A 53132-nucleotide genomic window follows, 5' to 3' on the forward strand; every position below is an offset into this window, starting at 1 on the left:
CCACTGGCTGCACTGGTACAACTACCACCGACCCCACACCGGCATCGCAGGCCAAACCCCCGCCAGCCGCGTCACCAACCTCCCCGAACAACACAGGCGGTGTGTCTCAGGTCCGCGGATGGCGCAGGCGTACGGAGACCCAGCGGGCCCGGCGGCGCAGAATGCGCGGAATGCCCACTCGAAGGTCCGCACCCGCGAGTTGCGGGGTGCCGCCGCGTCGGTGGGTGCTGCTCACGCCGCTCGTGGAGCGGCCGTCGCGTGCTACGTCACTGTAGTCGTGCGTCCAGCCCATAACCGGACGTGTGCCCCCGCCTCATGGTCGATAACCGTGCCCGGAGCCCTCAATTGGCCTATGCGCCGGGCAAGTGGCCGTTCATAGGACAAGCGTTCCGGTTCGGATACCGGGCGCGTCCGTTCGGTCACCGATCGCTCACCGATCGCTCACCGAACGGTCACCGATCGGGTTCCGGGTCCTTGAGCCAGTTGATCAGTTCGGTCGAGAACGCGACCGGGTCCTCTTCGTGCGGGAAGTGCCCGAGCCCGTCGAACAGCCGCCAGCGGTACGGCGCTTCGACGTACTCCCCCGACCCTGCGGCGCTCCGCGTCCGCATCACGGGGTCGAGGGAACCGTGCAGGTGCAGGGTCGGCACGCGCACCGGCCGCTTCATCCGGCGGTAGAACTGGACGCCGTCCGGACGGGCCAGGGACCGCACCAGCCAGCGGTACGGCTCGACCGAGCAGTGCGCCGTGGAGGGGATGCACATGGCGCGGCGGTACGCCGTCACCGCCTCGTCCTCCAGCAGTCGCGGTCCGGACCAGTCGTGGAGCAGCCGGCCTACCAGCGCGCCGTCGTCCGCGGTCAGTTGACGCTCCGGCACCCAGGGGCGCTGGAAGCCCCAGATGTACGAACCCGCCCGGCTCTGGCGGACGTCCCCGAGCATGGCCGAGCGCCAGCGCCGGGGGTGCGGCATCGAGGACACCGCGAGCCGCCGGACGAGCTTGGGCCGCATCGCGGCGGCCGTCCAGGCCAGGTAGCCGCCGAGGTCGTGACCGACCAGCGCGGCGTCCGGCTCGCCGAGGGAGCGGATCACGCCGGTGATGTCGAGGGCGAGGCCCGCGGGATCGTAGCCGCGCGGGGTGCGGTCGCTGCCGCCGACACCGCGCAGGTCCATGGCGACCGCGCGGAAACCGGCGTCGGCGAGCGCCACCAGCTGGTGCCGCCAGGTCCACCAGAACTGCGGGAAGCCGTGCAGCAGCAGCACCAGCGGCCCGTCACCCAGCTCGGCGATGTGGAAGCGGGCGCCGTTGGCCGCGACGTCCCGGTGGGTCACCTCGGGCCCGCCGGGGATGCCGAGGCGTACGACCGACGTGGGGTGCTGCGCCGAGGAGAAGTGCCCCGAAGGGGTGGTGGAGCCCGTCATGAGGACGAGCGTGCCACAGCCTCGATCGCTTCGGGGGACCGGTCCGCGGGCAGTTCCGGGCGCGGGTGCGGCTTGGCGTTCTGGAGCACGCCCGCGGACTGCTTCACCGAGGCGGCGACCTTCTGCGGGCCGCGGCCCTTCTTGGCCTTCTTCGCGAAGACGATGCCGATCAGCGCGAGGAGACCCGCGACCAGCACGTTCGCGGCGAAGGACAGCAGGAAGCAGACGGCCATGTTCCAGCCGCTCCAGGTCCGGATCCCGTAGGCCAGCGCGAAGCTCAGCATCGGCAGCGAGAAGAGCAGGAGCAGGCCCGCGGCGGAGAACGCGCCACCGCTCGTCGCCCCACGCTTGACGTCCTGCTTCAGCTGCGCCTTCGCCAGCGCGATTTCGTCGTGCACGAGCGCCGACATTTCGGTGGTCGCCGAGGCGAACAGCTGGCCGATGCTGCGTTCGGTGCCGACCGGGCTGCCGTCGGGTGCGCTCATCGCGGTCTCCCTCTCCTGCTGGCTCATCTGAGTACGGTTCCGTCTTTTGTACCGTCTCGTCAGATCATGCCGGACGGTCGTCCTCATCGCCTGCCCCGCCCGCCACTTCGGCAAGCCGCGCCGACTCCATCTCCTCGGCGATCCGGCGGTGCTCGGCGGCCTTCCTCTCGTAGACGGCGGCCACCCGCAGGTGGTATGCGGGGTCGTCCTCCTCGTAGACGTCCGGTACACCACTGAGGTCGTCGTCGCGCTCCTCCTCCGCGACCATCCCCCGGTACTTCGCGTTCCGTACCTTCAGCAGTACCGTCGCCAATGCCGCCGCGACGAGCGAACCGGTCAGTACGGCGGCCTTGACCTCGTCGGTCATCGCCTGGTCGCCCTCGAAGGCCAGCTCGCCGATGAGCAGCGAGACGGTGAACCCGATGCCGGCCAGGGTCGCCACCGCGAACACGTCCGCCCACTGGAGGTCGTCGCTGAGCGAGGCCCTGGTGAAGCGCGAGGTCAGCCAGGTGCCGAAGAAGATGCCCAGCGTCTTGCCGACGACGAGGCCGAGCACGACGCCGAGGGTCTCGGGCTTGGTGAACACGTCCGCCAGTGCCCCGCCGGAGATGGCCACCCCCGCGCTGAACAGCGCGAACAGCGGAACGGCCAGACCCGCCGACAGCGGGCGCACCAGGTGCTCGATGCGCTCGCCGGGTGAGTGGTCCTCGCCCTCGCGCCGGTGGCAGCGCAGCATCAGGCCCATCGCGACGCCGGCGATGGTGGCGTGGACGCCGCTGTTGTACATCAGGGCCCAGATCACCAGGCCGAGCGGGACGTACACGTACCAGCCGCGTACGCCCTTGCGCAGCAGCAGCCAGAAGACGACGAGGCCGACGACCGCGCCGCCGAGCGCGGCGAAGTTCAGGGAGTCGGTGAAGAAGACCGCGATGATCAGGATGGCGAACAGGTCGTCGACGACGGCGAGCGTCAGCAGGAAGGCGCGCAGGGCGCTCGGCAGCGAGGTGCCGATGACGGCGAGCACGGCGAGCGCGAAGGCGATGTCGGTGGCCGTCGGCACGGCCCAGCCGGCCAGGGAGCCGCCGCCCGCGGTGTTGGTGACGGTGTAGACGACGGCCGGTACGACCATGCCGCACAGCGCCGCCACCACCGGGAGGGCGGCGGCCTTGGGGTCCTTCAGGTCACCGGCGACGAGTTCGCGTTTGAGTTCGATGCCGGCGACGAAGAAGAAGATCGCCAGGAGTCCGTCGGCGGCCCAGTGCGCGACCGACAGGTTCAGACCGAGCGCCGCGGGACCGAAGTGGAAGTGGCCGACGCTCTCGTAGCTGTCGTGCAGCGCCGGTATGTTCGCCCACACCAGGGCGGCGATCGCGGCCACGAGCAGCAGGACGCCGCCGACGGTCTCGGTGCGCAGCGCGTCCGCGAGGTAGGTGCGCTCCGGGAGGGACAGCCTTCCGAAGGCCTTGCGGGGGGTGCGGGGCGCGGTCACGGGGAGAACCTCCGGTGGGTGGGCAGCACGGAACACATGCCGACCAGACTTCCCGGCGCACCATGAGGATCTTGATGATTCTCTTACGTCCCGTCCAGCTTACCCGTGCCCCGGGCGCCGCACAGGGCGAGGGCACCCGGCGCGCGTACGGCGCCGGGTGCCCTCGGTGTCCGTGGCTCAGTCCTCGCTGGGCGCCGCCGGGAGTTTGGTCTGGATGAGGTCCATGACCGTGGAGTCCGTCAGGGTGGTGACGTCTCCGAGCTGGCGGTTCTCGGCTACGTCGCGCAGGAGGCGGCGCATGATCTTGCCGGAGCGGGTCTTGGGGAGTTCGGCGACGGGGAGGATGCGCTTGGGTTTGGCGATGGGGCCGAGGGTGGCGCCGACGTGGTTGCGCAGCTCGGTGACCAGGTCGTCGGTCTCGGAGGCGGTGCCGCGCAGGATGACGAAGGCGACGATGGCCTGGCCGGTGGTCTCGTCGGCCGCGCCGACGACGGCCGCTTCGGCGACCGAGGAGTGGGAGACGAGGGCGGATTCGACTTCGGTGGTGGAGATGTTGTGGCCGGAGACGAGCATGACGTCGTCGACGCGGCCGAGCAGCCAGATGTCGCCGTCGTCGTCCTTCTTGGCGCCGTCGCCCGCGAAGTACTTGCCCTCGAAGCGCGACCAGTACGTGTCGATGAAGCGCTGGTCGTCGCCCCAGATGGTGCGGAGCATGGAGGGCCACGGCTCGGTGAGGACGAGGTAGCCGCCCCCGCCGTTGGGTACCTCGTTGGCTTCGTCGTCGACGACGGTGGCGGAGATGCCGGGCAGCGGGCGCTGGGCGGAGCCGGGCTTGGCGTGGGTGACGCCGGGCAGCGGGCTGATCATCATCGAGCCGGTCTCGGTCTGCCACCAGGTGTCGACGACGGGGGTGGTGTCGGCGCCGATGTTCTTGCGGTACCAGATCCACGCCTCGGGGTTGATCGGCTCGCCCACCGAGCCGAGGACGCGCAGGGAGGACAGGTCGAACTTCGCGGGGATGTCGTCGCCCCACTTCATGAACGTCCGGATCGCGGTCGGCGCCGTGTACAGGATCGTCACGCCGTATTTCTGCACGATCTCCCAGAACCGGCCCTGGTGCGGGGTGTCCGGGGTGCCCTCGTACATGACCTGCGTCGCGCCGTTGGCGAGCGGGCCGTAGACGATGTACGAGTGTCCGGTGACCCAGCCGACGTCGGCGGTGCACCAGAAGACGTCGGTCTCCGGCTTGAGGTCGAAGACGGCCCAGTGGGTGTACGCCGTCTGCGTGAGGTAGCCGCCGGAGGTGTGCAGGATGCCCTTGGGCTTGCCCGTCGTGCCGGACGTGTACAGGATGAACAGCGGGTGCTCGGCGTCGAACGCCTCCGGCGTGTGCTCCGGGGACTGCCGGTCTACGGTCTCGTGCCACCACTTGTCGCGGGTGTCGTCCCAGGCGACGTCCTGGCCGGTGCGGCGGACGACGAGGACGTGCTCGACCGTCCCGGCCCGCTCGGCGGCCTCGTCGACGGCGGGTTTGAGTGCGGACGGCTTGCCGCGCCGGTAGCCGCCGTCGGCGGTGATGACGACGCGGGCGTCGGCGTCCTGGATGCGGGTGGCCAGCGCGTCTGAGGAGAAGCCGCCGAAGACCACCGAGTGGGCGGCGCCGATGCGGGCGCAGGCCAGCATCGCGATCGCGGTCTCGGGGATCATCGGCATGTAGACCGCGACCCGGTCACCCTTGCGCACGCCCAGTTCCAGCAGGGCGTTGGCGGCTTTGGAGACCTCGTCCTTGAGCTGGGCGTAGGTCAGGGCACGGCTGTCGCCGGGCTCGCCCTCGAAGTGGATGGCGACCCGGTCGCCGTGGCCGGCCTCCACGTGCCGGTCGACACAGTTGTAGGCGACGTTCAGCGTGCCGTCCTTGAACCACTTGGCGAACGGCGGGTTCGACCAGTCCAGGGTCTCGGTCGGCTCCTGCGCCCAGGTCAGCCGGCGGGCCTGCTCGGCCCAGAAGCCGAGCCTGTCAGCCTTGGCCCGTTCGTACGCCTCCGCCGTGACGTTGGCGTTCGCGGCCAGGTCGGCGGGGGGTGCGAACCTGCGTTCTTCCTTGAGCAAGTTGGAGAGGGAAGGACTTTCGTTCGTTGTCATCTGTGCACCGTCCCGCGTGGTTTAGACCATTTCACTACTCGGCCGATTCTCTGGCGCTCACCAGGGTCGGTCAACCCCTTCCCTGATCCTGGCACCCGCTCACATACAGGTCACGCACGACGACCCCCAGGGGTTCACACCCCCAGGGGTCGCGCTACCCGGCGTAATCGACTCGCAACCGACCGCCGGGCAGTTCAGTGGAGCATGCACGCAGTTCCGTGCTCAAGGATACTGAAGTGTCGAACGTGTGTACGAAAAATGAGGGAGCGGCCCGCCCTCGACGGGGGCGCGAGGACGGGCCGCGGAGAAGCTACCGGCACGGCCGGCGTAGAGCGCGCCGGTAGCAGGTCACACGTGATAGGTCGTGCCCCAGTGCATCGCGCGGCGCTTGAAGGCGTCGCGTACGAACTCGCTCAACTCGGGCTGGCGGAGGCCGGCGGGGCGTGGGTCGAGCATCAGCAGGATGCGCACGGGGCCGCCATCCTGGACCAGCTTCCGCCACTCCTCGCCGACGGGGAGCGCCATCCGGTAGTCGTCGCGGCCGTAGTCGAGGAACGGCGTACCGCGCCGCATCTTCACCCGGTGTCCGATGTACGGCGGCTGAGCTTCACACGGTCCGAGGCGCATTGCCGTGGCGATGGCGTGCATGCCGTTGCTGATGCTCTCGTAGCTCTCCGTCGCGAACATGGGCGGGACGTGGTAGGCGAGCACCTGAGCCACGGCGAAGCCGTCCCCCCGGTGTACGCCTGTCGCGAGCTGGATGCCTGCCGCGAACGTCGGCCCCGGTACCGTCTTCAGCGAGCTGCTCACCGCGCCACCTCTGCCCATACAGCCTTGCCGAACGGTCGCTCTGTGACGTCCCAGCGCTCGGCGAGCAGGTCGACGATGTGCAGGCCCCGGCCGCGGGCGCGTTCGTCGGACTCGGTCCTCACGAGGGGCCGCTTGCGGCGCGTGTCGTGGACCTCGACGCGGATGCAGTCGACTGCGGGCGCCACGACGACCAGCACGGAGTCGCCCGGCTCGCCCCCGTATCTGTACGCGTTCGTGACCAGCTCGGACGCGATGAGGCAGACGTCATCGACCTGATCCCCGCTCAGAGGCGGGTCGACCGTTCGCAGTACGGCCCGCACATATCCGCGAGCCTTCCGCGGAGTCTCGGGGTCGGACGGGAACACGGCCTGCGACGGGGGGCCCGTCGGCGGCTGGCAGCAGTTCGGTAACACGCCCGCTCGCATGTGAACCATGCAAACTCCCTCGCCATGGGTGCCAGTCAACGCGGGATTTCGTAACGCGCTACGTCGGCACGGCAACGTTTCGTTACGACAGGGTGCTCTCTCTCACCTCCTATGTGCAACCCTCGCAGAGATGAAATGAGAATTTGCATATGCCGCTGAGAGTGGCTGGATGGAAGGGGGGCGGCAGGTGACATCACCCGCGGGCAAGCGGCAGACTGTCAGCGACAGGTCAGACCCGGGAGGGGGGTTCGTGAGCACACCGACGGTGCGCCGGCGCAGGCTCGGCGTGAAACTCCGCGCGCTCCGCGACTCACTCGGCCTGACTCTCGAAGAGGTCGCCGAGAAGTCAAACGGCGCCATCACGGTTGCCAAGTTGTCGCGACTGGAGACGGCGCGAACTGCGGCGAAGGCACCGGACGTTGAGCTACTGCTCGACCTGTACGGCGAAGATGATGCCGAGCTGCGTACGGCCCTGCTGGCACTCACCCGCGAGGGCGCGCGGCGCGGCTGGTGGCAGTCCTACCGGGGCGTCCTGTCGCCTGCCTATGAGGACCTGATCAGCCTGGAAGCCGAAGCGACGTCGGTGCGCACGTGGCAGATAGGCGTAATCCCGGGCCTGCTTCAGACAGGCGAGTACGCGCGTGAGCTGATGACCTCAATCGGCATGTCAGACGCGGTAGAAGAGAAGGTAGACGCGCTGGTCGAGGTCCGCCTTGCACGGCAGTCCGTACTCACCCGCGAGGCTCCGCTGAACCTGTGGGCGATCATCGCCGAGGGGGCGTTGCGCACACGGTGTGCCGGCACGGGCGTCATGCGCGACCAGCTCGGGCGCCTGCTCGACCGCGGCCGGCGGCCGAACGTGACGATCCAGGTGTTGCCGTCCGACTCCCCGCCCCACGTCGGGCAGATGGGTTCATACTCGGTCCTCGGCTTCGAGGACTTCGCGGGCCTCGACGTCGTACACGTCGAGAGCCTGACCGCTGCTCTGTACGTCGAGGATGGCGAGCAGGTCGGCGTGTACCGGGACGCATTCGAGCGACTCCGCGCGGCGGCGCTGTCCGTCGAGCAGTCCGCAGAACGCATCGAACAGATAAGGGATGAACATGGCCCACGTTGAAGACTCGTCGACTCTCCCCGTGACCTGGTGGAAGTCGTCGGCGAGCGGCACGCAGTCTGACTGCGTTGAGTGCGGCGTCGTCGACGGGCAGACGATCGCGGTGCGGGACAGTAAGGCGCCGACGGGTCCGGCCGTGCTGCTTTCGCGGGCGAGCCTGGCCGGTCTGGTGGCTGGTATCAAGGGCGGCGCTCTGTAGCCCTTGGGAACGCAAGAACGCCCCCCGCGCGGCCGTTGTGGCCGTACGGGGGGCGTTGTGGTCAGTGCGAGGCTTGCCAGAGGGACACGGCGAGGCCGATCACGGCAACCAGGGCAGTGACGGACGGAAGCGGCCACCGGGCCCGTTCGAGGGCGGCGAGTCGTTCCGTGTCGCGCTTCTGCCGCTCGGTGTCTCCGCGTTCGAGGACGTCGAGTCGGGTGTCATGGGCGTCGAGGCGTGCCGCGTGGTCCTTGATCTGGGCATCGGTCTGGTCGTGCCTCTGCACGAGTAGGGCGAGGGCGCCATCGGTGCGGGTGAACCCCACCTCGATCGTGCGGCGTATGCGCTCCAGTTCGAGGGCGACCGCGGCCGGGTCCGACGGCGGCGGGTTGGTGGTCACTGGTCGGCGCCTCCGGGGCCGTCGTCGACCAGGCCGAGGCCGAACCGGTCGAGCAGCCGCTCGACGGACGGCAGGGCCATGATGCGGGCGAAGCCACCCGCGGCGGCGAGACCGGCCGCGATCCACGGAGTGGACTCGGGAATGCCGGACGCGTCGACGATGCCGGGCAGGGCGACGGCACCGCCGACGGCGGTCTGAAGCACCGTGCGGATGGTGCGCTTGTTCTCGGGGGACATGAGGGGCTCCGATCTCGGGGGAGGGTGCCCGGCGCGGTGCGAAACCTCGAGTTTTGTCGTCACTGTGACGCGAATGCTCGAGTGTCGACCGCGGCCGGGCAAGGGGTGGGGTGGATCAGGCGAACAGGCGGCGCCACGTCTCCGGGCCCGGGTAGCCATCCGCATCGGCGCCGGTCCAGCCCTGCGCGCGCTGGAACGCCTCGACGTTCTGGCGGTCGGCCTCGCTCCAGCTCGGGCCGGGACCGCTGCGGTAGTGGTCGCCGTAGCCCTTGGCGACCAGGGCGCGGCCGAGTCGGGTCACGCAGACGTTGCTCGCCCCGGGCCCGAACTTGTCGCGGCCGGGGAACGGCGGCGGCGTCTTCGTAGGCGTCTTGCTGGGCAGGGTGCCGAGCAGCTTCCGGAGCGACGACTCGCCGGGGATGCCGTCGGCGTCCTGGTGCGGCGCGGTGCCCTCGAACCCCATGCTTCGCTGGTAGTCCGAGTAGTTCTTGGTGTCGGCGTCGGTCCACCGGGGCCCGGGGCCGGACGTGTAGTGCTTGCCGAACCCCTTCTTCACCAGGGCGCGGCCGACGGCGGTCACGTGGTCGCCGTACGCTCCGTACCCGTACGCCAGGCCGCCGATGGTGACCTGGTAGCGGGCGACGCTCCCGCCCGGGATGGTGCTCCCGCCGGGGTTCGGCGCGGCCTCGTAGCCCTTGGCGGGCATGCCGGCCTTGACCCACGCGTACAGCGCGGTCCCGGGGCACTGGGTGGCGATGCCGTCCTTGTGGCCCTTCTTCGCGAGGGTCCGGCCGGTCTTCCGGCATGCCTCGTCGTACAGGGCGCGGCAGGCGGCGAGGGCTGCCTCGCTCGGCTCCTGGTCGCCACCGATGGCGATCTGTACGCCGAAACCGGAGATGTTGTGGCCGGGGCAGTGCGCGCCCTGGCGGTCCCACCCGCGGCCCTCGAAGATCTCCCCGGCCTGCGAGACAACGAACGAGTAGCCGATGCCCGCCCATCCGTTGCCGACGTGTTCGGCCTCGATGGCGCGGGGGATGGCGTAGCCGGTCCTCGTGATGTGGTGCGCTCCGTCGTAGTGGACGAAGAACTCGTCCCGCTGCGCCAGGGCGACGTGCGCGGGGCCGCTGCTGCTCGGGTCACGGTCCCACGGGGTGGCGCCCCACGCGGCGCGGCTGATGATCTTGACGGACATGGGCGGGTCTCCAGACATGAGAAAACGCCCGGCGCGGTGCGCTCGGGCGTGGGTCGGGTGGTGCGGGCGGCTCAGACGATGGCGGCCCAATAACAGGTGGTCGTCTCGGCGAAGCTCGCGGCGGTGAGCCCGCCCGCGGCCGGGAGGGACGTAAGCGAGGTGGACGACGTTTGCAGCCACCGATGCACGCCACTCATCGACACTCCGACGGCCCCGGACGTCGTCTCCTTCGTCGCAGTGCCTACCGGAGTCCAGTTGGTTGCGCCGAAGAACGGGCTCGCCGTGGTCGCACCCTTTACGAGGATGGCGACGTAGTAGAAACCCGCAGCGAGGCTCACGGACGGGACCGTGATGCGCGCGATCTGCCCGCCGACGTTGTGCACCTCGGGGAGCTGTGACCGTGCGTCGGCCGAGCGGGACAGGGGCGCGAACGACTTGTCGTAGATACCGAAGTAGGCGCCGGTCAACGTCGAGTTGGGCTTGTCGTATCCCATGACGTGAACGGCGATCTGCGTGACGGTCTTCGCCGTGCGCAGTGGCACGCCGACCAGGTACAGGCGTCCGGCCTGCGACGGCATGTCACCCGGCGTGGGGGAGTTGGCGTGCAGGTCGTACGCCCAGCCGCTCAGACCGAAGTCGGACGGCAGCCACACCCCCGGTGGCGGCGCGGTCGGCTGCGCGTCCCCCACCGTGATCGTCGTCCCGTCGCCCTGAAGGATCTTGAGCTTCCCGCTCTCGGCGTAGGCCACCACGCCACTGCCGGGCGTGCCTGTGGGCACGGCAGCCGCGTTCTGGAAGCCGAGTACGTACGTGCCGCCACCGAACGGGGTCAGGGTTGAGCCGACGCCCATGTTGTACGCGGTGTTGGCCATCCCGTTGCTGTACCAACTGCCAGACGACAGCACCGCGAACCGTTTGTCGTCCGTAGCGTTGCCGTAGACGTTCAACGGCGCGTTGGCGCCGTTGCCCTTGAAGGCGGCGAACACGTTTTCTGTGGTGCCGACTCGGGCGAGGGCGTCCACGTCGGCCGAGTTGAGCAGCACATCGGCGGCTGACTTGCCGTTGACGGATTGCACGACGCCGGGGGCGCCCTGGTCGCCCTTGACGCCCTGTGGCCCTTGTGGGCCCTGTGGGCCCATGATGCTGCCCTTGCTCTCCCACCCCGAAGCGCCGCGCTGATACACGGTGCCGACGTCGGTGCGTAGCAGCATGTCCCCTATGGGGACGGTGGCGGACGGTGTGCCGGGGCCGGACGCGACGTACCAAGCAGCGCCCTTCACGTCCCCGCCGACTCGCGCCCAGGCGCCGCCCGACTTGGACCAGAGGTTGACCACGGTATTGGTCACGCCCAAGTTGGTCGCTGTCGTGTACTGCGTGTACACGTCTCCGTCGGCGCCGAGTCCGGCGGCCGGCGCGGTGGTGCCGGTGTAGACCTGCGAGCCCCGGACGCCGGTCGCACCCTGCGGCCCCTGCGCGCCGATCAGCGACGCGAGCCACTGCGAGACCGTGCCGACGAAACCGGCCTTGACAGCGACCTCGTACGCGGAGTCGCCACGCACGGCCACATACGTCGGGGTGGTCGGGTCGGTCGGCGCGATATCGGCGATATCGACCGCCGGCGTCTCAGCGGGCAGCAGCACGTTATAGACGCGGTTCATGGGCACGCCGGCGAGCTGCTCGGCGACGGAGTACGACCAGCCGGAAGGGTTCATGCCGGGCGCGTCGGTCGCCGGTAGCTCCACCTCGAATGCGCCGGTTGCGTCGAGCGGCACGCTGACGGGGCCGCCGAGGATGACGTCATAGTCGGGGAAGGTGATCAACCCCGGGGCTCGGAAGATCACTTGTCCGCTCAGCGGCTGGCCTTCGTCGTTGAGGGACAGGTATCGGCCGGTCACGGTGACGGTCGGGATGCCGTCGGGAAGCATGGCGCTCCTTCCTGGTCAGGCTGCCGAGCCGACGCCGTACAGGGCGTGCGGGGCAACGTAGACGGTCCCGGTCCCGGAGATCCGGCGGGCCTCAATCCGGATATCGACTTCCTTGCCGAACTCGTAGCTGGGGATCGAGGCAACGCCCTGCATGGCGGGGTCCCCTGATCCGCTGGTGGCGACCGGGGTGCCGTCCACGGTGATACGCGACTGGCCTTCGGTCCCGCTGCTCTCCAGCGCGGTCAGGTAGTAGCGCAACCGCGGGTGCTGCGTGGATGCTCGGATGCGGGCGATCTCTTCCCATGCCGTGCTGGTCGTCTTCGGCCAGAGGTTGTAGTCCGACGGGATCGGCGTCCCGTACGGAATCCACGGCCGGTAGAGCCCCTCCGTGGTCACGTCCTCGGTGAGCAGGTCGTTTCCGTGGGCGTCCTTGATCCGGAAGGCTTGCGCCTCGTCGGTGCGGACGCCGTTCCAGATGCTCAGTGCCTCACTGCCGTCACGGCGACGGAGCCGGATACCGAACTCTTTCCCGCCGGTCGTCGTGTCCAGATCGCCAATGAGCATGGACGTGATGCCGTCCGGCGACCGGACGATGAGCTGTCCGCCCTCGCCGATCTGTACGTCCCCATTGAGTACCTGGTTCAGGGCGGGCCGCATCTGCGCGCGGCCGGTGAGCTGGCGAACTTGCCGCTCCAGCGAGGTGAGCCGGTCGAGGACGTCTTGCGGGACGAACGGCACTACGGAACCTCCAGGTACAGGCGCGCGGTCTCGGGCCGGCCGCGTTCGGGTGGACTGACGGACATGCCGACGACGCGGTAACGGGCGTCGAGCCGGTCGGCGCCGGGGTGCCACAGGTCGCTGATGCGGAGCCGGACCGTGGCGCCGAGCAGCGCCGGGGTGATCTGCCCGCCAAGCAGTACCTCGACCTCGGGAATGACGACCGGGTTTCGGGCGGCGGCAGCATCAGCGCGGGCGTGCGCGTCGAGGGTCCCCTGTTGCGTGACCGTGGTGTAGTCGCTGGTCCCGTCGAGGCGTGGCCAGCCTGCGGCCACGTCGGCGTCGTCCACGACCAGTGCGGACGTGAGCGGGAAGCTGTCAGCAGCCTGGTTGCTGTTGACCGTCGCGCCCCTCGACTGCCACGCGTTCGCCTTCCGCGTGGCGTCGGTCGGCCATGTGTAGGACAGGACCGGTCCCGGATGGTCCAGGACGATATCGGCAGCACCGGTGACGATCTTCGGATAGCCGAAGCGCATGCGCTTGACGCGCCGCCCGTCCGTGTCCCGGAAGCTGGCTATGCGCCACTCAAAACCGCCCTCGACCGCGGCGAGGTCGTCGAGGAGGTCGCCCACGGCCGGCAGGTCGTACCGCAGGTACGTGCGGTCGCGGAGGACGCCGGACACGTGCGTGTCGTAGGTGATGCCGATATCGCCGCCCGGCGTGTTCTGCACGTAGTCGACCAGGCTCCGTGCGATATCGAGCTGGTCGACCTGCTCGGCCACCTGCGTGTCGTACAGAAGTCGGTGGTACAGGTAGGACTCCCAGCCGCCCGCCTGTATCTGCGTGGTGAGCATGCCGCGTTGATCGCTGGCGAGGCTGAGCGTCCATAGGATGCCGCCCCACCACAGATCACGGCCCCGCTCGACCCACACGGCCGTGCGCCCGGGGACCAGGGCTTTGCGTGCCCGGTCGGCCAGCGCTCGGTTCGGGATCGGCACGGTGCCCGACAGGCGGCCCGTCTTGCCGATGTAGTCGTCAAGGCTCACCCCGGACATCGGCAGAGCGTCAATCAGCTGGTCAGAGCGCAGGTCACAGAGCAATACGCGGTATGCAGGCGCCAGCACGCGGGACCCCCTCTACTGCACGTAGGTCTGAGAGATACGCAGGTTGGCGCCCGTGCCGATCGACGTACTCGGCGCCCACGACCGGAGCGTGACCGTGCGGTTCGGGCTCATGTAGGCGGCGCCGAAGCCGTAGCCGTCGGATGCGGTCGCCTCGAAGCCCCACCCCGGTTGCCAGCCGTCCGGCAGGCTGCCCACCAACGTGTCGTTGAGGTTCGGCTCGGCAGGCAGGGCCGCGCCGGTCCGCCGTACCTCGATCGAGGTCGTCACGGTTTGGCCGTCGCCGGACCGCCGCGCGTCGAAGGTAACCAGCGCCCAGCCGGACGCCACTGCGAAACCGGTCGTGACCTTGGTGACCGGTGCGGGCGGGGGACGGTACAACTCCCACTGTGAGTCGGCCGCCGACCACCGGTACAGGGTGCCGTCGAAGTCGGCGTACTGGCCGTCGTAGGCGCCGGCGTCGGAAGCGACACCGCGCGGCACGATGCCGCCGTGAGCGGACGTGTACCGGCGCCGGTCGGTGAGCGCCGCGCCCCAGTCGATACCGCCGACACCGGCCGACGTGCCCGCGGGTATGGCCACGTCCCACAGGCGCAGGCACCCGGCGGGCAGCAGCGGCGGGGACGGTTCGGCGTCGGCATCGCCCGTGATCCGCTCGACCTGTGCGAGGGTCTGCCCCTCCGTGTCGTACAGGCCGTCATAGACCCGTGCCACCACGGAATCGATCCGGGTGAACTGGGCCGCGCCGTCTTCAAACGACACGGTTACGGGGGCGTCGAGGCACACGGGGTAGGCGCCCTGGGCGTCAGTACCCTGCACCACCGCGCGGCCTGCTCCGATCTGAAGCGTCATGGGGCCCGCGCCGGTTGCGGCGAACGGATTGCCGCCGGCGAGCACGCCGGACCGGGTTCGTAGCTCCGACTCGGGCGTGTACGTGCCCAGCGGGGACAACCGGGTGTCCTCGCGGGTCTGGCCCGGCTCGGAAGCGCCGCCGGGCAGCAGCCATGCACTACGCACGGGGTGTTCTCCTTACCAGTAGGCCGACCGCCACCGGACCGTCACGGACGCGGCGGGATCGGTCGAGCCGGGAGCGGCCCGGAAGATCAGGGGAGTGGTGGCCGGCGCAACGACGTCGCCGACCAGCTCGCCGGGGGCGAGCGTGAACGTCTGCTCGGGAACCGACCGCGCCGTGACCGTGCCGAGCCGTGACGTGGTGCCGTTGAGCGTCACCGTGCCCGCGCTGGTATCGACCGTGAGGACGTCGTCAGCAGCCAAGGGGAGGTCGTATTCGAGTACCTCGCCCGTGCCCGTCTTCGTGAGCGACGGACGTTCCACCGGCCCGCGGAACTCGACGATGGGATGCGTTGGTGCGTCCCCCGTGTTCGTCGCCGACAGGGCGCCCGTACTGCCTGGCGTGCCGAATTCCAGCGGCCAGGCCAGCCGTTCCGGCCCGGGGTCGGTCTGCCAGTCGAGCCCCGGCTCAGGCATCGGCAGCCGCGCTGTGGCGGACTGCTCGGCGAGCGCGTACCGGCGTGGGTCGCTCGCTTCCCACTGCACCGCGCCGTCCTGGATCGAGCCGAGCCGGTAGCCCAGCGTCGTCGGCACCGCCCGGCGGATCGCACGGGCGTAGGAGAGCAGCGGCCCGCGGTCGTCGAGCCACACAACGAGTGGCCGTTCATCCTCGACGATGGCCGTGCCCGCGTTGAGGGCGCCGACCACCGCGCCGATCCGGTCGCGGGGCGCCCGCACCATCAGCCCTTCGAGACCGATGGTGCGGGCCTGTGCGAGCAGCCGCCCAGGGAAGGAGCCGTGCGCGTCGGACCGCGCCACGGTCCCGGAGTCGAGCGGCGGGAGATCCTCCCAGCCGGTGAGGGTCTTCCACCGGTACGGGGTGCCCGGACCGAGGAGGAGCGCCCCGTATTGGACGTGCCCCGGCCGGGTCACCCGGTCACCAGCAGCGGCCACCGCGCATCACCCCCGCCCCTTCGCGAGCCACTCCAGAGCGCGCGCATTGTCATCCGGCGAACCGTGCTCGGCGGCGTTCCAGTTCTCGATGTGCACCAGGGCGCCGCCCGTCGACTGAGCCGCGAACGGCGACCCGTACGCGCCGGCCGCGCCCACGCCCGCCGGGGCGAGAGCAGGCAGAGACGGAGCAGGGACGAGCGACGTCATGGCCGCACGGACCGCGCCGTAGCCGCCCTTGATCCCTTCGACCACGCCAGCGGGAATCCATCGGCCGATTTGGTCACGCATCACCTTCGATGGTGAGTTGATACCGAGCGCCTTGGCGATCGGACCCGGAATCATGTTCTTCGCGAACGAAATGAGCTGCGATTTCAGCCACGAGCCCATGCCCTTTACGCCGCTCAGCAGACCGCGAACGAGATCCTGACCCTTGCTGTAGAGCAGGCCCGAAAGGGAACCGATCGCCCCCGAAATCTTGCCCGGCAAACCTTGCGCATAAGAGAGCAGCGAAAGAACCTTCTGCGCGGTCGCGTCGCGGAATCGCTGCCAGGCGCGGCCAGCCCACGAGTAGAGCAGTCCGCCGAGCCCCGAGATTGCGCCTGCGATCTTGCCCGGGAGCGCAGCGGACCACGCCACCAATTCGAGCGTCTTCTGAACGGCGTAGTCCTTTGCGTCACCGAAGAACTTGCCGATCATTCCCGGTATTGCTCCGAGGAAAGACACGGCCTCAAGGATTCCATCCTTGGCCGACGTCAGCTTTCCGACGACCCAATCCCACGCAAGCAGCGTGTACTTTTTGACGTCGTCCCAATAGGCGATGATCAGGATGACCAGACCAGCAATGGTGAGGCCAATCCAGCCGATCGGGCCGAGAGCAACGACCCACGCTTGCGCCATCTGCAACCCGGTCCACAGCGCCTTAGAGCCAAGCAAGACCAGCGCGGGAACGACCACGGCGGTTATCACGGCAGCGAACAACTTGAGTTCTTCTTTGTGACTGACCAGGAATCCGGCGAACTGCATGAATGCCGGAATGACGGTGGTGCCGAGAAAGTCGACCAGTCCTTGCATGGCCTGACGTTTGAACGCCTCGACCTGCGCGCCCGCGTTGTCGCGCAGGCTGTTGCCCATCTCCGTCGCCTTGCCGCCAACCTGGCCGAGTGCCTCGGTAGCTGACGATGGGTCGAGGGCGTAAAGAGCTTTCTGCGCGTCCTCGGCCTTTGTCCCGAAGAGGGCGACGGCGATAGCCTGCCGATCGCTTTCGCTGCCCACACTGCGCAGGCCGTCAAATACCTTGTCGAGTGCAGCCTTGGCTTCCGGGCCGCCCTTGGTGAAAGCCTCCTGCATCTCCTTGCCGGAAAGGCCGATTTTGGAGAAAGCGGCGTCGACTTCCTTACCGCCGCCCTGCGTGATCAGAACGAATTCCTTCAGGGCGTCCGCGACAATGTCTGTGTCGCGCGCGCCTGCCTGCAAGCCCTGCGAGAGTAGACCCGTAGCGTCAGTGGCACTGATGCCCATCTGACGAAATACGGTGGAGTATTCGTTAAACGTGTCCGCTATGTCATCGGCACGCGGACCCATCTTTTGCAGCCCGGCCGTAAGCGTGTCAATCGCTTCCGTGCCATTCTTCGCCAGGCCAGTCTTAATCATCTGGCCGACGGCATTCGCGGTCTGGCCAAGGTCCAGCTCGAAAGTGCTCGCAAGGTCAGAAACGCCCGTAGCGAGTGTTTTCAGCTGGGCTTCGGTCGCGTCGGGCGGGGCAATGCCCGCACGCATCACAGCCGAAATCGTGTCGGCTGCGGCCTGGAAATCCGTAGTGACCGCGTCCGCGTACAGCTCGCCCGCAAGGTGGCCGTACTTCTCGGCCTCGGCCGGGGTGGCGCCAAGCTGCGCCCCCAGGCGGCCGGTGATCTGGCCCTGTTCGAGGGCCTGCGTCATGCCGGCCGCGAGCAGGGCGCCCGCGGCCAGACCAGCGCCCGCGAGTCCGGCCTTGAGGCTGTCGCCGAGCCGGGAAGCGATGCTGTCGCCTGCGGCGTCGGCGCCCTCGCCGCCCGCGTCGGCCACGGTGGACGCGAGACCTTCGCCCGCGTCCTGGCCGGCCGCGACGAATCGGCCGCGTAGATCCCTCAGGCGGCCGTCGGCGCCGCTTACGACGCCATCGCCGATGGCCTGCCCGGAGCTTCGGGCGTCGCCCTCGGCCGCGGCGAGACCGGACCGCATCGCGGAGTCGTCGACGTCGAGGACGGCGAGCAGCTCGCCCACGGTGAGCGCCACGCCGGATCACCTCCTCAGGTGTCCGGCGCGCGGCCGGTGTTACTCGGTGGGGATGCCCGTGATGCGGGCGATCTCGTCGGGGTCGTCGACGCGGCGCGGTGTCGCCTGCCACGCCCGCGGGAAACGGGCCTGGTCGGACAGGTCGCCGATCAGGGTCAGGAAACGGCGCGTCGACATACGGGCGAGCTGATCGGCGGCGACCTGGTGCTCACGGGAGAGGTCACCCTCGACGGCCCGCCAGTGGCGGATTACCGCTTGCCAGAACTCCGACGCTTCCCGTTCTTCTTGCGCCTCGCCGCTCGGTTCGGCGCCGGCGCTTTTCCCCCCGCGGCCTTGTCGGCCTCCTGCCTGTCGTGCAGCTCGGCCGCGCCCGCCATGGTGAGGGAGCCGGGTGACCGGACGTTGGCGGCGGCGTACACCAGCACGATGCGGAACTGGCGGTCGGTCATGCCGCCTTCGGCCCACTCGTCGAGGGCGTCGCGGCCGAACAGCGGGGCGAGCATCTTCCGCACGTCGTCGACGTCCGCGCTGTTCTGAAGCCGCTCCATACCGACCGTGAACATGAGCGGGAGGGAGTCGGGGAGCAGGTACCGGCGCCCGCACACGGTGAGCGTCTGGCGCTCGCGCGTGCCGGTGTCGACCTCCTCGCGGAAGAACGCATCGAAGTCGGCGGCCTGGTCGGCGCCGGTCCCGGCCTGGTCGTCGTCGTAGTCGTCGCTGTACTCGCTCACGGGGCGACCACATCCGCCACGGTCGGGGCGCCGCAACGGGTGAACGTGGCGGACCAGGTCGTCTTCTCGTTGGTTGCGCCACCCGCCTCGCCGGGCGTGACCGTCGCGTCCCAGATGGCCCATTTGGTCTGCGACTTGTGCCGGTACCGGATGCGGTTCTGGGACTCGCTTCCGAGCAGGTTCGCCCACACGGTGTCGATGTACGCCTGGCCCGGGTCCTGCGCGGACGTCGTCTTGTCGATGCGGTACTGACCTTCGACGCTGAGCGTGGCGCCGCGCTGCATGACGTCCTGCGAGTACTGGCCTTCCGAGTCGAACGCGGTCGTGTCGGCGGTCTCTTCGTTCTCGCCCGGGTTGACGTTGAAGGTGGTCAGACCGAGGACGGGCAACCACGTTTCCGCGGCAGCGTCGGCGTCCTCGACTTCGATGATCCAGCCGCGTGCGTCGATCGGCCGGGAGTTGCCTGCCATGGGCGGGCCTCCTTACGGGGTGGTGGTGGGGGCCGCGTAGTCGATCGCGGCGTTGGTGACGTGCTCGTGGCGGCCGTTGGTGTCCGGGCCGAGCGGAGAGGGGCGCGGCGCGGTGGCCAGCACCAGCCATGTGCCGTCGGGCAGCTCGATCCCGGCGAGGCCGTGCAGGGCGTCACGGATGGCGGCGCAGCGCCGCTCCGACGTGCGCGGGTCACCGTCACCGCGGACGCGGATTTGCAGCCGGGCCGTGTCGGCGTCGTCGCGGGCCTCGGTCGTCGCCGGGCCATACAGGGTGAGGGACACGGCCCGGTCGGGCTTGGCCGGCATGGTGCCGACGAACGTGTCCCCCGTGACGCCGGTCGGGTCGAAGGTGATCAGGTCGAGGGCGTCGAGGTACCGGGCGATCCCGTCGGTGAGATCAGCCACGGAGCGCCCTCCGTACCTGCGCGGCGATCAGGTCGAGGATCACGGCGCCCTCCTCGTCGAGGGGGGCCTCCAAGTACTTGGCGCTTCGGCCGGCGTCGTGCCGGTAGTCGAGTTCCTCGTGCTGCCTGATCGCGTAGGGGGTGTCAAAGGCCACGACGGCGGACACGTCGGCCTCGTCGACGACGGCGACCCCGGAGCGTTCGAGGGTGGCCTCTTCGATCGGTACGCGGTCGCGGGAGACCTGCAACAGGTGCTCGGCGCCGATGCGGAGCCCTCGCAGCTCGCCTGCGCGGGCGGCGCGGTTGACGGCCTGGCCGTTCCAGCGGACTCGGGCGCGGCTCATTCGCAGGTCACCTCCGTTGATTCGGGCAGGCCGAGACCTGGCGCAGTGTGCGGGGCGACCGCGATCACGGTCGTCACGCGTCCGTCGGGCAGGGTGATGCGGGACTCGGGCGGGCACTGGGCGGCGAGGTCCGGCTCGGCGTAGACCGTGGCTGTGCTGGTGACCTCGCGGCCCTCGCGGTTGCGGACGACGCGGATACGGGCGTCGACCAGGGCGCGCACGTCGGGGATGGGTGGGCCGTACGTCTTGCCGTACCCGCTGTCGCCCGCGTAGGGCTCGATCGTGACCCGGTGCCGCAGCAGCCATCGGGGGAGCCTCACCAGATCACTCCCGGGAGCAACCCGGCCCGGCGTAGGGCGCGGTGGGCGCGCGGCCCTATGTCGACCTCGTGAGGGTCGCCCGCAGCGTCCCGGCGGTCGCTGAGCGAGACAGGGCCGAGTGAGACGGAACCCCATCGGCCGGCCGCGCCGCTGCCGTCGTCGCCGGACTCTTCGCGGTACTCGACCGTCGCGCATGTGGCGTCGGCGAGGGCCTGCACCACGGTCGGATCGGTCGGCATGCCCGCGGCGTCCGTCGCGTACAGCGCGGTCAGTAGCGCGCTGTCGACGTCCTCGGACGCGCGGGCGAGCAGCCGTTCAGCGTCGGCCGGGGCTGGTCGGCCGGTCCACGCCGTGAGCTGCTCCGGGGTGGCGTAGACGCGGCCCATCGGTCACCCCCCGTACTGCTCGATGAGCTGTTCCTTGGTCATGGACTCGTGGTCGCCCGGGTCCTGCCGGTTGGCGTAGGCGACCCATTCGGCCTTGGACGCGGAGCGGGCCGGACGCTCGTTGTCGTCCGGCCCGGTCTCGTCGCTCGGAGGCGGGTGCGGGGGCTCGTCCTCGACCTCGACCGTGTAGCCGTGGCGTCGCGCGTAGGCGATGGCGGCCGGGTCGTCGGTCTCGGCGTGGCCAGCCTCGAAGTGGAGGCCGGCCACGCCCGGCCCGGTGTAGCCCTTCACGGGCGTGATGATCCGGGCCATGATCAGGCCACCTTGATGTTGCGGAAAACCGCCGCCGCCTTGGTCGCCTTGAGCGCCACGCCCACCGGCCCCATTTCGACCTCGCCGCGCTTGACGGCGCCCGCGTTGGTGAAGTCGGGCAGGTAGCTGGACACCAGCTGACCCCCGGCGGTGGCCACGCCGTGGAAGCCGTCGAGACCGGCGCGGTAGGCGTACAGGTCGGTCAGGTTGTCGGTGGCCACCGTGGCGACGGTGCGCGTCTCCACAGGGATGATCGGGTCGTTGCTGCCCGCCTTGGTGCCCGGGTCGGCGAACGTGACGTTGCCGTACATCTCCCGCTCGATCGGTCGGCCGTTGTCGCCCAGCAGCCCCTCGATCGGGTTGCGGGTGTACATGCCCGCACGGCGGGCGGCGGCGCGGACGCGGGCGAGGGCCTTGGAGTTGCCCAGGATGAGGGACGGCGCCCCGTCGAGCAGCGACAGGAACTCGTCGATTGCGTCGAGGGCCTTGTGCTCGGCGCGGGCGTCGGCGTCGAAGTCGGACCAGTCGGTGACCTCGCCGAGCCGGAACTCGGTGCTGGAGCCGGTGAGGGCCTTGTCGAGTCCGTCGAAGCCGTTCGCGTCGGCCGCGGTGTCGCCGTTGATTACGGCGTCCTGGAACTTGGTCGAGGTCGCCTTGATCTTCTGCGCCATGTTCAGCGCGACGGCGCCGGACGCGGCCGGGCCGATACGGGCGATGACGCGGTCCACGGAGAACGATCCGCCGAGAACGGCGAGGTCGACGGTGTACCGCTCGGTCGTGACGTTGCTGTCCTCGTACTCGGAGTTGAGCGCACGGAAGGAGGCGGTCGGCTGGGTGACCAGTCGCCGGTATCCGTACGTGAGGGTCGCGCCTCCGCCGGCCGGGTTCACGGCCTGGTCGAAGGTGAGCGAGTCGAGGACGACGGACGCCTTACGGAACTCGTCGATCACCTGAAGGTCGAGGTCGTCGGTCGTGTTGTTCTTGGCCTCGGCCAGAGAGATAGCGGGCACGGGCGGTACTCCTGTTCATGGGGCCGCCCGTGGTCCGGGCGGCGGGGATCAGTTCGCCGCGAGGCGCGCGGCGATGGCGTCGTTGAGGTTCGTGGGGCGCGCTTCAGCGGCGGGCTGTCCGCCGAACTCGGCGCCGCCTCGGGCGGGCCCGGTCGGCTGTGCGGCCAGTCGGGGGTTCGCCTGCATGGCGGCGGTGATCGCCGCGGTGACGGCGGCCTGGTCGGTGGGATCGACGGCGGCGAGCTGGGCCATGGCGGACGACGAGTCGAGCAGTGCAACCAGGTCGGCGCCTGCGGCCGGTGCGGCCTGAATGACGGCGGTCTGGATGGCGAGCTGCTGCGCGGCGGCCTGGCCGGTCTGCACCTGCTCCTGTACGCGCTTGGGCAGGCGGCTGACGTCGACCTCGGGCGCGGCTGGGGCGGCCGGTTCCTGCGGCGTGTTGCCCTGCGCCTTCACACGCCACGATGCGGCCTCGGCACGGAGACTCGTGATGTAGTCGCGGGTCGCCTGGTCGAGGTGGTCGAGGCTGCCCGGCTCACCCTGCGCGGGCGCGGCCGGGGCTGCGGGCGGGGTGGTCGGGGCGGGCGGCGCCGGCGCGGTCGGTGCCGGGGGCGTGGCCGGTGCCGGGGGCGTGGCCGGTGCCGCCGGGGCACTCGGCGCGGCCGGCGCCTGCGGGGCGGCGGGAGTCGACGGGGCGGCCGGGGCCGCGGGTGCGGCCGGGGTCGGGGTGGACATGACGGGCCTCCTGGGCCGTAGTCGGGGCAGGCGCGCGCCTGGCAGCCTGCGTCGGGGCAAACGGAAACGGCCCCCTGCGCCTGGCTGGGGGCCGTTCCTGGGTGGTGCTGTCAGTGGTGTGTGTTACGCGTCGTCGTCCTCGACGGGCGGGCGCGGCGGCGCGGTCGTGACGTAGCCACGAATCCACGCGGTACGCCGTAGATCCTCGTAGGGGCAGACGGTCACGGGGTCGCCTCGGCGCCCGGCCTCGGCCCCCTCCTGCATGGCGCGGACGATGCTCTCGCGCGTGCCCACAGCGTCACCTCTTCTGCTCCTCGGCCCACAGATTCTCGCGGGCGCCTGCGGCCCATCGCTGCTGCTTGCCGGTCACCTGCTCGATGAACTCGGCCTGGGTGAGCCTGCCATGGGTGGCCCACCAGTCTTTCAGTTCCTCGGACGCGTAGGCGTAGGCGATGCGGGCTGGGCCGCGGAACAGACTGCCGGGGTCAACCTTCTTGGCGAGCCCCTTGGCGTTGAGCAGGAATCCGACGGCGTGTTCGGCGGCGAGGTACTGCTGTTCCACGTACTCGTCGTAGAGCGCGCGGGCCTCGCGGCGGGTGATGGTGTGCCGCTCGTCCTGGTCGTCGTCGGCGGCGCGGTAGAGCTTCTCCGCGGCCTCCTTCAACGCCGTGAATGTGGCGGCGTCGTCGGCGAGCGCTCCCCACCCTTCCGGGTCCGGTACAGCGTCGCCCATGGCTTCGGCGAGGGCGTCGCGGTCGGCGAGCAGATCAGCGACGGCGTCACCGGTGGCGGCCGGCGCCGGTAGCTCGATTGGGTCGCGGCGGTCCATCTCCGCAGCGATCCGCAGCATTTCGTCCCCGTCGGCGTACTGCATCGCCCACGCCAACGCGTCGTTTCCGACGTCGGTCAAGTCGTCGGCGAGGCGCCCGCCGGGGAAGTGCCGGGCGAGCAGGTCGCGGCGGTGCGCCTCGGCGGCGAGCTGTGCAACGTCGTCTGTGCCGTGGGCGAGGGCCTCGCGGACACGGGCGGCGAGCTGGTCGTCAGACAGGCCGATCAGGTCCGGGCGCGCGCCCGGGAGACGGGCGGCGACGTCGCGGCGGTCCAGCTCGGCCGCGATCCGTAGCGCGTCGGCGTCGTCGACGTGGCCGAGCACGCGGCCAAGCTCGGTATCGCTGAGCGCGGTGAGGTCGTCGGCGAGGCGCCCGCCTGGTGCGGCGCGGTCGAGCAGCTGCTCGACGTCGCGGCGGTCGGCCTCCTTCTCTATCCGGGCGCGGGCCCGGGAGTCGAGCAAGTTCGACCGCATGGCGGCGGCGAGGTCGTCGTCCGACATGGCGCGCACGCTGGCGTCGTCGCCACTCCACACGCGTGCGGCCTCGACCTGGTCCGGGGTCGGTCGGGTGGGCGGCGGCTTGTCCTGCCCGCGGGCGCGGGTGCGCTGCTCGGGCGGGAGGTTGCTGGCACCTTCCTGCTCGCGGTGGCGGAGTCGGCGTAGATCGGGGTGCGCGGCGAGGTGGGACCGCATGGCGCCCTGCCACTGCCTCACCTTGGCCTCGGCGGCGCGCTTCTCGACAGGGTCCACGGCACCCGCGGCGCGGCGCTTGTACTTCCTGATGTGCCGCTCGATCTCGCGCTGTCGCTGGCCAGCCTCGTACCCGTCCGGGTCGCTGCGGGCGTTGTCCACGCGGGTGATGCCGGGCGTATACGCGGAGACGCTGTGGCGACAGTTGGGGTGCTGCAAGCCTGCCGTACGGGCTTCGGCGAGCGATCCGGCGACGCGGACAGAGACCATGCGCCCATCCTCGATACCGTGCTCTACCTCGACCGTACGGCGGCCGGACGGCCCTCCGATCGTGAGTACCTTCTTCTCCCACGGGCGGCAGAGCGGGCATTCGCGCGGCGAGTCCGACACGATGACGAGATCCATGCCCGCGTCCGCAAGGGTCCGCGTGTGCGCCTCGATGGCGGCGCGGCCGACGGACGTGCGCACGGCCATTTCGGCATAGCTGTTGAGCTGCCAGCGGCGGCCGGACCGGTCCCGGAAGGTGGTCACGCCCTCGTCGGCCCACTGGCGCATCGCGTCCTGTGTGGCCTGGCGGCGGGTGCCGGTGCCGAGCAAGGGCGTTGCGGTCACCTGTGCGACGACGGTGCGGAACCGGTCGACGATCGTCCGCAGGATGCTGCTGTGTCGGTCGGTGACGACGTCGACGGTTTGCTGTGCGAGCCGGTCAATGGCCTGGGCGTTGGGGGTGACGTCGTCGACCAGGCGGCGGGCGTCATCGGACAGGGCGCCCAGCTCGGCCACGCCCGCCCGCGCTCCGGTGTTGTACGCCTCGGCTACGACGTCGAAGATTTCCAAGGTCACGGCCTTGCCGAGTTCGTCGACGACGCCCTGAGACGCGCGGCGCAACGTCTGGATGGCGGCGAGCTTCCGCTCGGCCCACCCCGGCGCGTCAAGCCCCTGCGCCAACTGCCGGGCGATGATGCCCAACAGGCGCTCCTCGGCCTGCGCGTACAGATCGCGGGTGCCCGCAGCCATGTCTTCGACCATGCCCGGGTGAATGGCCATCCCCGTAGTCACCCCCTACAGCGTCAGGACTACAGGAATTCACCCCTATGGGTGATGGGGGCGGCGGACCCTACCGCCCTACGCTGGCCACAAGCGCAACTGACACACCGGCCGCTCCTCGCCTCTGGGGCGGGCGCCGTGCATGGGACCGACCAGGTAGCCCCTGATCGCTCCCCTGTGCGGCACCCGCCGTGCAGTAGGGCAGAGGAGCCTGAAATGGGAATCAGAGAGACATACCGTCAGATTGTGGGTCCGCATGGTAGGCGGGCAGAAGAGGAGGAGGGTGCTTCCCATGATCGTCAAGACACCGTAGTTAGGCGCCTTGCGCGCCGTGAATCACTTTTTGACGCTGTGGGTCCGCGTAGCAGGCGGGCAGAAGAGGAGGAGGGTGCTTCCCATGATCGTCAAGACACCGTAGTTAGGCGCCCTAGGCGCAACTGGGTATATCTGAAGATTTGGGCGAGAATCACTGTCACCGTACTAAATGTTACCCTTGGGCTATTTAGGGTTGGTGGTGGAGCGTTGATCGTGTGGGAAGAAGTGCACGATCGTGGTGGACTGTGCTCCTTCGAAGTGGTTCGTGAAGTAGATGCATTCGATTCAAAATGCGTGGGAAGCGACGTTTCTGTAAAAATTTCCACGCGATGATTTTGAAGTTGGCTGAGCTGGACTGATCCCCAGCGCACGCCCCAACGTAGCGGCCCGGACTTGATCACCCGGGCCGCTTTTCTACGCCGTGAGTGGGAAGTTAGCCACCGGATCGGGCGCGGCCTGCCCGGTCTCGTCGAGGATGCGGGCAACCTCCGCCTTCACCTCGGTGTCGTCCAACTCGGGCGACCGCATCCGGACCTTCGTCTCGGTGCTGATGGCCTGAGCGCGGGCCAGCATCTCAATCGTCGTTGCTTTCGACAGGGGCGACTCGGATACCGGTTGAAACGTCACCGTCGGCCGCTCGACCTTCAACCCGCGGTTGAACTGGGCGGCGTCGAGGGCGAGCAGCGTCTCGCAAAAGTCGGCGAGACCGTAGCGCCAGTATCCGGCCTTCTTCGCTGTCGTCGTCTTCGTCCGCTGACTCTCGGAGTCCACCTCCGTGGCGGTGACGGCTGCCCCATCGGTGGCGAGACCGAAGCTGCGGGCGGAGTAGCCGGCCGACCGTGCGGCCTGCCTGATGGCGCTGTCCACGGTCGCCGAGTGCTCGGCCACCCTGATCTCGAACTGAGCAATCGTGATGCCTGTCGAGCCTGCCTCGTTGGGCGGGATCTTGAGCCCAGAGTAGATTTCCCGCTCATCGTCGAACGCTGCGCCCTTGCCCGGTCCGAGGTTCGTGAGGTAGCCCTCTGGGACGACCAGCCGGGAGCGGGCCAGCCGCAGGTCACGCATCCATGACGTCCATGACTCGTCGAGGGCGCCGAGCAGATCGTAGATCGGCGCGGCGTAGTCGCTGCGCCCCATGGGTGAGCCGCGGTGGACCCGGTTGGGCAGCATGTTGGGCACGTAGACGGCGGTGAGCCGCTGAGTACCGGTCTCGATGCTGACTCCGTCCGGGCCGAGGGACGGCACCAGGGCGGCCGTGTCGGCGTGCTCGGTGAGCGGGACTGCGCGGCCCAAGTTGTCGCGGGTGCCCTCGTACAGGGCGTGCAGGATCTTGCCCGGCTCGTGCAGCTCCAAGTGCCGGTGCACGGTCTGTGAGCCGTCGCCGGGCAGATCTCGCCAGAAGATGACGGAGCGGAGCATTCCCCAGCGGAACACGGGTACGGCCTGATCTGCCTGTACGACGTCGGGAATGGGCCGGTCCGGGATCGTGTCGCGGTCCCATGTGGCGCGCAGGTAGACACCGGAGATCGCCGCGGACTGCTCGGCCGCTGACAGAAGCAGATGTTGCACACGGGCCTCATCGAGGATGGTGTCAAGGCGGTCCTGCGTGGCCGTGGTCTTGCAGCGGATCGCGGGCATGTCGCCGAACAACAGGTCGGCGCTGGTGCTCGCGATATCCCCGGCGAGGGGAACGTGCAGACGCTTCTCCCGCTTCGACGGGTAGAGCGGCTCATCCCGCCGGCCGAACCTGCGGCGGCGGTTGTCGCCGCGCATCTGCGGGTGCTGCTCGCCCCACTCGTGCGCGCGCATCAGCTCGTCGGGGTCGCCGCGGTACCACATGTCGTCACGGCGCATGTGCCGGTACGCCTCCGCCATGTGCGGCGGCGGCCACGCGGCCCCGTTGGCGGGCAGGGGCATCGGGGTTCCACCTCCTAGGCGGCAAGGGTGAGTAGGTGCCGCCACTCGGTGGCGGTGGAGTGAATCGCGTACCTAAGCGCATCCACACTGTGGTCGTTGAGCTTGACGGGCTTGTCCTCGCCCTTCTCCGCGGCCTTCTCGTCCCACACGTAGCCGGGCATTTCCTCGATCAGGCCCGTGCAGGAGCGGTGCACGCGGAGTAGCCCGGCGGCGAGCAGCGACGCCACGTCGCGGATACCGTCGGCCACCTCATTCGAGGCACGGGCAAGGTTGGGGAATCCGTCCTCGTACGCCTGCGTGATGAACGATGCGGCGGAGGGGTCGACGAACGACCACTCTGGGGTGACGCCCTTCGGCGCGGTGCCTGGTGCGCCCGGCGGCCGGTAGTCGGCCAGCCACGCCCGGATCGCGGCCGAGTACTGCGCGTCGGTCATCTGGCGTTGCGCCTGGCGGGAGTCGTGCCGCCACTCGGCGCACGCGTACAGGCGCCCGTCGACGCCGAGACCGAGCAGGATCACGGACGTGGCGTTGACCGTGCCGTAGTCCATGCCTACCCAGTACTGGACCATTTCGGGTAGCTCGTCGACGACGTGCGTTGCTTCGTCCCACGCCTCGTAGATGGCACCCTCGGCCATCACCCACAGGCCGAGGATGTTCCGCTTGTAGAACAGGCCCCGGTGGGCGGCGCGCTGGCGGGCCTTGTACGCCTCGGACAACCCGGGGTTGTCGTCCATCATGAAGTGCCACGACCTGAGCCGCTGCTCGCGCGGACGGAGTAGGTACTCCTTGCGCGCCCAGTGGTTCGGGTTGTCGGGGTTGGTCGTGCCGTAGATCCGCGATCCGTCGACGCTGCAACGGGCGTTGAGCTGGTCGTAGAACGTGCGGGGGAGCGTCGTGACCTCGTCGACGTACGCGCCGGCACACGTCAAGCCCCTGACCTTGGGCTCGGCCTGGGCGTCGTTGGCGCCGAGACAATGCACGCTGCGGCCGAGCACGTTCGCGGTCGGGGCGCCGTTCGTGTAGTGGATATCCCGGGCGAGGCTGCCGAAGATCGTCGGATCGGTCAACGGCCCGAAGACGTTGCGGGCGAGGCTGTCGCGGGTCCGGCCGACCATGACCAGCTCGCCACTCTCGGGCCGGTCGGCGACGAACGCCAGCCACGCCAACAGGCTCGCGATCGTCTTCCCGGACCGAACCGACCCTTCCCAGATGTTCTGAAAGGCGCGGGCCTCGACGATGGAGTCGACCTGCTTGGGCGACAGGGGGAGCTTAGGGCGCATCATCGTCGGCGGCCTCCGGCTCTACGGGCTCCGGGGGCGGCCCGCCGTGGCGTGCCGTGTAGTCCGCGGCAAGTCCGGCGATCAGGTCGCCGATGACGCTGCGGGACTCGGCGCCGGCGTCGTCGCGCGGCGGGACCAGCTTCATGGACCGGTCAACAGCCGTGGCGATGACCGACATGATCGAACGCCGGTCTGCGGGGATCGGCTCGGGCGCGGTCTTCTCGGCGTACTTGTGGTCTTTGCCGCCCCACTCCCAGTAGAGGGTAGGCGCGGAGAGCTTGTCGGCCTCGCGCTCGGCTATGTCCTGTAGGCGCTCGGCGAACTGGGCGCGGCGGGCGGCGAGGTCGGCCTTGCGTACGGCGGTGGCGGCCTCGACCTGCGGGGCGCGGTCGAAGGTGAGCCCCTGCTCGGCGGCGAGCTTCGAGACCGTCGACGGTGACCGCTTGATGGCGCGGGCTATGTCGTTGCGGCTCTTGCCCTTGGCGTGCAGGCGCTTGACGGCGGCGCGGTCCTTGTCGGTGAGGGGGCGGGCGGCCATGGCTCACCCCCTCGACACGGTCAGGCGTTCAGCTCCACGCGGTGGCGTACGGCCTCGGCCGCGAGGCGCCACGCGTTCTGTACGGGCGTGCCCAGCGCATCCCACGCGGGCAGCTCGTCACCGCGGACGTTCAGGTTGTCGGTGCTCTGGGCGTACGCCTCGTAGGCGGCCTTGGCGATCGCGTCGGTGGTGGGGCGGACCTTGTACAGCACGGGCGGCCTTCCGGTCGTGGGCGTGGGTTGGGGGCGGTCCGGGCGGGTTGTCGCTTCCCGCCGCCTGCCGTCGTCACCGGCTCTTCCGGTCCGCCTCCGGGCATGGGAACGCCCCGTCGTGCACGGACACGGCGGGGCGTTGGTCTGGGGTGGCGCGGTGCTACGCGGTCTTGCAGAAGTCACCGATTGCCGTGTTGATGTGCTTGCCCTGCTCCTCGGTCACCTCGACGTCGCCGCCGCTGAATCGCTGCGAGGCGATGTAGTCGAGGCGCTCGCCGCCTCCGTTGATCGCTGCGCACTGGTTGCGCGCGTTGTCGATGGCGTCGGCCTCGTCGGCGACCAGGGCGGGGTCAACGTCCCGGAGCGCGGCGAGCAGTGCATCACGGTCGGCGCCGGTCGGCTCGGGCGGGATGCCGGCCTTCTTCTCGGCGGCGGAGTAGTCGACGCTCGGGCTCGCGCTCTTGCTCGGGGCGGCGTCGGTGCTGTCGTCGCTGTCGCTGCTGCACGCGGTGAGCGTGGCGAGGGCGGCGAGTAGGACGGCGGCGGCGGTGCGCTTCACGGTGTGGTCCCCCCACGAGTGTTACGGGTGTGTCTGTGGTGAGACACGGCAGGGGGACGGATGGTTGCACGGTGCATGGGAACGCCCCCGCGGCCTCAAAGCGGCGGGGGCGTTTCCGGGCATGCGTGATCGCGGCCGACTATAGGTCACGGAAAGGTCACGGCGCAACGTGCGCGCGAGCCGGTGCGCGTCCGGTCGGCTAGCGTCGCGTTCGTCCTCCGGAAAGGGGGATGCGGAAGGGCCCTCACTGTCGACACCGGTGAGGGCCCTTCGGCGTGCCTGGCTACTGCTCGGCGGCGACGCGGTGCGCGGTGGCGCGCATGGTGGAGCGTCGAGCGTCGGCGGCGGCGCGCAGGATGCGCCGGATCGGCTCGGGGAGCGCACCGGTGCGCGGGTCCATGAGGCAGTTGAGATCTTGGACGGTGCGCGGGTCGAGGGGGTGAAGCAGTCGCGGTGTGGCGTTGGCTCCGCTGGTCAGAGTGATGGTGCGCTCCGCTGGTGCGGTGAGTGCTGGCGTGGCGCGCTCCGTCGGCTCCGGGGTGGTGCGGAGGATGCGCGCGACGGTGGTGTGGTGCACGCCGACCTCGCGGGCGATGGCGCGGGCGGATGCTCCATCGGTGGCGAGCTGGCGTATGCGGGCGTCGCGGGTGGTGCGCTCGGCGGGGGTAAGGTGCGTCGTGGCCATGGTCGGGGTTGCTCCGATCGTGGTTAGTCGGGTCCGGCCGGTGGTGACGTCACCGTGTCCGGGCCCGCGCCTGTTGGTGGGCTACTGCTGGGCGGAGCTGTCCCGCGCTGCGTCGGTCTGGCGATAGGTGGCGCTGTCGTCGTCCTTCGCCTTGCCCCCCCAAACCAGTACGCGCATGCGGTGCTGACGTGATCCCAATCCTGCGCGCTCAACTGCGCGTTGAGCGACTTCCGCTTCGTTGACTCGCTTCAGGTTTACGACGTCCGTGCCCGTCTCCCAGGTTCGCCACCCCGGGCCAGCATCCGAGTCGAAGAGGTCTAGGCGCCACGTATAGAGCCGGTTCTCACGCAATACGCGGTAGACGTATGACTCGGTCACACCGAGTTCGAATGCGATATCAGCGACGCTCTTGTCGGCCGCGCGGGCTTCGAAGATGAGTGCGGGCAAGGTGGCTTCGGTCTGCTGCCAAAGGCGGCGAGCGTATCCGGCTCGCTGCATGCGGCGGTCGAGGGAGTCGGCGTCCTTGCTCCACACAGTCCGAATGGTTTTGATCTTGTCGGCAATGTCGAGTAGCTGAGTCACGTACGCCTCGATCGCTCGTTCCTCGATCAGTTCGGCCTTGAAGGGCTCTTGGGGCATCGTGGTGCTCCGGTCGTGATTGGCCCCGCCCTCAGTAAGGGCGGGCGGGGTGGTCAGGTGAACAAAGCGCCCTGTTCCATGTCGGGCTCGACGTCGAACAGGGTGGGCTCGGGGCTGGTGGTGCGGGTGCCGATCCACTCGGCGCGCCACGTGCCGGCGTCGGTGGCGCGCTGGTTGTCGACGGCCTCGACCAGGGCGCCGAACATCATCGCGGCGGCGGCGAGGGGTGACGCGGGCGGCTGGTCGAGCCATGCCTCAGCGGTCGCGGTGGCGTCGGCGCGGTCGCGGGCCTCGGCCTTGACGCACCGGGTGCACGTGCGGGTGCCTACGCCGGGCGTTCCGGCGGTGCGGCCGCAGTAGGTGAGGTGGCTTCCGGGCTGCTTGTAGTGGCCGATGCGGCCGCATCCGGTGAGGTAGGTGTTCAAGGGGGTTGCTCCCTTCGGTGGTGCCGGGTGACGTCCGGCACTGCCCACTGTATTGAGTACTGTACTGAGTACACAAGTGAGCATGGCGAATGAACACGCCTTCTACCGAGTGGAGTTGGGATAGAGTCCGGCACAAGCCACTGAGACGGTCAGACCGAACAGGTCGGGGGTCCGCCACCTTGCGCCGCGTACGCGTCGCGGCACCGTCGCTCGGAGAGGCCCCGGGGTGCGTTCCCCGGGGCCTCTCGTCTTACGCGGCGGTCTCCTCGCCCCGTTCCCGCGCGGCCTCCATCGCCGTGTACAGCCCGACCAGATCGGCGCCCCGCCACGTGCGCCGGCCTCCGTCGAGGATGACGGGCGCTCCGCAGGTCTCACCGCGGCCACACGTGACGTACGGCTCGCCGCCGGGCACGGTCCGGCCGGTGAGGGTGTCGCCGCACCACGGGCACGGGGTGTCCAGCGTGACCGTCCGACCGTCGCGGTTCAGGGCGCGGTCGACGGTGACGCGGGCGCGGCGGATGGTGGCGGCGGCCTCGTCGACGGTGCGGAGCGGCACGGGGCGGAACATGTCGCCGTGCTGCTCGCCGAGTATCCGGCCCTCGATCCAGACGGCGGCCCAGTGGAGGCCGTAGGCGCGGCTGCCGGGCGAGGCGGCGCGGGCGGTGACGCTGGCGTTGTGGGTGGGGAGGTTCCAGCGGGCGGGGTCGTCGCGGTCGGCCTGGTCCTCGCGCATCTCCGTGCCTGGCGGCCACGACCGGAGCGCGACGCGGTGACGGCGCACGGGGCGCTGCGCCTGCTCGGCGATCCGGTCGGCCAACTCGAACAGGGCGCGCTCGGTCGACAGGGCGGCGTCGAGGGCGTCGAGGTTCGCGGGCGCGGGGTGCTCGCGGAGGATGAGCGGCATCCGTCCGATGACGGGCTCGGCGGCGCGGGCCTCGTCCTGCACGCGGTCTTGGGTGCGGCGCGGCGGCCACGTGTCGGCTGGCCGCTCGTCGATCGCGGTGAGCAGGTCGCCCCACTGCTCGCGGATGGCGCGGAGATCCTCGGCGGCCTGCATGGTGCGGTGGAAGTCGGCGCGGGCGGGCGCGCGGTGGGCGCTCCACTCGTCGACGATGACGCCGGCGGGGATGGGGCCGTGGTTGCGGGAGGGGGTGTTCATGGGCTGCTGCTCCTGGTGCTCAGTGCTGACGGCGGGCGGGCGGACCGTAGGGCGACTGCCACGCGGGGCGGTCGCGGTGCTGCTCGGTGGCGCGTACCTGCTCGGCCGCGGTGGCGATGGCGCGGGCCATGGCTGCGACGTGCGGGGCGATGGCTGTGAAGTAGGCGCGCATGGCGGTCTGGAGTTGGGCGGCGGCTTCGGGGAGGGTGGGCGGCTGCTCGGTCACGGCTGCTACTCCTGGGGCGGGCGGGCGCCCCGCGGGTGTGGCGGGGCGCCGGGTGGTCACTGGCACTCGGGGCCGGGCGGGATGAGCCGGTGGCTGTGGTACGGCTGGCGGCACTCGAACGGCTTGGGGGCGAGGGCCTGGCGGAGCCCCTCGGCGAACTCGTCGGTGGTGGGCGACGCGGCGCGGACAGCATCGGCGAACTCGTCGGCGAGGGTGGTGCGGGCCTGGAACTCGCGGCCGAATGCCTGCACAAAGGGAAGTTCGGCGGCCATGGCAGCGCGGTCGGCCTTGCGGTCGCGGCGACAGGCCATCCACGCGAGGCGGTACCGGCGGGCGCGGTGCTCGGCTCGCTCGGCGCGCACGGTCTCGCGGGTGTAGAGCCGCTCGAACCGGGCGCGTTCCCGCTCGGCAAACTCGACGGTGCCCGCGGTGGGCTGCTTCACGGTGACCGCCTGGCCCTGCTCGGCGTGCGGGGCACCGGTGATAGCGCAGAAGTAGCGCCTGATGAGCGTGGACGCTTCATAGCCCGGGATGCCGGGGCCGGTCATTGCCTCGCGCAGTGCGTGCATGGGGTGGTCACGGCCAGCGATCTCGGGCGTGCGGATGCTCTGGATCGTGGCCTCGGCCTGCTCGGCGCGGTCGTGCTGGCGTGCGCGTTCGGCCTCGGCCTCGTTGCTGCACTGGTGCGCCGCCGCGAGCAGCTCCTCGGCCTGCTCGGCGCGCTGCTCGGCGTCGCGGATGCGGTCGAGGGGGCGGGGGCCGAGTACGGACCGATACGCGGTGAGCTGTTCCTCGGCGTCGAGGGCGCGCTGTTCCATCTCGCGTATCGCGTCGTCGGCGGCGGCCCGGTGCTTGCCGTACGCGGTGCCGGTCTCGGCGAGACTGCGGCGGGTCTGGTCGTAGGCGCGCTGTTCCTCGCGTACCTGCTCGACCATGAGCGCGGCCTCGGCGGTGGTGAGGTTGCCGCGGAGTGCGCGGGACAAGAGGTTGTCGAGCAGGTCGCGGCGGTCCTTGCGGCGCTGGGCGGTCGGCTTCACTTCTGCTGCTCCTCGGCTTCGGTGCGGGCGGTGTCGGCGAGGGTCGACAGGCGGGCGACGAACGCGGGCAGCGCGGTGACGGGGATGGACGAACCGTTGGGGCTGGTCCGGAAGTAGATGCCGGGGTTCTCCTGGCCGTGGGTGAGGTAGACGGCGGGGGCGACCAACAGGCGGTCCCCGTCGACGTCGGTGTGTGCGTAGGTCGGCCGGCCGTCGGGGTCGGCCTTGTACTGCTCGGGCTCGTCCTGGTCCGCGCGTGCCCAGACGGTGTGGGCCTGCTCGATGTGGCCGGACACGACGCCCTCGCACGGCTTGCCGTAGACGTCGACGGTCCGGAACGTGAGCTGCCCGCGGGCGGCGCCGGGCGAGTTGTACGGGCCGTACGCGGTGGTGTACTCCGGGCCGTCCCACAGAAAGCGGGGCGAGGCGAGGTTGCCGCGTTCCCAGTTCGGGTTCTCGCGGCGCTTGCGGGCGACGATGACCACGCGGAACATCGGCTGTTCGTCGCTGACGAGTCGGCGGGCCATCAGGGGCGCTCCTTGGTGGGGGCGAGTCCGTCGAGGACGGGCGGAACGATTCGGCACACCCCGTTGAGGCAGACCTGTTCGGCGTGGGCGGCGTAGTGGACGTGGTGGCCGGCGGCGAGCAGCTCGGCTGCGGCTTCGCGGGCGGCGACGGTCCGGCCGGTGCTGCGGTCGAGGGTGTCGAGGGTGATCACGGGGTGGGCTCCTGCGTGGCGCGGATGGCGTCGGCTACGGCGAGTAGGGCGGACGCGGTGGCGAGCTGCGCCTGTACGGCCCAGATGTTGACGGCGAGGTCGCGCGGCACGTCGGTGCCGTCGGCGTTCCGGCTGATCTCGCTGTTCACGTGGTTGATGACGTGGGCGGCGTGGTGGTCGGGGTTTCTGCGGCTCATGGCTGCTCCGTGGGGCGAGGGGGCCGCCGTGTGGTCGGCGGCCCCGGTACGGTCGGTGGTCAGTGGCCGCGGGGGTCGCACTGGCTGAGCGGGCAGTTGTGCCGGTGACACCAGTCGGGGGACCGCTCATCGATGGCGGTGCGGGCGAGGTGGCCGGGCTTCATGCGCTGGTCTCCGTGGGCGAGGTGGTCGAGGGCGCGGCAGGTGGGGCAGGTCCAGTCGCCGCAGGCTTCTCGGGCGAGGCGCATGAGGGCGCGGTCGGCGTCGCGGCGCTGCTGGCGTGCGGTGAGGCGGGCGCGTATGCGGGCGAGGGTGGTCACTGCTGCGCCTCGTAGGTGCGGTGGAAGACGTCGAGGGGGCACGCGCTGCCGCACTGGCCGGGCTTGTCGTCGCGCCACTCGTAGGAGACGGCGGTGTGTCCGTCCTCGGCGGTCCACACGCGGGTGACGGTGACGATGCGGCCGGCGTCGGGTTCGGCGCGCTTCACGTACCGGTCACCGACGGCTGGCGTGCGCGGCTCCTCCGCCTTCCTCTTGCCGCAGATACCGCAGTGCTGCCAGGTGTTCCCGGCTTCGTCGCGGGCGGGGCGGTCGTTGCCGTCGAGCGCGGTAACCCACACGTGCGCGGGCTCCTCGATGTTCTCGCCGGTGTCGACGAACTCGCGGTCGGGATGGATGTAGTCGGCGGCCCAGATCGACCAGCCGCGGGCCTTACCGAGTGTGGTGATCTGCTCGGCGAGGTGGCGGGCGAGGGCCTGCGCGGTGTCGTTGGCGATGCGGTCGCGCTGGGCGATCAGGGCGGCGCGCTCGGCGTCGTGCGTCTCGGTGGCGTACCACGCGGTGGCCCCGTAGCCGCGCTCCTCCTGCAACACGGTCTCGGCGCGGTCCGCGGCATGCGCGAGGGCGTCGCCGAGGTCGGCGTCAACGTCGGCGGCCGGGACGTCTACGGCTATCCAGTGCCGGCGGGTGTCGGTCGGCTGTCCGGCGAGGGCGCGGGCCATGGCCGGGACGGCGTCGCGGGCGGCGGCGAGCAGCGCGGCCGACGGAGAGAACGGGTACGGGATCGGCTCGTCACCCTGGGCGCGGGCGCGGCGGTCGAACTCGTCGGCGGTCAGGCGCAGGCTGTAGGCGACGCGGGCGGGGTTCATGCCGTGGCTCTCGGCGGTGAGGTGGACCTCGTCGGGGTCGGCGGTCGGGCGCAGCGTCACGACCGCGGACGGCTCGGGCTCGGCGGCGGCCTGGTCGTCGTCCTCGTACCCGGCAACGTCCCAGCGCTTGGCGGTGCGGTCCCAGACGACGGACCACATGCGGTGGTCCGTGAGGGTTCCGTCGAGGTCGATACCGACACCCATGCCGGCGGATTCGGCCGCGTTGAGGGCGTCGGCGATGGCCTGCCAGTACTCGCGCTCAGTACGCGGGATGAACGGCTCGGCGGGGGTGGGCTGGTCGGGCATCAGGGGTGCTCCTGTCTCGGTGACGTCGAGGTGATCCCGCGCGCGACCGGAGCGGCGTCCGGTCGCGGGCGTGAGGGTCAGAAGGGGGGTTCGTCGCTGTATCCGCGCCGCTGCTGGGCGCCGGTGTCCCATGGGTTGCTCTGCTGCTGGCCGTATCCGCCGCTGTTCTGCTGGGCGCCGTAGCCTCCGCTGTTCTGGTGCTGGCGCTGCTGGCCGTTGGCCTTGGTGACGACGGCGGTGGCGTTGCGGAGGGACGGGCCGACTTCCTCGGCTTCCAGCTCGTAGACGGTGCGCTTCACGCCGTTGCTGTCCTCGTAGGACCGCTGTTTGAGGCGGCCTTGCACGACGACGCGCATGCCTCGCTGGAGCGATTCGGCGACGTTCTCGCCGAGCTTCCGCCACGCCTCGACGGTGAGGAACAGGGAGTCCCCGTCCTTCCACTCGTTCGTGCTCTTGTCGAAGGTGCGGGGGGTCGAGGCGATGCGGAACTTGGCGACGCCGTGACCGCTGGGGGTGAATCGGAGTTCGGGGTCGTCGACCAGGTTTCCGACGACGGTGATGACGGTTTCGCCTGCCATGGGTTAGGCGGCCTGCCTTTCGGGTGTGGTGCGGGTGCGGGTGCGTTCGCAGGTCCGGCATGCGCGGCTGCCGTCGGGGCGGCGGCGGGTGTTGGCCTGGTCGTAGGGGTGGCCGTGGGCGCAGCGGGTTTTGCGGGCGTTGATGGCGGTGGGGCCGGTTGACCGGAGGGTGTTGGTCCGGTGGTCGGTCATCTCCAGGTGGGCGACGTTGACGCAGTCGCGGCGGCGGCATCGGTGGTCGACTTCGGCGCCGGCGGGGATGGGGCCGTGGGTCTGCTCGTAGGCGTACTGGTGGGCGCGGATGGTGCGGCCGTTGACGCTGAACGCGCCGTAGTACTCGCCGAATTGGCCGGCGTCGTGAGGGCGTTTGCTGCGGGCTCCGCCGGTCCAGAGGTGGCAGGGGCCGGGGGCGTGGCGGTAGAGGCTCACGGGCCCGTGGGGGTTGACCTTGGCGGCGAACCGGTCGGCCGGGGTGAGCTTGGCTGCCATCGGCGCGGGTCCCTTCGGTGCTGAGCGCTGGGCGCTCCCGGTTCGTGGCGCCGTGCGTACTCGGCTGCCGTAAATCTCGATCGAGCGTGAGCGTCAATCACTCACGCGTGGAACGTAACACGGAGGGGTGTCTGCCGGGATGCCTGCGGGCACCCCTCCGTGAGGGGCTACGCGGCGCGTTGTGGGGCGCTGGTGGTGCTGGTGGGGGTGATGGTCCATCCGGCGGCTTCGAGGGCCTGTACGGCTCGCGTGGCGGTGACGCCGGGGCGCTGCATCAGCTCGGCGAGGTGGGCGTCTTCGATGGCGGCGCGGATGACGGCAACGGCGGCCGGTGGGGTGGTCATGCGGGCTGGCCGGTGGTGTCGCGGGCGGTGCCGTCGATCTCGTCGACCTGGCGCCACTGGAAACCGCGAGCGCGGTAGATGGCGACGTAGGCGCCCTGGTCGGCGTACTGGGTGGCGATGCGGCGGGCCTTGGCGCGGTCGGGGGTGGCGCGGACGGCGGGCCGGTCGGGGCGGGCGGGCCATGTGGCCTGGATGCGGTACTGCGAGTTGTTGCGGGTGTTGTCGGCGCCGCGGTTTTTGCGGTGCCAGCCGCGGACGCTCTTGGGGGTGCTCATGCTGCGGGCTCCTGGGCGTAGTGGGCGGTCGTGGCGTCGTCGAGGCGGGTCGGGTGGGGCTTCGGCCGGGGGTTGCCGCGGTGGTCGCGGCACTGCTGGTTGGCGGGGGCGCGGCAGTGCTCGTAGGGGCACGGCACGTTGAGGGGGTCGGGGGCGCCGGCGCGGGCGAGCTGCTCGCGGCGGGCGCGGTGGGGCCGGTAGTCGGCGAGGGTCGCGGCGACGCTGGGCGGCATGTACTCGCCGAGTTCGGCCAGGCGGCGCTTCACGGCGGCGGCCATGGGGCCCGCGGTGAGGGCGCGGTGCGTTACGGGGGCCTGCTGGCCGGTGGCGATGGCGCGGCGTTCGGCGCGCAGGGCGGCCACGTAGGCGTCGCCGGTCTCGTCGTCGGGGTTGATCTCTGGGTGGGCGGTGGGCTCGAACGTGCCGACGTGGCGGCGGTTGAGGACGTCGGCTTTGTGGGCGTGCCACGGGCGGGATATGTCGCTGGGCTGGATGCGGTACGGGTTGCGGGCGATGTAGTCGCGGGCGACGCGGGCGGCGTCCCATCCCTGGCTCTGGGCGGGGACGTCGGAGAGCAGGTCGCACCACTGGGCGAGCCGGTCTTCGGCGGCGCCCTGGTCCTCGACGTTCATGCGGGGGTCGAGGCGGACGACGTAGGCGAGCAGGGCGGCGACTTCGCGGGGGTTCACTGCTGGGCCTCCATGCGGGCGAGGGCGGCGGCGAGGTAGTCGGCGGACTGGGCGGCGCGGCCCTTGCGGGGCGCGGTGGGGTCGAGGGGGATGACGTCGGCGCCGGGGCCGGTGGGGGCGGCGGCGGGGACGGTGCCGGGCTCGGGGGCGGGCGGTAGCGACTGCCAGGCCCGTAGGAAGTAGCGGGCGTGCGAGATGCCCTTGCGGTTGCGGGCGGCGGCCTGCACGGCGGCGGTGGCGAGCATGTCGGCGCCGCTGCGCTTCATCAGGGCTTCGACCATGAACCACTCGGCGGGGGCGAGGGTCCACGCGACGACGACGCCGGCGGCGGTGATCTGGTCGACGAGGGGGCGCGCCTTCACGGGGATCACGGCGACGTCGCCGCGGGTGTACTCCCTCCCTCCTTCATTCACTCGTTCTATGGGTGAGTGATGGGGGTCTGATTCCCGACCGCTAGCGGTCGGGTTTCCCGACCACAACGGGGGTTCGGCATGTTCGTTTTGCGGTCGGGTTTCCGGACCGCTATCGGGGGCGTTAGCGGTCGGGTTTCCGGACCGCAAACCGGTTGCGGTCGGGTTTCCGGACCGCTGGGTTTCCGGTCGGGTTTCCAGACCGCTACGGCGTACGTAGTCGACGGCTCCGGGGATGCGGTACAGGGCGGCGCGGGACCCTGCGGCGGCCTCGGCGATCTCCAGTTCGCCGGAGTCGAGGGCGCGGCGTACGGCCTCGACGGCGGCGCCCTTGCTCGCGTTGAGTCGGCGGGCGAGGTCTGCGGTGCCGACTCGGGCGAGGGCGGCCGGGCCGGTGGTGGCGTCGGCGATGGCGAGCAGGGCCAGGCGGGAGTTTCCGCGGCTGCGTGAGTGCCGCCACACCCAATCCTGAGCGTCGAGGGTCACGGGGTCGGTGCTCCTTACGGGGGTGGTGCGCCCGGGGCGAGGGGCGCAGGGGCTCGTCCTCGCCCCGGGACGGTCAGAGGTCGAACAGCAAGCCGCGCTGCTCGGCGGCGTCGGGGCGGTGGCAGGCGCACGTGCAACGCCACTGGCAGGCGCGGCCGGTGCGGAACACGTCGGCGATGACGCCCCCGTCGCGGCCGAGCAAGTAGGTCTCGGGCTCCTCGCGGCTGTACCAGGCGGCTTGCGCGCGGTGCGCACAGTTGGGGCATCGGTCGGTGGCGCAGTGCGCCGACTGGCCGAACTGGCACGCGCAGTGGGTGAGCAGGAAGTCACCGACGCCGGCGCATACGCGGTGGGGCAGTGCGTGAGCGTAGGTCCACGCTGCTTCGCTCGGCGTCACGGCGTCGGCTCCTTGCGTCGGTGGGTGCGGGCGGGCTGGTGGTCGTCGCACTTCCAGCCGCAGGGGTACGGGCGGGCCGGGCGGGCGCCGCACTGCGGGCGGCCGTACTCGCAGCGCGGCGGCCCGTCGTCCTCGGCCGTCACGCGGCGGCCTGGCGGGCGTGCTTGGCCTCGGCGTGGCAGGCACCGCAGTACGGGGCTCCGTCGGGCAGATACCGGCGGTGCTCGGCCGTGGCGTGCCCGCGGTTGCACTCGGCCAGCGACGTAGCGCGGCCCGTGATGACGGCGAGGGCGGCGCGGGCGCGGGTCCGGCCGGGCTCGTCCTCCATATGGGCGGGTGCGACGCACCACTCCGGCTGATCGCACTCGGCGGTGACGTAGCCCTCGGGGTCGCGGCCGGTGTGGGCGCGGAAGGCGATCGAGCGGGCCGTGTAGGTGCGCTCGTGGTGCGTGAACACGGGGGTACCGGTGTTCTTGGTGCGGCGGCCGGCCCACTCCATGTGCCCGCCCTCGACGGACCGCATGAAGGTCATGACCTTCTGTTCGACGGTGAGCGTCGAGCGGTTCGGGGCAGGGCGCTTGGGGGCCGGTCCGAAACCGAGCCGGGTGCGATACCGGGCGGCGGTGCTCTTGTCGATGCCGAGCGCGCGAACGGCGTCGTTGTTCGTGGCGCCCTGGGCGAACAGTTCGGCGAGGGTCTGCACGGTGGTGGTGTCGAGCGGCATGGGTGTCTCCGGGTCGAGCGGGCCCGCCCCGTGACGTGGGGCGGGCCGTACGGCTGGGGGCTATGCGGCGGGAGTGCTGTCCTCGGCGGGCGGCGCGGTGGGCGCGGCTGGGGCGAGGGCGGGCAGGACGTGCGCGGCGAGGTCGCCGGACCGCCACGCCTCGGCGACCAGCTCGCGGCCGTCATAGGTGCTTGTCTTCGACTTCCGCGTGTACGTCATCCGGAGTCCGGCGGCCTTGCTCGGGCGGATCGCGACGCCGGGCACGTCGTGCACTTCGCCGGTGGCCTCGTCGACGTAGCGGGGGACGCCGGCGGCGGTCATGGCGGCGAGGGCCTGCGCGGACCATGCGGGCCGGACGGACGTCCGGACCTGCATGGGCACGATCTCTACGACGTGCTCGGACGGGAAGTTGTCGCGAACCCACGCGGTGAACGCGTCCGAGTCGGTGATCTGCGCGGCCTTCTCTCCACCCGTGCGGGAGACGGAACCGACCTTGACCCCGCCGGGCAGCATCGCGTCCAACTTGCTCGTCCCGGCCGCCTTGTGCTGCTGGTCGAGGTGGTGTTGTACGTCGGTGCGGGCCTCGGCGTACGCCTTCTTGACCTCGTCGAGCAGGGCGCCGAGCGCGGCGAGCTTGGTTACGGCGTCGCGCACCGTGGGTGCGGTGGTGGGCTGCTCGGTCACTGCTGCGCACCCCCGGCGGCGGCCTCGATCTGCTGCCGGAACTGGTGGAGCTGGGCGGCGGGGGCCTGGTCGATGGGCAGGCCGTAGGCGCGCTCGAACGCGGCGTCAAGGTTGGGGAGGTTGGCGGTCGAGGCGGCGAGCCTGAGCGCGTTCTCGGCCTCGACGGCGGCCTCAGCGGCCGTGGTCACGGCGGCGGTCTCCTCGGGCGAGTAGGCGCCCTCAGCGGCCATGGTGTCGGCGACGCTGTGCGGCGTGCCGGTCCGCGGCTCCTCCTCGGCGAGCGTGTCGGCCTGCGCCTGGGCGGCGCGCTCGCGGCCGATGGCGGCGAGCTGGTCGAGGTAGTCGGTCGGGGCTCCCGCGGCCTTCGCCTCCTGCCACAGAGCACGGACCGAATCGGCGGTCTCGGCGGCCTGCGCCTCGGCGAGGAAGTCGCGGCGCTCCGACTGCGGCGCGGGCGGCGGCGTGTTCGGCGTCGACTGCACGACGGTCGCCTCCGTCATCTGCGGGGCGTCGGCCCGTTCAACGATGACGGGCTGGCCTTCCTGGTCGACGACGGCGCCGAGTTCCTCGGGCGTGTAGATGGCGCCGTGCAGCACCTCGGGGCACGCGATACGGATGGCCTCGGCGATGGCGCGGGCCCGCAGCATGGCACGCGGGAACCGTTCCCACGGCTGCGGGCGGTTCTTGTCGTCACGGGCGTACGGGCGGCCATCCCGCAGCGTGCAGAGTCCGGCGGTCACGGCGTCGTCGAGCGTCCACTCAACCTCCGACTCGTCGTCGGGGTCGTCGGCGCGCTGAACACGGACGACGCACCGTTCCCGGTCCGACTTGATGCGGACGCGGTGGCCGGCCGACCGGGCGCGGCCCAGCATCAGGTCCGCGGACTGGGTGGGCTTGCCCTTGATGACGTGGATGGTCGTGATGGTGGTCACGACGTCGAGGCCGAGCGCGCGACCGTACTCCATCGCCCACAGCACGGAAGCGGGCTGCTTGCGGTAGACGTCGGGCAGGAGCGGCGTGTTCGCGAGGGACTCGCAGAACTGCCACGCCTCGTAGGGGGACATGTGGGAGAGGGAGAGGGCTCCGCCGGGGGCGGTCGGCGAGGGCGCGGTGGTGCGGGGGGCGATGGTCTGGACGGTCACGTGCGCGGTTCCTTCGTGCTCTGGTGGCGGATGTGTGCGGCGTGCTGGGTGAGGCGGGTCGCGAGGGCGATCGCGGCATCCGGCCCGTACTGCGGGTCGAGCTGGTGCTCGATGGGCAGCTCTTCGAGCAGGGCGTCACGGGTGCCGTCGACCTCGGCGGCGCGGATGGCGCGCTCGTACTCGGCGGTGTCGGTGTCGACGTCGGCCATGTCCTTGGCGATCACGGCGGTGCCGTGGGCGGTGAGCAGCTGGCCGAGTACGTCGGCGTTGTCGATGTACGCGACGGCGAGGGCGTCGAGGAGTGGCGCCGTGATCGCGTCGCGGATCGGCAGGCGTACGGCGGTGCCGTCGGCGGTGAGGGTCGGCCGGATCACGGGCGGGTCTCCTCGGCGGTGTCGAGACCGAGTGCGGCCGGGGCGGTCGGCTGGTCGACGCCGAGGACACCGGTACGGGCGTCGTACGACCGCGGGACGGACCAGTCGGCGACGGGGAATGCCCGCTGCAACAGGCCGTAGGCGGCGCGGTGCTGCTCGCGGTCGGCGCCGACGGGGCCGGTCGCGGAGTCGAGGACGATGAACGTGCGGCGGCGGTCGTCGCGGGTGACTGGGATGGTGCGGACGCGGACGGTGCCCGGGGCGATCTCGTCGAGCTGGGCGGCGATGATGCGCACGAACTCGGCGCGGCTGCTGATGCGGGCGCGGGCCTTGCGGGCGCCCTTCACGGCCTGGGCGGCGCGGGGGATACGGGTACGCTGTTCGTTGTTCACGATCGGTCCCTTCGGGGGTCGGTTTCGAGGGGCCGCCTGGGTGCATCCGGGCGGCCCTTCGGCGTGTCAGGCGGCGGCGCGGTGGCGGACGGTGCGGGCGGCACGGTCGGCGCGTATGCGCTGCTCCAGCTCGGCGAGGCTCGGCCCGCCGGGCGTGTGGCAGGCGCGGGCGGCGTCCGGGACGGGCATGCGGTCCATGGCGTCCATGCCGCGGCGCCAGATGCCGGCGGCCTCGCGGATGGCGGCAGCGCGGACGCGGGCCGTGTCGAGGCTCGGCGCGGTCATACGTCGGTCGGGAAGAGTGCGGCCGGGGTGACGCCGTAGGCACGCTCGATGGCGGCGAGGGCGGGCCCGCCCGGCGCGGAACGGCTCTGCGTCCAACTGATGACCGTGGCGTAGGGGAAGCCGAGTTCGCGGGCGATGGCGGCGACCTTGTTGTGGCCCTTGGCGGCGGCTGCGCTGCGCAGCGGGCGAGGGTCGAAGCGCATGGGGTGGTACCTCGTTCGATCACTCGTGAGTGGCGATCACTCACGAGTGAAAGCTAGCACGGTTCCACTCACGCGTGAATCATTTGTGAGGGTCATATGACAGAACCGGCCGGTAACTTGTGACGCCAGTGCTACCGGTTGTGATCAACCGGTGGAGAATCGAGCACTTGAGCGATAGTCTGCGATTCCGGATGTCCCAGAACGACCGCAGGGGGACGCATGAACGCGCCCGAAAGTTGTGCATCCCACACCAGAAATCACGCGTGCGCGATACATTGCGCGTATGACAAACGGCTCGCAACCGGAACCACCCATCACCGCCCCCTTCGGCGACTGGCTCAGATGGGCACTCACACGCCACGGCTACGACCTTGACGAACGGGGCATTCAGCGCAAGATCGCGGACGACACAGGCATCCCGCCCGCCACCGTCTCAAGACTCGTACGCGGCACCAGCCAACCGGACGTAGCCACCTGCTACGCCATCGGCAGAACACTCCGAGTCCGCGTAATGCCCATCCTCGTCCGGGCCGGCCACCTCCCCCCCGAGGCACTCGACCGAGAGCCTCAAGCCACTGAGCGGCCCTCACCCACAACCGAAGAGCAAGCGCTTACAGCCCTCGGCCTCACCAACCCGGACGACCGCGCCGCCGTACGCGCCATGATCAACGCCCTCACCGGCAAAAACCGTCGGGAGGGAGCCAACTAGAAAGGCCACCAGTGACCAGCCGTAGCGACGTCTACCTGACCGCCGTCCTCGCCGCAGTCATCCTGATCATCGGACTCACCATCCTCGTGACCGGGGTATTCACGACGAGCAAGGTAGGCGCCGTCATCATCGCGGGCACCACACTCACGACTGTCGGCGCCCTCGCATCCCTGGTCACCGGCTACCGCGCCGCACGCCACTACGCCACCGACAAGACCGACCGCGCCGCCGCCGCCCTCGCCCTCGCGATCGCCGCACACGATGCCGCCCTTGACACACGACCGCCGGAAGCGGCCTCGAAGGTCGTGCCGTTCGGCGAGGCGCAGGCCCGGCGCCAGCCCCGGGAGTCCACTCCGTGACACGAACGCTCACCCCGACGAAGGGCTCACGCCAAGGACCGACGCGTGAGCCCTTCGTCGCATACATCCGCGTCAGCACCTACTACGAGGAGAAGATCAGCCCCGATATCCAGCGCAGCGCGATCAAGGCATGGGCCGACCGCGGCAACGCCGAGATCATCGAATGGGTCGAGGATCTCGACGTGTCCGGCCGGAAGATGAAACGCAAGATCACCGACGCGCTCAAGATGGTCGAAGACCGCACCGCCCGCGGCATCGCCGTATGGCGCTACAGCCGCTTCGGACGATCCCGCCACGGCAACGCGGTCAACCTGGCACGCCTCGAAACGCTCGGCGGCCGACTTGCATCCGCCACCGAGGCCGCCGACACCCGCACCGCCTTCGGCAAGCTCCAAATGGGCATGGCCTTCAAGTTCGCCGAGTACGAATCAGACCGGATCGGCGAGCAGTGGGCCGAGACGCGCGAGCACCGGCGTGTCGCCGGCCTGCCCGCCACCGGCGGGAAGCGCTGGGGGTACATCTGGCACCGACGCCAGTACGACGACGAGGCAGGCGTCATCCACCGCGAGTGGTACGAGCCCGACGACCACGCCCGCGTCGTCACCAAGCTGTACGAACAGATAGCCGACGGAGGGTCCATGGCGGCCGCAACTCAGTGGCTCGGCCGCAACGGCTACGTCGGCACCCGTGGAAAGCCCTGGCTTCAGTCGGGCCTGGGCCGCTACCTCGACAGCGGATGGGCCGCCGGATGGATTCGCTACCACCCCGACGACTGCAACTGTCCGCCCAAGGACCCCGACAGCACTGCCAGCCGCGGGCAGCTCTGCCCCAACCGGCTATGGGTCCCCGGGGCGCACGAGCCGATCGTGCCGGAAGACGTCTGGACCGCGTACCAGGAACAGCGGGAAAAGGCCGCGGAACGGCCGGCCAGCTACCGGAAGCCGAAGTATCCGTTGTCCGGTCTCATGCGCTGCGGGCGCTGCGGCGGCACGGCGTCAGCCGCGGGCGGTGCCACCTACGGAGCCGGGAAGAAACTGATCCTGAAACCGGGCTACCAGTTCCGATGCACCCGCAAGCGGGACAACGGCACGTGCGACGGGGTGTACATCCTCCGCACCGTCGCCGAGAAGAAGCTACTTGAGCGGCTGGCCGAGTGGGCGGCCGAGATCGAGGCCGCCGCCGCCACCATCCCGCAGCAGCGCGCCGAGGAGGCAACCAACCCGCGGGAGCGGCTCAACGCGGCACGCGAACGACTGCGCGCACGGCTCACCGAGATTCAGCGCCAGCTCGACCGGCAAACCGACCTGCTCGCCCGCGAGATCATCCCGGAAGACTCCTATAAGCGGGAGCGTGACCGGCTCACTGCGGACCAGGTGGGCATCACCGCTGAGCTTGCCCAGCTCGACGAGCGCACCGAGGAGGACGAGGCGCGGCCGGCTGACTTCCTGCCCGTCATCCGCGGACTGATCGAGCGGTGGGACGCGACGCCCGTTGACACCCGGCGCGCGTTGCTCCGGTCCATGCTGCGAGGGGTGTGGGCGTATCCGAAGTCGACCGCGCCGGACGGGACCGAAGTACCCGCCTACGCCGTGCCGGTTGCGATTTGGGAGCCCGAGCCCGTGCTACTCGGCGCCCGCGCCGAGGCGTAACCGCAGGTCAGCGAACGAATGCCTTCCCTCTCCTAGTTGAGCAGGTTGGCCAAGGATTCGTTGCTCACGACATCTCCCTTTCTCAGGGTTGTCCGTTGTGTCCCAGGCCACAGCTCATCAGACCCGGGGGGCCGATGACAAGGGTCGACGGGCAAATGGTTTAGACCTGTTCTGGTCGCCACCCGCCCTCGTGTCCCCTTCGTGGTCCGTGGTCACCCGTACCCACGGAAGCCGACGGCGCGGGGTTCAGTGTGTGTAACGCCCCTCACACCGGCCCGCGCCGCGGCTCCCCGGGACCGCTCCGGACGGTCGGGAGGTCAGGCGGTGGGGTTCGGCTCCCGCACGAGCTCGAACACGCCGCCGTCCGCGTCCTCGGACAGCAGGTACGACTGGGCCTCGCCGACGTGGAAGTACATGCCGTGGAGCTCCAGGTCACCGGCGCCCAGCGCCTGGGCCACCGAATCGTGGGCGCGCAGGTGCTCCAACTGCTGGACCACGTTGGCCAGGCACAGCCGCTCGGCGGCGTCGGCGGGTGCGCCTGCGGCCAGCCGGGGCCGGGCGCGGCCGTCCTCGTCCGCGCCTGCGGGCACGCGCTCCAGGCTCGGCAGCCCGTGCCGCAGCCACCGCTGGAGGGGCGTGCGCACGCCGCCGGGGTCGGTGCCGAGCAGCGCCTGCATCGCCCCGCACCCGGAGTGACCGCACACGGTGATGGACCGCACCTTCAGCACGTCCACCGCGTACTCGATCGCGGCGGCCACCGAATCGTCGCCGCTCTCCTCGCCGGGCGGCGGCACGAAGTTGCCGACGTTGCGCACCACGAAGAGGTCACCGGGGCCACTGGACGTGATCATCGACGTGACCACCCGGGAGTCGGCGCAGGTCAGGAACAGCTGGGACGGCTGCTGCCCTTCCCGCGCCAGCCGGGCCAGTTCGCGGCGCATCAGCGGGCCGGTGTTGCGGTGGAACGCGCTGATGCCTCGGGCGAGTTCGTGGCCGGGAGGTCCGTCGGTCGCACCGGGTGCGCCGGATGGGCCGGATACGCCAGTCGTGCCGCGCACGCCGGGGCCGGAGGGGGTGTCGGGGGTGTCGGGGGACCCGCCGGGGGGTCTGTCCGTGGTGGCCTGTCGTTCCGTGCCGGGTGCTGGTGCCTTCGGTGGGCGTTCGCACTGGTGGTTGCGCCAGGGCGTCCAGGGGCGGCAGCGGCAGCCGTCCACCTCGGCCGGTTCGGAGATACGGGTGCCGGGCCTGCGGCCGGTGATGTCGACGGAGCCGCCGTGCGCGGCGTGCGTCTTCTGCCAGTCCTGGAGCGTCTCGTACGCCGCGTGGTCCATGAAGGACCCGTCCAGCTCCACGACGGCGTCCGCCCCGTGGGGCACTTGGTGCAGGACCCGGCTGAGCCGTGGCACGGCGAGGAAGGTCAACTGCCCCCGTACGTGTACGTGGTGGACTCCTTCCGTGTCGTCGTGGGTGATCCGGGTGCGGGTGAGGCGGTGCAGGGCGACGCCGACGGCGACGGCGATGCCCAGCGCGACGCCCTCCAGGACGCCGAGGAACACCACGCCGCAGGTGGTGACCGCGTAGACCAGCACTTCGCGGTGGCGGGTCACCGTACGAATGTGGTTCAGCGACACCATCTTGAGGCCGATGGCCATGACCAGGGCGGCGAGCGAGGCGAGCGGGATGAGCTCCAGCGCCGGGACCATCAGGAGTGTGGCGATCACTACGAGAACGCCGTGCAGCATCGTGGAGTTCCGGCTGACGGCACCCGCCGCCACATTCGCCGAACTGCGCACGGCCACACCGGCGATGGGCAGCCCGCCGAGCGACCCGGAGACGATGTTGGCAGCGCCCTGACCGAGCAGTTCGCGGTCGAGGTCGGAACGCTTGACGCGGCCGGTCAGCGCGGGCCGGGCGGCGACCAGCTTGTCCACGGCGACCGCGCCGAGCAGGGACTGCACGCTGCACACGAGGGTGGTGGTGAGGACGGCGGCGACGAGTCCGAGCACCGGTCCTTCGGGCAGCGAGGCCAGGGCGTGGCTGCTCCAGGACGGCAGGTCGACCTTGGGCAGTCGGAGTCCGGTGAGGGAGGCGACCGCGGTGGCACCGGCGACGGCGATCAGGGCGGCGGGCAGCTTGCCCAGCACCTGACCGGCCCGGCCGGGGACGCGGGGCCAGAGCAGCAGCAGGGTCAGGGTCAGCACGCTCACGGCCACGTCGGCGGGGTGGAGGTTGGCCAACTGGGCGGGCAGCGCGACCAGGTTGTCGGGCACGGAGCTCTGCGGGGTGCCGCCGAGGACGATGTGCAGCTGTGCGACGGCGATGGTGACGCCGATGCCGGCGAGCATGCCGTGCACGATGGCGGGGCTCACGGCGAGCGCCGAGCGCGCCACGCGCAGGCAGCCCAGCCCCAGCTGGGCGATCCCGGCGAAGACGGTGATGGCGCAGGTCGTACGCCATCCATAGCGCTGGATGAGGTCGGCGGTGACCACGGTGAGCCCGGCGGCGGGGCCGCTGACCTGGAGCGGACAGCCGCCGATGCGTCCGGCGACGATCCCGCCCACCGCGGCGGCGACGAGGCCGGCCTGGAGGGGGGCGCCGGTGGCGAGGGCGATGCCCAGGGAGAGGGGGAGGGCGATCAGGAAGACCGCGATCGCGGCCGAGACGTCGGCGCCCGCGACGCGGAAACGCCGGGGGCCGCCGGGCGGCGGGCTGTGGGGCGGGTGGACGTGCTTGGTCCGGGCCGTATCGGCGCGGGCGGGGACGCAGGCTGACATGTTCCCGTCTCCTGAGGATCCGTTCGATTACAGCGAGTAAATAGAGAGTAATTCAGAGTAAAGAAGAGGCATAGTTTTTTAGCGCGAATGGAGTAACGGGCTGCGCATTCGGGTGGAGCAGGTATTTCATCGGCTTGTCGTACTAATTCCTTCTCATTTCCGTGTCACCTTGACGGCGCTGACGGAACGGCCCGGCTCAGCACCCGACATCGCCTAGTCGGCGTTGGCCCGAGAGAAGGAAGAAGGTGGGCGGACATGGCCGCCACCCGCAGGATGGCCTCCCACAGGATGGCCGCGCGCGCCGTGGTCGCCGCGGTCTGCGCCGCGTCGCTGGCCGGTTGCGCGATCGACAACGGCACCGGTTCCGGCGAGGGGACGCAAGGCCCGGAGAAGGAAAAGGGGAAAGCGGCACCGGCGCCCAAGAACGCGGTCCGGCTGATCGGTGACGGTTCCACCGCGTACACCGGGGCCCAGCCGCACCTGCCCCGGCCCGAACGCCTCAAGCCCGGTCAGAAGCCCCCGCAGTTCGTGGTGTTCTCGTGGGACGGCGCGGGTGAGGACAGTCAGAAACTGTTCTCCCACTTCCGCGAAGTGGCCAAGGAGAACAACGCCACGATGACGTACTTCCTGAGCGGCGTGTACATGCTGCCGACCGAGAAGCGGGACCTGTACAGCCCGCCTCAGCACTCCCCGGGCCGCTCGGACATCGGCTTCAACGACGAGCAGGGCATCACCGACACCGTGAAGCAACTGCGGCTGGCCTGGCAGGAGGGCAACGAGATCGGTACCCACTTCAACGGCCACTTCTGCGGTGCCGGCGGCGGGGTCGGCGAGTGGTCCGTCGAGGAGTGGAAGGAGGAGATCAGCCAGGCCAAGCAGTTCGTGAAGACCTGGAAGACCAACACCGGGATGAAGAACGCGGCGCCCCTTCCCTTCGACTACGACAAGGAGCTGATCGGCGCCCGCACCCCGTGCCTGGAGGGCCAGAAGAACTTCATGGAGGCCGCGAGCCAGATGGGCTTCCGCTACGACAGCAGCGGGGTGAACAACCAGGTCTGGCCGTCGAAGAAGGAGGGGCTGTGGGACCTGTCGATGCAGCTCGTGCCGTTCCCGGGCCACTCGTACGAGCAGCTCACCATGGACTACAACTACATGGTCAACCAGTCGGGCACCGCCACCCAGGGCGACCCCGCCAAGCGCGAGTTCTGGGGCGACCAGATGCGTGACAGCCTGCTCAAGGGCTTCGAACGGGCCTACGACGGGAACCGCGCGCCGTTGATCATCGGCAACCACTTCGAGTCCTGGAACGGCGGCACCTACATGCGCGCCGTGGAGGAGGTCGTCGAGACGGTGTGCACCAAGGAGGAGGTGCGCTGCGTCTCCTTCCGGCAGCTCGCGGACTGGCTGGACGCCCAGGACCCGAAGGTCCTGAAGAAACTGCGGACCCTCGGCGTCGGTGAGGCCCCCGAGAAGGGCTGGGCGTCCTTCCTGTCGGCCGCGCCCGCACCGGCGCCCAAGGGCGTGCCCGGGGCGCCGGCCGCCAAGCAGTAGCGCCGCCCGCCCTCCCGCGGGGACGGGGGAGTGGTCACGCGGGGGCGGCGACCTCCTCGCCGAGGACGAAACCGGGGTCGACCTGCGCCGCCAGGTCGTCCCCGGTGCGCTCGTTGCCCCAGCTGGCGGCGTTCTTCAGGTGGAAGTGGACCATCTGCTCGGTGTAGCGCGCCCAGTCCCGCCGCTCGTACGTCGCTTCGACGGCCGTGTGCAGCGCGCGCAGCGCCCGGCCGTTGGCCTCCTCCAGGAGCTCGAACCGGGGCGGGCGGCCCTTCTCCATGGCGCGCACCCAGTCCGAGTGCCCGACGGTGACCAGCAGGTCGTCCCCGACCTGGTCGCGCAGGAAGTCGAGGTCGTCCTGGCCCTGCACCTTGTTGCCGACGACCTTCAGGGTGACGCCGAAGTCGCGGGCGTACTCCTTGTACTGGCGGTAGACGGAGACGCCCTTCCGGGTCGGCTCGGCGACGAGGAACGTGATGTCGAAGCGGGTGAACATGCCGGAGGCGAACGAGTCCGAGCCGGCGGTCATGTCCACCACGACGTACTCGTCACGGCCGTCGACCAGGTGGTTCAGACACAGCTCCACCGCTCCGGTCTTGGAGTGGTAGCAGGCGACTCCCAGGTCGGCGTCCGTGAAGGGCCCGGTGACCATCAAACGGACGGTCCCGCCGTCGAGTTCCACCGGCTGGGCGCAGGCGTCGTAGACCGGGTTGTCCTCGCGCACGCGCAGCAGACGCGAGCCCTCGCCGGGCGGCGTCGTCTTGATCATCTTCTCGGCGGAGGCGATCCGCGGATTGGTGCCGCGCAGATGGTCCTTGATCAGCGGCAGGTGCTCGCCCATCGCGGGCAGCCCGGCCGCCTCCGCGTCGTCGAGGCCCAGCGCGGCCCCCAGGTGCTGGTTGATGTCGGCGTCGATCGCGACGACGGGTGCGCCGGTGGCGGCGAGGTGGCGGATGAACAGGGAGGACAGGGTGGTCTTGCCGCTGCCGCCCTTCCCGACGAAAGCAATTTTCATGTTCACCAAGCGTAGTGGCTCGATAGCTGTAGGTGGCATGCGAGACGGGTGAGGGGTGAAGAAGACCACTCATTCGTGGGGCGCGGTGCCGGGTTGCGTAGGGTCTTACTCATGAGTACGACAGGCGCGAACGCCGATCCGCTCGCGGCCCTGGGCGCCCTGCCCGGCGTGGCCGAGTCCGTGGAGTCCGTACGCAAGGCCGTGGACCGCGTCTACGGCCACCGGATCATGCGGCGCCGCAGCAACGAGATCACCTCCGAGGCGGCACTGCGCGGCGCCCGGGGCTCGGCGGCGCTGTCCGGGGCGGACTGGGCCCTGGAGGAGGTGCGCAGGCGCAGCGACTTCAGCGGTGACGACGACGCGCGCGCGGTGGGTGCCGCGCTGCGACTGACCGCGGAGGCGGGGCAGCTGCTGTCCATCTGGCGCCAGTCGCCGCTGCGGGTGCTGGCCCGGCTGCACCTGGTGGCGGCCGCCGACAAGGCCGACGAGGTGGGTCGTCCGCGCCAGAAGGGCGAGCCGGTGGACGAACCACTCGTCGAGCTGCCGCTGCCCGACGCCGAGGAGGCGCACGGCCGCCTGGAGGGACTGGCCGCGCTGGTCACGGCCGGCGGTTCGGCGCCGGCGCTGGTGACGGCCGCCGTGGTGCACGGGGAACTCCTGGCGCTGCGTCCCTTCGCCTCCCACAACGGGCTGGTCGCGCGCGCCGCGGAGCGCATCGTCCTGGTCGGCAGCGGACTGGACCCCAAGTCGGTGTGCCCGGCCGAGGTCGGCCACGCCGAGCTGGGGCGCGCGGCCTACCTCGCGGCGCTCGACGGCTACGTCTCCGGGACGCCGGAGGGCATGGCCGCCTGGATCGCCCACTGCGGCAAGGCCGTCGCGCTGGGCGCCCGCGAGTCGACGGCGGTGTGCGAGGCGCTCCAGCGCGGGGCGGCGTAGAGCTCGTAACAGGATCTTGTTGGGGTGCCCTGGTCGGGCGTGACCGATGTGATGATCTGGCCGTTCGTGTTGTGTGACGACTCGGCCGTGGAT

General features: G+C 70.5%; 68 protein-coding genes. 7 read left to right on the forward strand and 61 right to left on the reverse strand.

Annotated elements, in window-relative coordinates; translation table 11 throughout:
* Window positions 1-106 precede the first annotated feature (106 nt).
* The 7 genes from ACZ6IM_RS38965 to ACZ6IM_RS38995 all read right to left on the reverse strand — a co-directional run bounded on the left by ACZ6IM_RS38965 (window position 107) and on the right by ACZ6IM_RS38995 (window position 6760).
* Window positions 107-292, reverse strand: a complete 186-nt coding sequence (locus tag ACZ6IM_RS38965; RefSeq protein WP_078582024.1) for a hypothetical protein — start codon at window positions 290-292, stop codon at window positions 107-109.
* A 160-nt stretch (window positions 293-452) separates the two neighbouring features.
* Window positions 453-1421 (reverse strand): alpha/beta fold hydrolase, encoded by a 969-nt coding sequence (locus tag ACZ6IM_RS38970; RefSeq protein ID WP_052836409.1) that lies wholly within the window; start codon window positions 1419-1421, stop codon window positions 453-455.
* Complete coding sequence (locus ACZ6IM_RS38975; RefSeq protein ID WP_003975371.1) at window positions 1418-1906, reverse strand: phage holin family protein; 489 nt, start codon at window positions 1904-1906, stop codon at window positions 1418-1420. Before ACZ6IM_RS38975 ends, ACZ6IM_RS38970 begins: the two co-directional genes overlap by 4 nt.
* 64 nt (window positions 1907-1970) lie before the next feature.
* Window positions 1971-3395, reverse strand: coding sequence for a Na+/H+ antiporter NhaA (nhaA, locus tag ACZ6IM_RS38980; RefSeq protein ID WP_469563604.1), 1425 nt, complete (start codon window positions 3393-3395; stop codon window positions 1971-1973).
* 177 nt (window positions 3396-3572) lie between these two features.
* Complete coding sequence (gene acs / locus ACZ6IM_RS38985; RefSeq protein ID WP_469563607.1) at window positions 3573-5537, reverse strand: acetate--CoA ligase; 1965 nt, start codon at window positions 5535-5537, stop codon at window positions 3573-3575.
* A 348-nt stretch (window positions 5538-5885) separates the two neighbouring features.
* Window positions 5886-6347: a hypothetical protein gene (locus tag ACZ6IM_RS38990; RefSeq protein WP_469563609.1), complete on the reverse strand. Its 462-nt coding sequence runs from the start codon at window positions 6345-6347 to the stop codon at window positions 5886-5888.
* On the reverse strand, window positions 6344-6760 hold the full coding sequence (locus ACZ6IM_RS38995; protein WP_469563758.1) for an ATP-binding protein: 417 nt from the start codon (window positions 6758-6760) through the stop codon (window positions 6344-6346). The genes ACZ6IM_RS38990 and ACZ6IM_RS38995 overlap by 4 nt, the downstream gene beginning before the upstream one ends.
* Before the next feature lie 262 nt (window positions 6761-7022).
* Between ACZ6IM_RS38995 and ACZ6IM_RS39000 the strand changes: the two genes are divergently transcribed.
* Both ACZ6IM_RS39000 and ACZ6IM_RS39005 read left to right on the forward strand, forming a co-directional pair.
* Window positions 7023-7889, forward strand: a complete 867-nt coding sequence (locus ACZ6IM_RS39000) for a helix-turn-helix domain-containing protein (RefSeq protein WP_469563612.1) — start codon at window positions 7023-7025, stop codon at window positions 7887-7889.
* Window positions 7876-8085: a DUF397 domain-containing protein gene (locus ACZ6IM_RS39005; RefSeq protein ID WP_469563615.1), complete on the forward strand. Its 210-nt coding sequence runs from the start codon at window positions 7876-7878 to the stop codon at window positions 8083-8085. Before ACZ6IM_RS39000 ends, ACZ6IM_RS39005 begins: the two co-directional genes overlap by 14 nt.
* A gap of 61 nt (window positions 8086-8146) precedes the next feature.
* Here ACZ6IM_RS39005 and ACZ6IM_RS39010 read toward each other — a convergent pair whose 3' ends face one another.
* From ACZ6IM_RS39010 to ACZ6IM_RS39265, 52 genes are all read right to left on the reverse strand, one after another.
* The gene (locus ACZ6IM_RS39010; RefSeq protein WP_469563617.1) at window positions 8147-8485 is read right to left on the reverse strand and encodes a hypothetical protein; all 339 of its coding nucleotides are present in this window, start codon (window positions 8483-8485) and stop codon (window positions 8147-8149) included.
* Complete coding sequence (locus ACZ6IM_RS39015; RefSeq protein ID WP_469563620.1) at window positions 8482-8721, reverse strand: hypothetical protein; 240 nt, start codon at window positions 8719-8721, stop codon at window positions 8482-8484. The genes ACZ6IM_RS39010 and ACZ6IM_RS39015 overlap by 4 nt, the downstream gene beginning before the upstream one ends.
* Before the next feature lie 115 nt (window positions 8722-8836).
* Complete coding sequence (locus ACZ6IM_RS39020; RefSeq protein ID WP_469563623.1) at window positions 8837-9913, reverse strand: peptidoglycan-binding protein; 1077 nt, start codon at window positions 9911-9913, stop codon at window positions 8837-8839.
* A gap of 71 nt (window positions 9914-9984) precedes the next feature.
* Complete coding sequence (locus ACZ6IM_RS39025; protein ID WP_469563624.1) at window positions 9985-11838, reverse strand: hypothetical protein; 1854 nt, start codon at window positions 11836-11838, stop codon at window positions 9985-9987.
* Window positions 11839-11853: 15 nt separating this feature from the next.
* Window positions 11854-12576: a hypothetical protein gene (locus tag ACZ6IM_RS39030; RefSeq protein WP_469563627.1), complete on the reverse strand. Its 723-nt coding sequence runs from the start codon at window positions 12574-12576 to the stop codon at window positions 11854-11856.
* Window positions 12576-13676 carry a hypothetical protein gene (locus tag ACZ6IM_RS39035; RefSeq protein ID WP_469563760.1) on the reverse strand — a complete coding sequence of 367 codons (1101 nt, stop codon included), beginning with the start codon at window positions 13674-13676 and terminating at the stop codon, window positions 12576-12578. Before ACZ6IM_RS39035 ends, ACZ6IM_RS39030 begins: the two co-directional genes overlap by 1 nt.
* 15 nt (window positions 13677-13691) lie before the next feature.
* Window positions 13692-14693: a hypothetical protein gene (locus ACZ6IM_RS39040; RefSeq protein ID WP_469563629.1), complete on the reverse strand. Its 1002-nt coding sequence runs from the start codon at window positions 14691-14693 to the stop codon at window positions 13692-13694.
* A gap of 12 nt (window positions 14694-14705) precedes the next feature.
* On the reverse strand, window positions 14706-15641 hold the full coding sequence (locus ACZ6IM_RS39045) for a phage distal tail protein (protein WP_469563632.1): 936 nt from the start codon (window positions 15639-15641) through the stop codon (window positions 14706-14708).
* A gap of 6 nt (window positions 15642-15647) precedes the next feature.
* Entirely contained in the window at window positions 15648-17915 is a 2268-nt protein-coding gene (locus tag ACZ6IM_RS39050) for a phage tail tape measure protein (protein WP_469563634.1), read from the reverse strand.
* 39 nt (window positions 17916-17954) lie between these two features.
* Complete coding sequence (locus ACZ6IM_RS39055) at window positions 17955-18092, reverse strand: hypothetical protein (RefSeq protein WP_469563637.1); 138 nt, start codon at window positions 18090-18092, stop codon at window positions 17955-17957.
* 71 nt (window positions 18093-18163) lie between these two features.
* Window positions 18164-18646: a hypothetical protein gene (locus tag ACZ6IM_RS39060; protein WP_469563639.1), complete on the reverse strand. Its 483-nt coding sequence runs from the start codon at window positions 18644-18646 to the stop codon at window positions 18164-18166.
* Window positions 18643-19116, reverse strand: a complete 474-nt coding sequence (locus ACZ6IM_RS39065; protein ID WP_469563642.1) for a phage tail tube protein — start codon at window positions 19114-19116, stop codon at window positions 18643-18645. Before ACZ6IM_RS39065 ends, ACZ6IM_RS39060 begins: the two co-directional genes overlap by 4 nt.
* A gap of 12 nt (window positions 19117-19128) precedes the next feature.
* Complete coding sequence (locus ACZ6IM_RS39070) at window positions 19129-19542, reverse strand: minor capsid protein (RefSeq protein ID WP_469563645.1); 414 nt, start codon at window positions 19540-19542, stop codon at window positions 19129-19131.
* Window positions 19535-19885, reverse strand: a complete 351-nt coding sequence (locus tag ACZ6IM_RS39075) for a hypothetical protein (RefSeq protein ID WP_469563647.1) — start codon at window positions 19883-19885, stop codon at window positions 19535-19537. The genes ACZ6IM_RS39070 and ACZ6IM_RS39075 overlap by 8 nt, the downstream gene beginning before the upstream one ends.
* Window positions 19882-20205 carry a hypothetical protein gene (locus tag ACZ6IM_RS39080; RefSeq protein ID WP_469563650.1) on the reverse strand — a complete coding sequence of 108 codons (324 nt, stop codon included), beginning with the start codon at window positions 20203-20205 and terminating at the stop codon, window positions 19882-19884. The genes ACZ6IM_RS39075 and ACZ6IM_RS39080 overlap by 4 nt, the downstream gene beginning before the upstream one ends.
* On the reverse strand, window positions 20202-20591 hold the full coding sequence (locus tag ACZ6IM_RS39085; RefSeq protein WP_469563653.1) for a hypothetical protein: 390 nt from the start codon (window positions 20589-20591) through the stop codon (window positions 20202-20204). Before ACZ6IM_RS39085 ends, ACZ6IM_RS39080 begins: the two co-directional genes overlap by 4 nt.
* Window positions 20592-20594: 3 nt before the next feature.
* A complete protein-coding gene (locus ACZ6IM_RS39090) occupies window positions 20595-20903 on the reverse strand; it encodes a hypothetical protein (RefSeq protein WP_469563656.1) in 309 nt (102 codons plus the stop codon).
* Window positions 20904-20905: 2 nt separating this feature from the next.
* Complete coding sequence (locus ACZ6IM_RS39095; protein WP_469563659.1) at window positions 20906-21913, reverse strand: major capsid protein; 1008 nt, start codon at window positions 21911-21913, stop codon at window positions 20906-20908.
* A 48-nt stretch (window positions 21914-21961) separates the two neighbouring features.
* Window positions 21962-22648, reverse strand: a complete 687-nt coding sequence (locus tag ACZ6IM_RS39100) for a hypothetical protein (protein ID WP_469563661.1) — start codon at window positions 22646-22648, stop codon at window positions 21962-21964.
* A 123-nt stretch (window positions 22649-22771) separates the two neighbouring features.
* Window positions 22772-22942, reverse strand: coding sequence for an Rmf/CrpP fold protein (locus ACZ6IM_RS39105; RefSeq protein WP_469563664.1), 171 nt, complete (start codon window positions 22940-22942; stop codon window positions 22772-22774).
* Window positions 22943-22946: 4 nt separating this feature from the next.
* Window positions 22947-25214 (reverse strand): phage minor capsid protein, encoded by a 2268-nt coding sequence (locus ACZ6IM_RS39110; protein WP_469563667.1) that lies wholly within the window; start codon window positions 25212-25214, stop codon window positions 22947-22949.
* A gap of 729 nt (window positions 25215-25943) precedes the next feature.
* Entirely contained in the window at window positions 25944-27446 is a 1503-nt protein-coding gene (locus ACZ6IM_RS39115; RefSeq protein WP_469563670.1) for a phage portal protein, read from the reverse strand.
* A gap of 14 nt (window positions 27447-27460) precedes the next feature.
* On the reverse strand, window positions 27461-28726 hold the full coding sequence (locus ACZ6IM_RS39120; protein ID WP_469563763.1) for a PBSX family phage terminase large subunit: 1266 nt from the start codon (window positions 28724-28726) through the stop codon (window positions 27461-27463).
* Window positions 28716-29264 (reverse strand): helix-turn-helix domain-containing protein, encoded by a 549-nt coding sequence (locus tag ACZ6IM_RS39125; protein WP_469563673.1) that lies wholly within the window; start codon window positions 29262-29264, stop codon window positions 28716-28718. Before ACZ6IM_RS39125 ends, ACZ6IM_RS39120 begins: the two co-directional genes overlap by 11 nt.
* Window positions 29265-29284: 20 nt before the next feature.
* Complete coding sequence (locus ACZ6IM_RS39130; protein WP_469563676.1) at window positions 29285-29476, reverse strand: hypothetical protein; 192 nt, start codon at window positions 29474-29476, stop codon at window positions 29285-29287.
* A 160-nt stretch (window positions 29477-29636) separates the two neighbouring features.
* On the reverse strand, window positions 29637-30035 hold the full coding sequence (locus ACZ6IM_RS39135; protein WP_469563679.1) for a hypothetical protein: 399 nt from the start codon (window positions 30033-30035) through the stop codon (window positions 29637-29639).
* Window positions 30036-30318: 283 nt separating this feature from the next.
* Entirely contained in the window at window positions 30319-30720 is a 402-nt protein-coding gene (locus ACZ6IM_RS39140) for a helix-turn-helix domain-containing protein (RefSeq protein WP_469563681.1), read from the reverse strand.
* 81 nt (window positions 30721-30801) lie between these two features.
* A complete protein-coding gene (locus ACZ6IM_RS39145; protein ID WP_469563684.1) occupies window positions 30802-31359 on the reverse strand; it encodes a hypothetical protein in 558 nt (185 codons plus the stop codon).
* Window positions 31360-31412: 53 nt separating this feature from the next.
* Complete coding sequence (locus ACZ6IM_RS39150) at window positions 31413-31784, reverse strand: hypothetical protein (protein WP_469563687.1); 372 nt, start codon at window positions 31782-31784, stop codon at window positions 31413-31415.
* Window positions 31785-32034: 250 nt separating this feature from the next.
* Window positions 32035-32943, reverse strand: coding sequence for a recombinase zinc ribbon domain-containing protein (locus tag ACZ6IM_RS39155; protein WP_469563690.1), 909 nt, complete (start codon window positions 32941-32943; stop codon window positions 32035-32037).
* Window positions 32944-32962: 19 nt separating this feature from the next.
* Window positions 32963-33169, reverse strand: coding sequence for a hypothetical protein (locus ACZ6IM_RS39160; protein ID WP_469563693.1), 207 nt, complete (start codon window positions 33167-33169; stop codon window positions 32963-32965).
* A gap of 56 nt (window positions 33170-33225) precedes the next feature.
* Window positions 33226-34206, reverse strand: a complete 981-nt coding sequence (locus ACZ6IM_RS39165) for a hypothetical protein (RefSeq protein ID WP_469563696.1) — start codon at window positions 34204-34206, stop codon at window positions 33226-33228.
* Complete coding sequence (locus ACZ6IM_RS39170; RefSeq protein ID WP_469563699.1) at window positions 34203-34733, reverse strand: hypothetical protein; 531 nt, start codon at window positions 34731-34733, stop codon at window positions 34203-34205. Before ACZ6IM_RS39170 ends, ACZ6IM_RS39165 begins: the two co-directional genes overlap by 4 nt.
* The gene (locus ACZ6IM_RS39175) at window positions 34733-34924 is read right to left on the reverse strand and encodes a hypothetical protein (protein WP_469563702.1); all 192 of its coding nucleotides are present in this window, start codon (window positions 34922-34924) and stop codon (window positions 34733-34735) included. The genes ACZ6IM_RS39170 and ACZ6IM_RS39175 overlap by 1 nt, the downstream gene beginning before the upstream one ends.
* Window positions 34921-35121, reverse strand: coding sequence for a hypothetical protein (locus tag ACZ6IM_RS39180; protein WP_469563704.1), 201 nt, complete (start codon window positions 35119-35121; stop codon window positions 34921-34923). The genes ACZ6IM_RS39175 and ACZ6IM_RS39180 overlap by 4 nt, the downstream gene beginning before the upstream one ends.
* A 59-nt stretch (window positions 35122-35180) precedes the next feature.
* Complete coding sequence (locus ACZ6IM_RS39185; protein ID WP_469563707.1) at window positions 35181-35441, reverse strand: hypothetical protein; 261 nt, start codon at window positions 35439-35441, stop codon at window positions 35181-35183.
* Window positions 35438-36574 (reverse strand): hypothetical protein, encoded by a 1137-nt coding sequence (locus ACZ6IM_RS39190; protein ID WP_469563710.1) that lies wholly within the window; start codon window positions 36572-36574, stop codon window positions 35438-35440. The genes ACZ6IM_RS39185 and ACZ6IM_RS39190 overlap by 4 nt, the downstream gene beginning before the upstream one ends.
* Before the next feature lie 77 nt (window positions 36575-36651).
* Entirely contained in the window at window positions 36652-37152 is a 501-nt protein-coding gene (locus ACZ6IM_RS39195; RefSeq protein ID WP_469563713.1) for a single-stranded DNA-binding protein, read from the reverse strand.
* Between the two features lie 3 nt (window positions 37153-37155).
* Window positions 37156-37641 carry an HNH endonuclease signature motif containing protein gene (locus tag ACZ6IM_RS39200; protein ID WP_424894026.1) on the reverse strand — a complete coding sequence of 162 codons (486 nt, stop codon included), beginning with the start codon at window positions 37639-37641 and terminating at the stop codon, window positions 37156-37158.
* A 167-nt stretch (window positions 37642-37808) separates the two neighbouring features.
* Window positions 37809-37985 (reverse strand): hypothetical protein, encoded by a 177-nt coding sequence (locus ACZ6IM_RS39205; RefSeq protein WP_424894027.1) that lies wholly within the window; start codon window positions 37983-37985, stop codon window positions 37809-37811.
* A complete protein-coding gene (locus ACZ6IM_RS39210; RefSeq protein WP_424894028.1) occupies window positions 37982-38260 on the reverse strand; it encodes a hypothetical protein in 279 nt (92 codons plus the stop codon). Before ACZ6IM_RS39210 ends, ACZ6IM_RS39205 begins: the two co-directional genes overlap by 4 nt.
* A complete protein-coding gene (locus ACZ6IM_RS39215) occupies window positions 38257-38949 on the reverse strand; it encodes a zinc finger domain-containing protein (RefSeq protein WP_469563717.1) in 693 nt (230 codons plus the stop codon). Before ACZ6IM_RS39215 ends, ACZ6IM_RS39210 begins: the two co-directional genes overlap by 4 nt.
* Window positions 38946-39362, reverse strand: coding sequence for a hypothetical protein (locus ACZ6IM_RS39220; RefSeq protein ID WP_469563720.1), 417 nt, complete (start codon window positions 39360-39362; stop codon window positions 38946-38948). Before ACZ6IM_RS39220 ends, ACZ6IM_RS39215 begins: the two co-directional genes overlap by 4 nt.
* Before the next feature lie 556 nt (window positions 39363-39918).
* Window positions 39919-40242 carry a DUF6248 family natural product biosynthesis protein gene (locus tag ACZ6IM_RS39225; RefSeq protein ID WP_469563723.1) on the reverse strand — a complete coding sequence of 108 codons (324 nt, stop codon included), beginning with the start codon at window positions 40240-40242 and terminating at the stop codon, window positions 39919-39921.
* A complete protein-coding gene (locus ACZ6IM_RS39230) occupies window positions 40239-40385 on the reverse strand; it encodes a hypothetical protein (protein WP_359732797.1) in 147 nt (48 codons plus the stop codon). The genes ACZ6IM_RS39225 and ACZ6IM_RS39230 overlap by 4 nt, the downstream gene beginning before the upstream one ends.
* Window positions 40382-40966, reverse strand: coding sequence for a hypothetical protein (locus ACZ6IM_RS39235; RefSeq protein ID WP_469563726.1), 585 nt, complete (start codon window positions 40964-40966; stop codon window positions 40382-40384). The genes ACZ6IM_RS39230 and ACZ6IM_RS39235 overlap by 4 nt, the downstream gene beginning before the upstream one ends.
* A 60-nt stretch (window positions 40967-41026) precedes the next feature.
* Window positions 41027-41650 (reverse strand): hypothetical protein, encoded by a 624-nt coding sequence (locus ACZ6IM_RS39240; RefSeq protein WP_469563729.1) that lies wholly within the window; start codon window positions 41648-41650, stop codon window positions 41027-41029.
* Window positions 41647-42792, reverse strand: a complete 1146-nt coding sequence (locus tag ACZ6IM_RS39245) for a recombinase RecT (RefSeq protein WP_469563732.1) — start codon at window positions 42790-42792, stop codon at window positions 41647-41649. The genes ACZ6IM_RS39240 and ACZ6IM_RS39245 overlap by 4 nt, the downstream gene beginning before the upstream one ends.
* Window positions 42789-43166 carry a hypothetical protein gene (locus ACZ6IM_RS39250; RefSeq protein ID WP_469563734.1) on the reverse strand — a complete coding sequence of 126 codons (378 nt, stop codon included), beginning with the start codon at window positions 43164-43166 and terminating at the stop codon, window positions 42789-42791. The genes ACZ6IM_RS39245 and ACZ6IM_RS39250 overlap by 4 nt, the downstream gene beginning before the upstream one ends.
* Window positions 43163-43558, reverse strand: coding sequence for a hypothetical protein (locus ACZ6IM_RS39255; RefSeq protein ID WP_469563736.1), 396 nt, complete (start codon window positions 43556-43558; stop codon window positions 43163-43165). Before ACZ6IM_RS39255 ends, ACZ6IM_RS39250 begins: the two co-directional genes overlap by 4 nt.
* A 66-nt stretch (window positions 43559-43624) precedes the next feature.
* The gene (locus tag ACZ6IM_RS39260; protein WP_469563738.1) at window positions 43625-43843 is read right to left on the reverse strand and encodes a hypothetical protein; all 219 of its coding nucleotides are present in this window, start codon (window positions 43841-43843) and stop codon (window positions 43625-43627) included.
* Entirely contained in the window at window positions 43840-44046 is a 207-nt protein-coding gene (locus ACZ6IM_RS39265) for a hypothetical protein (protein WP_469563741.1), read from the reverse strand. The genes ACZ6IM_RS39260 and ACZ6IM_RS39265 overlap by 4 nt, the downstream gene beginning before the upstream one ends.
* A gap of 283 nt (window positions 44047-44329) precedes the next feature.
* Between ACZ6IM_RS39265 and ACZ6IM_RS39270 the strand changes: the two genes are divergently transcribed.
* Genes ACZ6IM_RS39270 through ACZ6IM_RS39280 form a run of 3 tightly spaced genes read left to right on the forward strand, consistent with a single transcriptional unit; the run spans window position 44330 to window position 46763 of the window.
* Window positions 44330-44755 (forward strand): helix-turn-helix domain-containing protein, encoded by a 426-nt coding sequence (locus tag ACZ6IM_RS39270; RefSeq protein WP_469563743.1) that lies wholly within the window; start codon window positions 44330-44332, stop codon window positions 44753-44755.
* An 11-nt stretch (window positions 44756-44766) separates the two neighbouring features.
* Window positions 44767-45114: a hypothetical protein gene (locus tag ACZ6IM_RS39275; RefSeq protein WP_469563745.1), complete on the forward strand. Its 348-nt coding sequence runs from the start codon at window positions 44767-44769 to the stop codon at window positions 45112-45114.
* Entirely contained in the window at window positions 45111-46763 is a 1653-nt protein-coding gene (locus ACZ6IM_RS39280) for a recombinase family protein (RefSeq protein ID WP_469563747.1), read from the forward strand. Before ACZ6IM_RS39275 ends, ACZ6IM_RS39280 begins: the two co-directional genes overlap by 4 nt.
* Before the next feature lie 317 nt (window positions 46764-47080).
* Here the strand turns inward: ACZ6IM_RS39280 and ACZ6IM_RS39285 are convergent, their stop codons facing one another.
* Window positions 47081-49537 carry a bifunctional SulP family inorganic anion transporter/carbonic anhydrase gene (locus ACZ6IM_RS39285; protein WP_469563750.1) on the reverse strand — a complete coding sequence of 819 codons (2457 nt, stop codon included), beginning with the start codon at window positions 49535-49537 and terminating at the stop codon, window positions 47081-47083.
* A gap of 255 nt (window positions 49538-49792) precedes the next feature.
* Here ACZ6IM_RS39285 and ACZ6IM_RS39290 point away from each other — a divergent pair, with 255 nt between their 5' ends.
* The gene (locus ACZ6IM_RS39290) at window positions 49793-51088 is read left to right on the forward strand and encodes a polysaccharide deacetylase family protein (RefSeq protein WP_052836405.1); all 1296 of its coding nucleotides are present in this window, start codon (window positions 49793-49795) and stop codon (window positions 51086-51088) included.
* Between the two features lie 34 nt (window positions 51089-51122).
* On the opposite strand, the gene ACZ6IM_RS39295 is transcribed toward ACZ6IM_RS39290, so the two are convergent.
* Window positions 51123-52103, reverse strand: coding sequence for an ATP-binding protein (locus ACZ6IM_RS39295; RefSeq protein ID WP_469563754.1), 981 nt, complete (start codon window positions 52101-52103; stop codon window positions 51123-51125).
* A gap of 111 nt (window positions 52104-52214) precedes the next feature.
* Here ACZ6IM_RS39295 and ACZ6IM_RS39300 point away from each other — a divergent pair, with 111 nt between their 5' ends.
* The gene (locus ACZ6IM_RS39300; RefSeq protein WP_052836404.1) at window positions 52215-53039 is read left to right on the forward strand and encodes a Fic family protein; all 825 of its coding nucleotides are present in this window, start codon (window positions 52215-52217) and stop codon (window positions 53037-53039) included.
* Window positions 53040-53132: the final 93 nt, after the last annotated feature.

Source organism: Streptomyces sp. NPDC042336 (genome assembly GCF_055581985.1).

Bases quoted from the DNA above. Each gene is read 5' to 3' on its own strand.
- ACZ6IM_RS39265 (WP_469563741.1), bottom strand. From the start codon at position 44,046: ATGCGCTTCGACCCTCGCCCGCTGCGCAGCGCAGCCGCCGCCAAGGGC.
- ACZ6IM_RS39200 (WP_424894026.1), bottom strand. From the start codon at position 37,641: ATGGCAGCCAAGCTCACCCCGGCCGACCGGTTCGCCGCCAAGGTCAAC.
- ACZ6IM_RS39260 (WP_469563738.1), bottom strand. From the start codon at position 43,843: ATGACCGCGCCGAGCCTCGACACGGCCCGCGTCCGCGCTGCCGCCATC.
- ACZ6IM_RS39125 (WP_469563673.1), bottom strand. From the start codon at position 29,264: ATGGCCGCCCGCCCCCTCACCGACAAGGACCGCGCCGCCGTCAAGCGC.
- ACZ6IM_RS39015 (WP_469563620.1), bottom strand. From the start codon at position 8,721: ATGTCCCCCGAGAACAAGCGCACCATCCGCACGGTGCTTCAGACCGCC.
- ACZ6IM_RS39020 (WP_469563623.1), bottom strand. From the start codon at position 9,913: ATGTCCGTCAAGATCATCAGCCGCGCCGCGTGGGGCGCCACCCCGTGG.
- ACZ6IM_RS38975 (WP_003975371.1), bottom strand. From the start codon at position 1,906: ATGAGCGCACCCGACGGCAGCCCGGTCGGCACCGAACGCAGCATCGGC.
- ACZ6IM_RS39120 (WP_469563763.1), bottom strand. From the start codon at position 28,726: ATGCGCCCTAAGCTCCCCCTGTCGCCCAAGCAGGTCGACTCCATCGTC.
- ACZ6IM_RS39005 (WP_469563615.1), top strand. From the start codon at position 7,876: ATGGCCCACGTTGAAGACTCGTCGACTCTCCCCGTGACCTGGTGGAAG.
- ACZ6IM_RS39195 (WP_469563713.1), bottom strand. From the start codon at position 37,152: ATGGCAGGCGAAACCGTCATCACCGTCGTCGGAAACCTGGTCGACGAC.
- ACZ6IM_RS39145 (WP_469563684.1), bottom strand. From the start codon at position 31,359: ATGCCCCAAGAGCCCTTCAAGGCCGAACTGATCGAGGAACGAGCGATC.
- ACZ6IM_RS38970 (WP_052836409.1), bottom strand. From the start codon at position 1,421: ATGACGGGCTCCACCACCCCTTCGGGGCACTTCTCCTCGGCGCAGCAC.
- ACZ6IM_RS38965 (WP_078582024.1), bottom strand. From the start codon at position 292: ATGGGCTGGACGCACGACTACAGTGACGTAGCACGCGACGGCCGCTCC.
- ACZ6IM_RS39065 (WP_469563642.1), bottom strand. From the start codon at position 19,116: ATGGCAGGCAACTCCCGGCCGATCGACGCACGCGGCTGGATCATCGAA.
- ACZ6IM_RS39155 (WP_469563690.1), bottom strand. From the start codon at position 32,943: ATGAACACCCCCTCCCGCAACCACGGCCCCATCCCCGCCGGCGTCATC.
- ACZ6IM_RS39140 (WP_469563681.1), bottom strand. From the start codon at position 30,720: ATGGCCACGACGCACCTTACCCCCGCCGAGCGCACCACCCGCGACGCC.
- ACZ6IM_RS39190 (WP_469563710.1), bottom strand. From the start codon at position 36,574: ATGCCCGACCAGCCCACCCCCGCCGAGCCGTTCATCCCGCGTACTGAG.
- ACZ6IM_RS39270 (WP_469563743.1), top strand. From the start codon at position 44,330: ATGACAAACGGCTCGCAACCGGAACCACCCATCACCGCCCCCTTCGGC.
- ACZ6IM_RS39295 (WP_469563754.1), bottom strand. From the start codon at position 52,103: ATGAAAATTGCTTTCGTCGGGAAGGGCGGCAGCGGCAAGACCACCCTG.
- ACZ6IM_RS39235 (WP_469563726.1), bottom strand. From the start codon at position 40,966: ATGCCGCTCGACACCACCACCGTGCAGACCCTCGCCGAACTGTTCGCC.
- ACZ6IM_RS39055 (WP_469563637.1), bottom strand. From the start codon at position 18,092: ATGTCGACGCGCCGTTTCCTGACCCTGATCGGCGACCTGTCCGACCAG.
- ACZ6IM_RS39110 (WP_469563667.1), bottom strand. From the start codon at position 25,214: ATGGCCATTCACCCGGGCATGGTCGAAGACATGGCTGCGGGCACCCGC.
- ACZ6IM_RS39210 (WP_424894028.1), bottom strand. From the start codon at position 38,260: ATGAGCACCCCCAAGAGCGTCCGCGGCTGGCACCGCAAAAACCGCGGC.
- ACZ6IM_RS39115 (WP_469563670.1), bottom strand. From the start codon at position 27,446: ATGCCCCTGCCCGCCAACGGGGCCGCGTGGCCGCCGCCGCACATGGCG.
- ACZ6IM_RS39100 (WP_469563661.1), bottom strand. From the start codon at position 22,648: ATGTCCACCCCGACCCCGGCCGCACCCGCGGCCCCGGCCGCCCCGTCG.
- ACZ6IM_RS39300 (WP_052836404.1), top strand. From the start codon at position 52,215: ATGAGTACGACAGGCGCGAACGCCGATCCGCTCGCGGCCCTGGGCGCC.
- ACZ6IM_RS39285 (WP_469563750.1), bottom strand. From the start codon at position 49,537: ATGTCAGCCTGCGTCCCCGCCCGCGCCGATACGGCCCGGACCAAGCAC.
- ACZ6IM_RS39025 (WP_469563624.1), bottom strand. From the start codon at position 11,838: ATGCTTCCCGACGGCATCCCGACCGTCACCGTGACCGGCCGATACCTG.
- ACZ6IM_RS39075 (WP_469563647.1), bottom strand. From the start codon at position 19,885: ATGAGCCGCGCCCGAGTCCGCTGGAACGGCCAGGCCGTCAACCGCGCC.
- ACZ6IM_RS39170 (WP_469563699.1), bottom strand. From the start codon at position 34,733: ATGGCCCGCCGACTCGTCAGCGACGAACAGCCGATGTTCCGCGTGGTC.
- ACZ6IM_RS39290 (WP_052836405.1), top strand. From the start codon at position 49,793: ATGGCCGCCACCCGCAGGATGGCCTCCCACAGGATGGCCGCGCGCGCC.
- ACZ6IM_RS39205 (WP_424894027.1), bottom strand. From the start codon at position 37,985: ATGACCACCCCACCGGCCGCCGTTGCCGTCATCCGCGCCGCCATCGAA.
- acs (WP_469563607.1), bottom strand. From the start codon at position 5,537: ATGACAACGAACGAAAGTCCTTCCCTCTCCAACTTGCTCAAGGAAGAA.
- ACZ6IM_RS39085 (WP_469563653.1), bottom strand. From the start codon at position 20,591: ATGGGCCGCGTCTACGCCACCCCGGAGCAGCTCACGGCGTGGACCGGC.
- ACZ6IM_RS39180 (WP_469563704.1), bottom strand. From the start codon at position 35,121: ATGAGCCGCAGAAACCCCGACCACCACGCCGCCCACGTCATCAACCAC.
- ACZ6IM_RS39090 (WP_469563656.1), bottom strand. From the start codon at position 20,903: ATGGCCCGGATCATCACGCCCGTGAAGGGCTACACCGGGCCGGGCGTG.